Below are 55,644 nucleotides of genomic sequence, written 5' to 3'. Positions count from 1 at the left end.
ATCGTGCGGCAATGATCGCAGCCCGCCTCGTTCAGCAAGCCCGTTCAGGATCTGCGCGAAGGTGTCCGCGGGAAGAACTATGCGCATCTCGCCGCCAATACCAAAAAACCTGTCGTGTAAGCGGGAACACTTTGGGGAAGCGGATCCGCTTCGTCTGCTGAATGGTCGCTGCTAAGCTTCCAAATCCGGTATGCCGCTCTTGGCGCATCCATCTTCTTGCAAGATCCCTCATTACGCGCCAGCACGAAATTATCCCCCCCCCCGCGTGATCTCCCGCGCCGTCCGCACGGCGTGCAGGCTCTTGCCCTCCACGACAAAGCGCAGTTCCAAAGCCGAATGACGAGCCCCAAATGCGAGCTCACGGGGGTTTAATGCCGAGAGCCCGCAATTGAGCAGCCAGATCGACGCCGGGATAGTCTCGAAGCCGATCGGTTGCTCGCTGCATACGTGTGGGTCGAGGCGCCGCGCCAGGACGTTCGCACCCGTAGCCCGCTCCAGCAACGGACTGGTCGCACCGGGAAGAGGGCCCCGATGCTTCCCCCGATTTCGAGCGCGTCGCGGCCTCACCCCTAAGACTCCGCCGCTCGGGTATCGGCTTGATCGAATCCCTCCCGCCTGTTCAAATCCCGGCCAGGGAAGGCCGCCGGGATTCCAGCAGCGCAGGCAGGTCCCGCTCGTCCACTGCGGCCGAAAAGAGGAACCCCTGCAACGCGTTGCACCCCGCCAATTGCAGGAAGGCCTTCTGCTCCGACGTTTCCACCCCTTCGGCGATCACTGCCACGTCCAGCGCCTGACCAAGCGATATGACCGTTTCGATGATCGCACCGGCCTGCACATCCTGTCCCAGTCGGGCGACGAAGCTGCGGTCGATCTTGATGCGATCGACATGGAACCGGCTGAGATAGTTGAGGCTTGAAAAACCGGTCCCGAAATCGTCGATGGCGAGGCGGAAGCCAGCCTTGCGCAACGCGGCGAGCGTGCACCTGATCGTTTCGTCGGTGTCGAGGAACATCGTCTCGGTGATTTCCAGTTCGATCTGCACCGGAGAGACGCCCGCCTCGCAAACGGCGGCGGTGACCTGGCTTGCAAAGCCCGGCGCCCGCAATTGCACCGGCGAAACGTTGACGGCAAAGCCGAGCCGCGGCCACGCCCGCGCAACCCGGCAGGTTTCCTTCAGAACCCACATGCCGAGCGGGAGAATGAGCCCGCAATCCTCCGCCACGGGGATGAACGCATCCGGCGCGAGCTCACCAAGCGTCGGATGGCTCCAGCGCACCAGCGCCTCGAACCCGGCGAGGCGTCCGGCCTCGGCGGTATATTGCGGCTGAAACTGGACATAGAGGCCCTCGTCGCCGGTGAGCACCTTGCGCAGGTCCTCCTCGATCCGGAGGCGGCGCAACATCGTCCGGTCCATGTCCGCACTGAACACCCGGCAACCGTCGCGCCCCTGTTCCTTGGCACGATACATCGCGATGTCGGCCCGGCGCAGCAATTCGGTGCGCGCCACCGCCTGCCTCGGCGCGAGCGCGATGCCGATGCTCCCGCCGATATGCACGGTCGAGCCGATGATCGAAAACGGCTCGCGCAGCTGTTCGAGCGCGGCCTCGGCAATGGCCACCGCCTCCGGTCCGCCCGGTCCCGCAGGCAGGCAGATCGCGAACTCGTCCCCGCCCAGGCGCGCCACCATCCCGTTTGAGGGGATTACCGACAACAGCCGCTCCCCGATCTGTTCGATCAACCGGTCGCCGGCCAGGTGACCCAGCGTGTCATTGACCTGCTTGAACCTGTCGAGATCGACCAGCATGACCGCCGGTCCTTCCCCGCCGTGATGCGCCGACAGCGCCCGGTCGACAAAATCCATGAAGGCGATGCGATTGGGCAGTCCTGTGAGCGAATCGTGAAGCGCGAGGTAGTTCGCCTGCGCCTCCTTCGCCTGCAATTCGGTATGCGCGGCGGAGATTTCGCCGATCAGTTTCGCGTCCCGCGCCATCAACCGCCCGATCCCGGCCAGCAGCAGCGCCAGCAGCACGGCCATCGCGGCCATCGCGGCGATGACGCGCCCGCGAATCGATTGGAGGATGGCGCGCCCCGGCATCTGCGGCCGCCAGGTGAAATAGCCGATCGGCTCTCCGGTCGAGGATTCGAGCCGCAGGCTGAGCGTTCCGGAACCGGGGGCATCCGGGCGCCCGGTCACGCGTGCCCCCTCGATCATGCCGAAATCGGCGAGGCTCTTGCGCAGGCCGGAATTGAGGAAGCGAACGCTGACCAGCAGAGGCTCGGTTCCGGCATAGGCCTCGTTCCAGTACGAGCTGGGGGACATGCGCATGACGCTCCCCGCCGCCGCGCGCCCGTCGATCTTTGCAAGGTCGGTGGCGTGGATCGCATATTCGGACGTCCGGACCGTGCTGTCGGGATGAAGCGCGTGCCCCTCGAGCCGGTCATGCACGGATGACGGGCGCGGCCCGATCCCGCGCGCCGAATCCACGAGCGGGGCAAGATCGGCGGCGACCTTGCGGTAGCTGTCCGCATCCGAACGCCTGCCATCGACCATGGCGAAGAGCGGTTCGTTCCGGGCATTGAGGATGTAGATCGAATCGTGGCCGAAGGTATGGTGGAGCCATATCCCGACATTATCCTCGATCCAGTCGAGATCGGGGGCGGGCTTGCGCGCCTCTTCCCAGGCCGGATCCCAGATGGCAACGCCGCCCTGCGTCTGCGCAAGTTCGTCGAGCACGCCGGCGATCGTCGCGCGCACTTCACGAATCTGCCGGTCGCGCATGGCCTGATCGCTTTGCCGGACCGTGGTCTGCAAGCTCCACGCGGAGAACAGCAGGACGATCAGCGCAAAGACGACCGACGGCGCGACGACGAAAGTCACGAAACGGAGTGCGAGCCGGGAATCGAATGCGGGCGGTAGCGAGACGCGCGCGATCCGTTTCTTCAGGGCCCGAACCCATTGCCGACCATCATTGAACACCATGGAAGAGAACCTTGCGAACGGCCCCCGGCTTGCGGGGCGCGGCATGGACCCGTGCATTTCCATGAATGCCCACGTCCGAAGTGCGTGCGATCATCCGCCACAACGCTTTAAGATATGGTGCATCGCGACATAGGGCCTGCGATCAGGCCATGCCCGCCACGGCGCGATGGCTAACCAAAATCGCGCGTCTCACCCGTATGTCTGCGTAATCGCGCCTGTTTCGTTTTTACATGAATGCGCGTCACAACGCCGCCCATGACAATTCGCAGAAAGCTCACCGCGTGCCTCGCTGGCCTCATCCTCATCATCGTGGCGATGGCGACGCTGTCCCTGTCGACTATGGCGAGTACGACCGCCGCGTTCGAGACGATCGTCACGGACCGCGTGGCGGCGGTGGGCGATCTCAAGGTCGTGGCGGATAAATATGCGGTGGACATCGTCGATGCCACGCACAAGGCGCGCAGCGGCAGCCTCACCTATGCCGAGGCGTCCCGGCAGATCGCGTCCGGGCGCGCCGAAATCGGCGAGCGCTGGACCAATTACCGCTCGACCCGACTGACCGAGACCGAAGCCGACATGGTTGAGCAGACGCAGGCCCACATGACGGCGGCCGATGCGCGGCTCGACACGCTGCAATCCATTCTGCAGCGTGGTGATGCCGATGCGCTGCGGCAATTTGCCCGGGAAGATCTCTATCCCGCGATCGACCCCGTGTCCGAAGATATCAGCGCCCTCGTCGAATTGCAGATCGACGTCGCCGAATCCACCGGGGCGCAGGAAATCGACCATGCCTATTTCCTGCGCAACCTGATGATCGCGCTGGTCGTTGTCGCCGGCGCCATCGGGCTTGCCGCGATCGCCACGGTCCGCACGCAGGTCGTCGGCCCGATACAGCGGCTTGCCCTTACCATTCGCGGGCTCGCCGCATCGAAGGGCGAAGCAGAAGTGCCGCATCTCGATCAGCGTGACGAGATCGGTGATATCGCCCGCGCCGTCGATAATTTCCGCGAGGCCGTCGTGGATGCGGAACGGGAAAAGGCGCGCGCCGCCGCCGATGCGACCGAAGTGCTGGCCGAACATCTGTCCAGCCTCGCCGCGGGCGACCTGACCTGCACCATCGATCGCGAACTTCCCGAAGCCTACGCCCAGATCAGGCACGATTTCAACGCCGCTGTCACGGAGCTCGCCGCGACCATCGGTTCGGTCAGCGACAGCGTCTCCGAATTCAGGGTCGGTGCAGGCGAAGTGTCGCAGGCATCCGACGATCTTGCACAGCGTACCGAACGCCAGGCGGCCAGCCTGGAGGAGACATCGGCCGCGTTGCGCCAGCTGACCGAAACCGTGCGCAAGACCGCCGAAGACGCCGAAAAGGCAAGCACCGCCGTCGCCGATGCCAAGGACGACGCAGGGCGCGGCGGCACCGTCGTGACACGCACCGTCGCGGCGATGGAGCGGCTGGAAACCACGTCGGTCGAGATTTCGGACATCATCTCGGTCATCGACGGCATCGCGTTCCAGACCAACCTGCTTGCGCTCAACGCCGGGGTCGAGGCGGCCCGTGCCGGCGATGCGGGGCGCGGTTTCGCGGTCGTCGCATCCGAGGTTCGTGCCCTGGCGCAACGCTCCGCAGAGGCGGCGCAGGATGTCAAATCCCGCATCAACGCCACCGCCGGGCAGGTGCAGGAAAGCGTCACCCTCGTCGGCGAAACCGGGCAATCGCTCAAACGCATCATCGACCGCGTCGCGCAGATCAGTACGCTGATCGAGGATATCGCGGGTGCCGCCAACATGCAGTCCGATGGCCTGTCCCAGATCAGCGGCGCGGTGACCGAAATGGACGGCGTGACGCAGCAGAACGCCGCCATGGTCGAGCAGGCGACCGCCGCCGCCCGGCAGCTCACCAGCGAAGCCAGCTCGCTTGCGGATGAAATCGGCAAGTTCAAGATGGAACGCACGCCGCGGCGGGCGCATGCTCTCACGCCCGGAACGATGCGTTTCGCGGCATAGGCCGGCGCGGCGTGGCGAATTCTCCGGGTGGCGGAGCAGAATAGCGCCTGCTCCGGCTTGCGTCTGGCGCCCCGGCCCCTATCTGGGCTGGCTATTCCAGAAGGGATGCGCCCGGCGCAGGAGAGGGAACCGAGTATGACCGAACGCAAAGATCCGCCCACCGAACCGGGCGTTCCCGGCCCGCATGGCGAGCCGTCGAATCCCGACCGCTCGCTCACCCCGCGCAAGTTTTACAAGGCGGAACAGGAGGCGGCCTTCTCGGACGCCTCGCCGCAGCATACGCCCCAAACGCGGCACCCGGCGTACAAGCTGGCGTTTCGCGATACCGATTTCCTCCTGCGGGAGGATCTGCGCCCCGTCCGGTTTCAGCTGGAGCTGCTGAAGGCGGAAACCATGCTCGAGGAGGCGGGCGTGGGCTCCACGCTCGTCATCTACGGTTCGGCGCGCATTCCCTCGCCCGAAGAGGCCGAGCTGCTGAAGGATGCGGCCGAAACGGACGACCGGCCGGCCAAGACGGCCGAGAAGCTGATCGAGAAGGCGAAATTCTATACCGAGGCACGCAAGCTCGCCTTCCTCGCGAGTTCCGCCGCGGTGATCGAGGATGGCAAGCGCCAGTTCGTCGTGACATCGGGCGGCGGCCCGTCGATCATGGAGGCCGCCAATCGCGGGGCGCAGGATGCGGGCGCGGAATCGATCGGCCTCAATATCGTCCTGCCGCACGAACAGGCCCCCAACGAATATGTGACGCCGCGCCTCTCGTTCCAGTTTCACTATTTCGCGCTGCGCAAGATGCATTTCCTGCTGCGTGCGCGGGCAGTGGCGGTGTTCCCCGGCGGGTTCGGCACGTTCGACGAATTCTTCGAATTGCTGACCCTCATTCAGACCGGCAAGATGAAGCCGATCCCGATCCTGCTCTTCGGCAAGGATTTCTGGACCCGCGTCGTCAATTTCGAGGCTCTGGCCGAGGAAGGCGTGATCTCGGCCAAGGATCTGAAGCTGTTCCGCATCGTCGAAACCGCGGATGAGGCGTGGGACCGCGTCACCCGCTTCTATCAGCTGCCGCCGGCCAAACCCTGATCGCCGATGGGGCGTGTGGCGTCGAACGGCACGCCCCCCATCGCATGGCCCAACGGCCCGCCCCCGCGGCCCAAGCCCGGCACATGCGCGATCGCCTGCTCGACAAAGCGGATCGCCCGCCCCGTCGCGGCCCGCAGGTCCATCCCCGCGCCCAGCCCTGCGGCAATCCCGCTCGCCAGCGTGCAGCCGGTGCCGTGGGTGTGGCGCGTGTCGATGCGGGGCGATACGAACACGGTTTCGCCGCCGCCCTGAATCAGCCGGTTTTCGATGTGAGGCCCGGTCGCATGCCCCCCCTTGATCAGCAGGGCGCGCGTCTTTTCGCGCAGCACGGCCTCCCCGCCCAAAGCCTCCAGCTCGGGCAGGTTCGGGGTGGTCAGCGCGGCGAGGGCCATCAACCGTTCGAACCCGGCAATCGTCTCCGCATCGGCGAGCACCGCGCCGCTCGTCGCGACCATGACCGGGTCGAACACGATGGGCACACGCAGCGTTTCGAGCAGGTCGGCGACCGCATGGGCAATGTCGGGCGCGCCGAGCATGCCGATCTTCACCGCGTCGACGCCGATATCCGCGATGCAGCTTTGCGCCTGCGTCACGACGAAATCGGCGGGCAGCATGTGAACGCCCTGCACCCCTTGCGTATTCTGCGCGGTGACGGCGGTGATCGCGGTCATCGGATGCGCGCCGAGCATGGTGATGGTGCGAATATCGGCCTGGATCCCCGCACCGCCCGACGAATCCGAACCGGCGATCACCAATATGCGCGCGATGGTCACGCGCCCGCGTCCCGCACCGCGTCGCAGATCGCGTCGACGACCTGTTCCACCGTGCCCGCATCGTCGCCCTCGGCCATGACGCGGATCACAGGCTCGGTCCCTGATTTGCGAATGACGACGCGGCCGGTGCCGGCCAGCATGCCCTTGCCGTGGGCGATGGCGGTCTTCACACTTTCGGTGTCGAGCGGTTGCCCGCCCGTATAGCGCACGTTTTTAAGCAATTGCGGCACCGGGTCGAACAGATGGAGCAGTTCGCTCGCCCTGCCGCCCGATTGCACCAGCGCCGACAGCACCTGTAGCGCGGCGACCGTCCCGTCGCCCGTCGTCGCATGGTCGAGCAGGATCATGTGCCCCGACTGTTCGCCGCCCACGTTGAAACCGCCCGATTTCATCGCCTCCAGCACATAGCGGTCTCCGACCGCCGTGCGCACCAGCGAGAGCCCCTCGCTCTCCAGAAAACGTTCGAGGCCCAGATTGCTCATCACCGTCGCGACCACGCCCCCGCCGGTGAGCCGCCCCTGCCGGTGCATGTCCCGCCCGATCAGCGCCATGATCTGGTCGCCATCGACCGTGCGCCCCGTTTCGTCCACCACGATGAGCCGGTCTGCATCCCCGTCGAGCGCGATGCCGATGTCGGCGCCTTCCTCGACCACCCGGGCCTTGATCGCGTCGAGCGCGGTGGAGCCGACGTCCTGATTGATGTTGAGCCCGTTGGGCAAAACGCCCATCTGCACGATGTCCGCGCCCAGTTCCCAAAGCACGGACGGCGTCACGTCATAGGCGGCACCATGCGCGCAATCGACGACGATCTTCACCCCGTCGAGCCGCACCCTGTCCGACAGCGAATTCTTCACCGCGTGGATATAGCGCCCCTTGGCATCGTCGATGCGGCGGGCACGCCCGATATCCTTTGCCGGGACAAGCAGCTGCTCCTGATCGAGCATCATCTCGATCGCCATCTCGTCCTCGTCCGAAAGCTTGAAGCCATCGGGCCCGAACAGCTTGATGCCATTGTCCTCGAACGGATTGTGGCTGGCCGAAATCATCACGCCGAGATCGGCGCGCATCGAACGCGCCATCATCGCGACCGCCGGCGTCGGCATCGGGCCGAGCAGCACCACGTCCATCCCCACGCTGGTAAAGCCCGCGACCAGCGCGCTTTCCATCATGTAGCCCGACAGCCGCGTATCCTTCCCGATGACGACGCGGTGTTTGTGCGCCCCGCGCAGGAAATAGGTGCCCGCGGCCTGCCCCACCTTCATCGCCATGGCGGCGGTCATCACGCCTTCGTTGGTGCGGCCGCGAATGCCGTCGGTGCCGAAATATTTGCGTCCCAAAAGTTTTCGTCCCTTGCTGAAGCAATGCGTGCGTGCATCATGCGGCTCAAACGCGTTCCATGTCACGGTGCGCCGGGCATGAAAAGGGGCAAGCATCTTGGCAACGGGCGGCGCAAACGGCGAATATCACGACGCGGCCGGGTCCGAACCCGCGTCGGCGGGCGGGCTCGCGCCGCCGGAAATCCGCATGCCGGCGGCATGGACGCTGGCCGCGCTCGTCGCGGGGCTGACGCTGGGTTTCGTGCTGGCCGAACGGGGCGGGGGCGATGCGGTGCTGGCCGTGCTCGGCCCGGTGGGGACATTGTGGCTGCGCGCGTTGCAGGTGACGATCGTGCCTCTGGTGGCGGCCCTGCTCGTCAATGGTATCCTGCAAATGGTGAAGGCGGCGGGCGCGGGCCGGATGGCGGCGCTGACGCTGGGGACATTCGCGGTCGTGCTGTTTGCAGGCGCGGTCCTGTCGGCGGTGGCGATGCCCGCGCTCCTGTCCGCCTTCCCGGTCCCGGGCGAGGCGGCGCAGGCGCTCGCCCGGCAGATGGCGGGGGCGGAGCCGGGGCCGGTGCCCTCGCTCGGCGATCTCATCGGGAGCCTGGTGCCCGTCAATATCGTCGCGGCGGCGGCGGAAACGGCGATCCTGCCGCTGGTCGTGTTCTTTGCCGTGTTCGCCATGGCGCTGACGCGGCTGGCCGCGGTGCAGCAGGACATCATTGCCGGGTTCTTCGCCGCGCTGGGCAATGCGATGCTGGTGATGATCGGCTGGGTGCTGAAACTCGCGCCGGTGGGGGTGTTCGCGCTCGGCACCGCGCTCGGCGCGACGAGCGGGGCGGACGCGATCGGGCTGCTCGCGCATTACGTCGCGCTGGTGGTGGCGGTGGGCGGCGCGATTTTCCTCGCCGCCTATGCGGTGGCGGTGGTGGGCGCGCGCGTGTCGCTACCCGCGTTCGCCCGCGCGATCCTTCCGGCGCAGGCGGTCGCTTTGTCGACACAAAGCTCGCTCGCCAGCCTGCCAGCGATGCTCTCGGCGACGCGGCAGCTCGGCGTCCGGGAGGAGGCGAGCGATTTCGTCCTGCCGATGGCGGTCGCGATTTTCCGCGCGACCAGCCCGGCGATGAACCTTGCCGTCGCGATCTATGTCGCGGCGTTGTTCGACGTGCCCTTGTCGCCGCCGGTCATCGCGGCCGGGCTGGCGGTGTCCATGCTGACGACGCTGGGCTCGGTGTCGCTGCCCGGCGCGATCAGCTTTGTCGCCTCCATCGGGCCGATCGCGCTCACCATGGGGGTTCCGATCGAGCCGCTGGCGCTGCTCGTGGCGGTGGAGGTGGTGCCGGACCTGATGCGCACGCTCGCAAATGTGACGATGGATGTGGCCGTGGCGGCGACCGTGGGGCGCCGTTCGCGCCCTGCGGAGCGGTAACGGCACGGGGCCGGGCGGCGCGGACAGGCAAAAATCCGGCTTCCGATGCAACTTCATCGCCGTTCACCCGTTGGTAATTTAAATACCCGGCCCATATCGGGGCCACGGGGTCGTACTCAATTCAATCAGGAGACACACATGTCGATCAGCTTTCCCGATCTTCCCTATGCCGCAGACGCGCTCAGCCCGGCGCTTTCCGCCGACACGCTGAACACCCACCACGGCAAGCATCACAAGGCCTATGTCGACAAGACGAACGCCGCCATCGAAGGCAGCGACCTTGCCGGCGCCTCGCTCGAGAAGGTCATTGCCGAGGCGGACAGCAAGGGCGACCAGGGCCTGTTCAACAATTCGGCACAGGCTTGGAACCACGGTTTCTACTGGAACTCGATGAGCCCGGACAAGAAGACGCCGTCGGGCGACCTGGCCCGTGCCATCGACAGCGCGTTTGGTTCGCTCGACGCCTTCCTCGACCAGATTCAGAAGGCCGGTGCCGGTCACTTCGCATCGGGCTGGGTCTGGCTCGCCGCGGATAATGACGGCAAGCTCACGATCGAGGAAACGCACGATGCCGGTACGCTCGCCATCGGCGACAAGAACCCGCTCCTCACGCTCGACGTGTGGGAACACGCCTATTACCTCGATCACAAGAACGTGCGCCCCGACTATCTGAAGGCGGTGGCGACCGATCACATCAACTGGGACTTCGCCGCGGAGAATTACGAGCGCGGCTCGATCTGGAGCTATCCGGCCTGATCGGGTAGATTTCGACCTAGGGAAAAAGGCCGGGCATCGCGCTCGGCCTTTTTTATATCCGCCGGACTTATGCGACGGGCGGAAGCGGGGGTTCGTCCTGCTCCTCGCGCGGGAGGAACAGCGGTTCGCCGAACAGGAAGCCGATGATATTGGGATGGCCCAGATGCTGAAACAGCGCGATCAGCGTGATCAGGATCGGCACCGAAAGCAGCGCCCCCAACGCGCCCCAGACCCATGTGAAATAGCTGATCGCGAGCAGGATCAGCACCGGATTGACGGTGAACCGCTTGCCCAGGATCGCAGGCGTGATGGCGTTCGCCTCGACCCCGTGGAGGGCGAGATAGGCCGCCGCGGGGATCAGCCCGGCGAGAATCGTGTCCGCACCGCCAAGCCCGAACAGCAGAAGCAGCCCCGTCATCGCCAACGGCCCGAGATAGGGCAGGAAATTAAGCAATGCGGCCAGCCCGCCCCACATGATCGGCGCATTCATGCCCAGCGCCCACGCGCCGAGCGCCACCACCACGCCGACGGATGCGTTGATCATGCCCACGGTAAAGATATAGCTGGCAACGCGGTCCTGCACCTCGCGCATGACGCGCGCAGCCCGTAGCGAGGCGCCGAACTCGCTGCGGTCGAGCAGCAGCCGCCGCCGCATCCGCACGCGCGCCTCGATCATGAAGAACGCCATGAGCAGCGTCAGCAGCGTTTCCACGATCAGCGTCGGCGTCGCATAGGCCAGCCGTTCGACGATCGAAGGGGTCGCGACCACCACCGTATTGCCGCGCTCGCCGCTCCCGCCGCCAAGCTCACCCAGTTGCTGGTTCAGTTCGTTCACCCATTCGATCTGCCCGCGAAAGGTGGAGAAACTTTCGGCGATGGATTCGATCATGCGCGGCACATCGTCGAGCAGGACGATCGCGGGCTGCAACACCGTGGCCAGCGCGACGACGACGATGGCGATGAAGATCACCATCGACAGAAACGAGGCCAGCACGTTGGGAATGCCCCACCGCGCGAGCCAGTCGGCCAGCGGCGACAGGATGATGGTGAGGATGATCGCGGTCACGAGCGGGAGGAACACCACCGCCCCGATCGACAGGACGAAGGGCAGGGCGAGAAATATGCCCAGCCCGCCCATCAACAGCAATGCAGAGAGCAGCCGGCTGTGATCGTCGGGCGGTGGAGGCGCCGCGGTCTCGGCGTCCGCGCTAGACGTTACGCGCGTGTCGGCGCCGCGCGCGACGCCGGCGGGCACAGTGTTGCCCGCCGCACTGTCTCCATCATTTCCGCGATCGGCCATTCCATCATGCCCCAACCGTGCCGGGTGCCTTTCGGCCGGATTGCCCGCCGCGATCCTGCGCGGCGCGGCCCGTTTCAATCGCGTCCGGCGTTCACCTGCGGCGATGCCATGTCATCGAGTTCGCCCATGATCGCCGCATGGGCGACCCTGTCCTTGACCGAACGCTGCGGGATCGAGCCTTCGTCGAGCATCGAGTTCAGCGCAGCACGCGCGCGTCCGACCCGGCTCTTGATCGTGCCGACGGCGCATTCGCAGATTTCCGCCGCCTCTTCGTAGCTGAACCCGCCAGCCCCGACGAGCAGCAGCGCCTCGCGCCGTTCGGGCGGAAGCGTGAGCAGCGCCCGGTGCATGTCGGAGAGATGCAGCGGCCCTTCTTGTCCCGCAGGCGCGGTCAGGATGCGTTCGGCCACCGTTTCGTCGTAATCGGCGCGAAACCGGTTGCGGCGCATGTCGGTGAGATAGGCATTGCGCAGGATCACGAAGGTCCAGGCGCGCATCGAGGTACCCGGCTCGAACCGTTCCTGCGCGGCCCATGCCTTCATCAAGGCTTCCTGCACGAGATCGTCGGCCATGTCGGGACGCCCGCAAAGCCCGCGCGCAAAGGCACGCAGATGCGGGATCACCTGTGTCAGCTCGTGTTTGAATTCCCTTTGACGCAACGTGCCATCCTGACCCGGCGCCTTCCTGCTCGGTGCAGGCTTGTCATGTGCTGACATCAATCCTCCGAATCGAACTTCGACAAAAGATCCGCGAAGCTGTCCGGCAAGGGCTCTTCGACTACCGAGTCGTAAAGTTGGCGCAAGCCCGTCGCCCAGTCGGGGCGCTTGCCCTCTGGCGATCGCTTGTCGCTGTCATTCGGCGTTTTTTTCACGTCTTTATTACCTGTCATTCCGCCTCGCAGCAAAGCCCGGAAGAACCGTGGATGGACCCAGTCCGCAACAGCGGCATCCGTGCTCGGTCCCGAAAGGCGGACATTACAAAAATTAATTCGACCCTCGTCATATGCGCGGAACGTTTGTCCGCCGCGATGGTTCCCCCATCCGATAGGGTATATGCCGACCCTTGACAACACGACACATCCTCCGGTCAGTGCAGGCTATAAAAGGGTATGATGCGGTTCGCAGGTTCAATGCCCGCATCGTCGCATACCGGCTCGTATCTGGCCCGGGGAATTATGAAGAAACAGAGCGCGATCATGGCAGAGCGCCCATTGGGCAGTGTCCCCGACGCATTCAGGGACGAACCGCGCATGGGCGGCGTGCTGCGATGGTTCGCGCATTATCCGCGGGCCTTGCCGGTGGCGATCTTCCTCGCCGTGATGACGATCACCGCGATCTGCGTGTGGGCCGTCGAACGCGCGGACACCGAAACCCGCCGCGGCGAACTTGAACAGCAGGCAACCTCCATCGCCTCCGCGCTGGAACGCAGGGCCAATGCCAATGCCGCCTATCTGCGGTCGGGGGCCGCTCTGTTCGCGACGCAGGACGAGGTGCCGGCCGCTTTGTTTCAGACGTTCATCGGGCAATTGCGGCTCGATGCGAATTTTCGCGGGGCCGAGGGGATCGGCTGGGGCGAGCGTGTCGATACGCGGGATATTGCCGCATTCGAACGCACCATGCGCGATGCCGGATGGGCCGGGTACAAGATCCACCCGATGCCCTCGTCCGACCAGGCCTATGCCGTTCCCGTCGTCAATCTTCAGCCGCTGACCGACCGGAACCGCAGGGCCATCGGCTTCAACCTCTTTTCTGAGCAGGTCCGGCGCAGCGCCATGCTGGAGGCGGAACGCACGGCGCGGCCCACCGCCTCGGGCCGGGTCGTGCTGGTGCAGGAAGAGGACGGCGATGCCGATCCCGGTTTTCTCATCTACATGCCGGTGTTCGATGCGAGCGGCACCGGGACGACCACGCGGCTCAAGGGCTATGTCTACAGCCCGTTCAATGCCGACGATTTCATCGAATCCGCGCTGGAGGGGGAATTGCCCGCACGCGCCGCGCTGCGCGTCTATGACGGCAGGATCGCGGCCGACCGGCTGATGGCCGAAACGATGAATATCGAGAACGGCGGGCAGAGCGTGACCAAGACCGTCAATATCGCCAATCGCGAATGGATCATCGAGCTGCAGGCGCTGTCGCCGGCCGCGCTGAGCCAACTTTCGGTGATCGTGCTGTTCGGCGGGCTGATCGTGGCGAGCCTCGCGCTCGCGATTGCCTGGCTGCTCACGCGGCAGGCGGTCGAGGCGCGCCGCACCATCGCCTGGCTTGAGGAGCAGGCCGCGATCCGCAACTCGCTCACGCGCGAACTCAACCACCGGGTGAAGAACACGCTCGCGAACGTGCTGTCGATCATGTCGCTCACCCGCCGGCGCGCGAAGAGCCTCGATGAATATGCCAATTCGCTCGACGGGCGGATCCGGGCGCTATCGGCGACGCACGATCTCCTCACGCAGTCGGAATGGGGCACCACCCCCGTGCGCGCCGTGATCGAGGTGGAAATGGCGCCCTATGCGCAGGAAGGGAACCGCCATGTCGAAATGGCGGGGCCGGAGGTCGATCTCGCCCCGAACGACGCCCTGTCGCTGGGTCTTGCCGTGCACGAGCTGGCGACGAATGCGGCCAAGTACGGATCGCTGAGCGTGGCGGACGGGATGGTCCATGTCGAATGGGATCTGGTGTCGGACAAGCTGGTCCGAGTGCGCTGGCGCGAGGAAGGCGGCCCGCCGGTGTCGCAGGAGCGGCCGCGCGGTTTCGGCACCGATCTCATCGAAAAGATCGTCGCGCACGAATTGCGCAACCCCGTCGACCTCGTGTTCGAGCCGAGCGGCGTGCGCTGCACCATGTTGATCCCGGTCCGTCTGCCCACCGAATTCGCGATGCGCGCCCGGCGGTAGAGCGGGCGAGGGCAGGGCGACCCATCCGAAAGCTGCACGAAAAAGGCCGGCACCGCGATGGCGGGCCGGCCTTTTCTCGATCCTGTAGAAGGAACCCCCGCGATCAGGGAAGCGGGCGGCTCGATCCGAAGAACAGCGCCTGGCTGATGGCGGCGCGCACCGTCGATTCCTGAAACGGCTTCGTCACGAGATAGGTCGGCTCGGGCCGGTCACCCGTCAGCAGGCGTTCGGGGTAGGCGGTGATGAAGATCACCGGCACCGAATCGATGGCGAGAATATCGTCCACCGCGTCGAGGCCGGAGCTGCCGTCGGCAAGCTGAATATCGGCGAGCACGAGGCCGGGCATCTGCTGCTTGATGACGTCCTGCGCCTGCGTCCGGGTGGCCGCGGTGCCGCAGATTTCATGGCCCAGCGACTGGACCAGGTCTTCCAGCTGCATCGAGATGAGCGGCTCGTCCTCGATGATGAGCACGCTCGTCGCGGCCTCGCGGTCGATTTCGGACACGGCTTCCTGCACGAGGTTTTCGACCTCGCCCGGTTCGAGATCCATGACCTCTGCCGCCTGCTTGATCGAGAAATCCTCGAGCGTGGTCAGCAGCAGCGCCTGCCGGTTGAGCGGGGTGATATTGGATAGCCGTTCCTGCGCCGCGCTTTCGTGATCGCCCAGCATGTCGCCCGACCCTTCGCCGTCGACCTGCATGTAGGCACTCGCCCAGAGCTTGTTGAAAGCGCGGTAGAGCGGCACGCGCCCGCCTTCGCCGAGGCTTTCCTTCAGCTCCGGATCGGCGAGAACAGCCTCGAGAGTGGCGCGCACGAAGGCATCGCCGGTGCTTTGTGATCCTGAAAGTGCGCGCGCGTAGCGGCGCAGATATGGAAGATTGGCGGCAACTTTAGCCCCGAGAGACATTCAAACCCTTCCGTATTATGAGACGCGCAACATAACGCAGCGGCGCCCGACTTGTTCCCGCCATAGCCATGAATGAACGGACAGCGCAAGCAATTCGGCAGGGCGTCACCCATGGCGCCGCCGCCCTGCACGGGCATTTGACAAAACCTGCGTGATTTCTTCTATCGCGTGTCATACGGCAATCATGAAACCGGCAAGGGGGCTGCGTGCAGGACGATACGGGGCGGGGCATGCGACACGGCGGGGACGCGCAGCCGACATCGTGCGAGCAATGCCCTTTGATGGGATGCGAAGGGCTGGAGCCGCCGTCGCGGGAGGATCGTGCGGGGATCGAACGCTACAAGATGGGCGAGATCATGTTGAAGCGCGGGACCGCCGTCTTCATCCAAGGCGCCCCGGCCACGCAATTGCATACCGTGCTTCGCGGCGTGCTCATCCGGTATCGCGCCCTGACCGACGGGCGGCGGCAGATCGTCAATTTCATGTTTCCCGGCGACCTCGTCGGCCTGCAATCCGCGCTCGATGAGCCGATGTCGCATGGGGTCGAGGCATTGAACGACGTGACGCTCTGCTCGTTTCCGCGGGCGGGGTTTCGGGATTTCATCGCCGCCCACCCACAGCTCGGTTTCGACACGGTCTGGATCGCGGCACGCGAGGAGGCCGCGCTCGAGGATCATTTGCTCTCGCTGGGGCGGCGCAACGCGCTCGAACGGATCGCCAATCTCGCCATTTTCCTGCTCCGGCGGGCGCAGGCGAGTTGCGTGGCGGATGGCAATCGCCTTCCGCTGGTCGTTACGCAGACGCAGATCGCCGACATGCTCGGCCTTTCGCTCGTTCACACGCATCGCTCGATACAGGCCTTGCGAAAAGAGAACCTGGTGCACTGGACGCTCAACGAGATCTACGTACCCGACATGGCGGCGGCCTGCGACTTCGCGCAATTCGATGTCCGAAGCGATGCGCCGCGCCCTTATATATAGGGGACAAAACGGCGCACATCCGCAGGTGTGATTCCGGCGGCGCCCGTGACGTTTAAAAAAATTCGAAAAAATTTCGGGGCGGCTGGAACCCAATTCCGACCCGGTCATTATGGCTATATCACCGCCGAGACCCCCCTCCCGTCCAAGCGGCCGGTGATACGATCCCGAAAGGCCTTCGCTCTTTAACAGGAGAGCGGAGGCCTTTTTTTAGACTTTCCGGGCATGGATCGCCGGTGCCGCCACGGTCGCGGACATGGCGCGTCATCCATGCGAAAATGGCGCCGGCCCGGTGGAGCCTGCGCCATCTGTCCTGCACGGTCGCGCTGCGATCCGCGTGCCGCAATCCTCGTGCGTCAATCGTTGGAGATCGCCCCGCGCAACTTTGCGAACAGGCCGGTGCGGCGGCTGTCGCGCGCGGCGTTGAGCAAGGCTTCGGGCGCGTAGGGCTTGGTAAGAACCGTGCCCAGTTCCTTGATCGTGTCGGGGATCGCCTCGGGATTGCCGGTCGAGAATATGATGCGCGGGCGTTGCGGGCCCAGTTGCATGACAAGCTCGGCCACGGCCCAGCCATCGTCCCGATCCACCAGATGCACGTCGAGCACGACCACGTCGAAACGCGTATCCTCGAGCGCGTCGAGCGCGGTCCGCGTGCTCGACGCGACGGTCACCTGCGGCGCGCCGCCATTGCGCAGAATATCCTCGATCGACATGGCGAGGATCGGATCGTCCTCCACCACCAGTGCATGACCGATCCGGTGATCCGGGTTCGGCGGTGTCTGGCGGGTGGTCATCGTCCTTGCGGTCCTTGCTGCAATGCGCGGTCGGGATGGGTGCCTTGCCGCACCTGTGCCTTTGCTGCCGGGCGCTTGTGCCGCGCGGCGGGTCTGGCTGCGTCAGGATGAAAACCCCGCATGGACGCCCTATGTTCCCGATGCGCCAAACAAATGATGGTCATACCCGGCATAGCCGCGTCAGAGCGCCTTTTCGTAGATCGTGTATTCGCGGTTCACGTGGGCCTCGATGGCCTCGGCGATGGCGTTCATGCCTTGGTTATCCTCCAGGATCCATCCGATCTCGCCGCGGGTGCCGCCATATTCCTTCACGGCGGCACGGCGGATATATTCGATCATCATGAAGGCGAGCTGGCTGGCGAGGCGGGTGTTCTGCAAATTCTTGCGCACGCCCATCAACGGCACCCGCATGTCCGCGTTGGTCGGCTTGCGCAGCCAGCGCAGCAATTTCGCCCAGCCGAATGGGAACAGCTTTCCGTCGATCTCGTCAATGACCTTGTTCACGTCGGGAAGCGTCATCATGAACGCGACCGGTTCGCCTTCGTATTCGGCGATCATGATGAGATCCTCGCGCACCAGCGGGCGCAGCTTCTTGCCCGTATGCGCCACCTCGCGGTCGGTGATGGGGACAAAGCCCCAGTTCCCGCTCCACGCATCGTTCAATATGTCGAGGATGATCGCCGCCTCGCTATCGAAATCGGCCTTGCGGACCTTACGCACGTTGATTTTCGCGTTCTTTTCGCCCGATGCGATGATTCGCTGAATCAGCCTGGGGAAGGGGACGCGAATGTCGATCTCGAACGTGCGGAGCAATTTGGCGGGTGCGTAGCCCTGCGCCTCGACCCAAGGTTGGTAGCGCGCATCGTGATGGCCCATCATCACCGTCGGCGGATGGTCGTGCCCGGTGGTGAGCAGGCCCGGTTCTTCCCAGATCGACAGCGATATCGGCGCCAGCACCCGGTCCATGCCCCGCGAACGCAGCCAGTCCTCGGCCTTTGCGATGAGCGCGGCGGCGACCTCTTCGTCTTCCGCTTCGAGCAGGCCCCAGTTGCCGGTGCCGGGGCCCATGCCCTGCTTTGGCGGCATGGACAGCGCGAGCCGGTCGAAATGGGCCGAGATATGACCGACGGGTTTTGCCGTGCCGGCGCGGAAGGCGAGGAAAAGCTGCACCTCGGCATGATCGAAAAACGGGTTCCGGTCGCGGTCGATCACCTCCGCCGCCTCGGCGCGGAGGGGCGGAACCCAGTTCGGATCGCCCGCATTGAGGCGATAGGCCACGTCGAGAAACGCCTTGCGCGCCTTGTCGGTGGAGACGGGTGTGATCGTGATCGCGGCGCTATCGGTCATTCGTGGCATCCTTCAAACGTGCCGGGGCACGCGAACGCGGTGGGTCATTCCTCTGTGCGGATAAGCACCATCTCGCCGATCAGCAGGAACAGCAGGAATGGCGCCCACGCGGCGAGAAAAGGCGGATAGCCGCCAAAATTGCCGATGGCCAGCGCCGCATTGTCCACGACGAAAAACGCAAAGCCCAGCGCCATGCCGATGATCGCGCGCACGAACAATTGCCCCGATCGCGCCAGCCCGAACCCCGCCACCGCGCCGAGCAGCGGCATCAGCGCCGCCGACAGCGGCCCCGAAATCTTGTGCCACCATTTCGCCTTCAGCTCGTCGGTGCGGCGCCCTGCGCGGTCGAGCGCCTCGATCGATTGCGACAGCTGGCCAAGGTTCTGCGCATCGGCGTTGACGTTGCTGATCTCGATCTCGGACGGGGAAATGCCGCGCGCGACGGTGGTATCGGCCATCTGCTCCTCGCTCGCGCTGGCGACGCGGAACCGGCTGGGCCGGGAGAGGAGCCAGCCATCGCCGGTCCAGCGCGCCGTGTCCGCCCGCCATTGTTCGGCCAGCATCAGCGTCGGATCGCGGCGATACCACACCACGCCCGAAAGCTGCATCGTATCGCCCGTCCCAGTGGCGAGACGCGCGCTCAGAATATCGTTGTCCTCGACCATGTAGATATTGGCCAGCGCCCCGTCGGTTTCGGGCACGGGGCCGTAATCCGCCTTCTGCCACGCGCTCAACGTGGCGGTGGCGCGGGTGACGACACGCTCGTTGAAGGCAAAGCTCACCCCCGCGATCAGCAACGCAGTCAGCACCAGCGGCGCGAGAATCTGATGCGCGGACAGGCCCGACGCCTTCATCGCGATCACCTCGCTGTTCTGGTTGAGCGTGGAGAGGGTGATGATCGTGGCGAGCAGCACGGAATAGGGCAGGAAGCGCGCGACGAGCTGCGGTATGCGAAGCGAGGCATAGGTCAGCAATTGCGCCTGCCCATTGCCGTCTGCGGCAAGGATCTTCCCGCTCTCGCCCAGAAGGTCGAGCACCTGCAGGATCATCACCAGCATCGCCAGCACGGCGAGGATGCGCACCACGAAGGTCGTGCCGAGATAGAGCGTCAGCCGCCGCGAGGGGAAGAAATCAAGCCGCACGGCCGGGCTCCTCTGCATCCGGCGCGCGGCGGGCATCACCCGGATCGCGGCGGAATTTCGCGACGATCCGCTTGATCCGCTTGATCACGAAACTGGCAATCGCCTCGAGCCAGCCGATCGCCTGCCCGCCCGGAACATAGGCCACGCGCCAGTACATCCACACGATCAGCGCGGCAAACACCAGGAACGGCACCCAGAGCGAGACGAGCGGGCTGATGAGGCCGAGCGCGGCGACGTCCTGCCCGTATTGATTGATCTTGTGATAGGCGACCACCATCACGATCGACACGAACACGCCAAGCGCGGAGGTCGAGCGTTTGGGCGGGATCGCCAGCGCCAGCGCCAGCAGCGGCAAAAGCAGCATCATCACCACCTCCACCAGCCGGTAATTCAGGCTGGCGCGGGTGACGTTGCGGACATCGCTGTCGACATTCTTGGCCCAGCCGAGTTGCAGCAGTTCGGGGAGCAGATATTCGCGCTCCTCCCCGCCGCGGGTGCGGAACCGTTCCAGCGCGGGCAGGTCGATCGGCAGATCATAGCGCGAGAAGGTGAGCACGCGCGGCACGGCAATCGAGGCCTGATCCTGAATGATGGTGCCATCGACGAGGCGGAGCACGATCGCGTTGGGATCGTTGCGGTCGGCGAGAAACTGCCCCTCGCGCGCCGAAATCGACAGCATGTCGCCGCCCGGATCGGTGACGCGGGCGAAAATCCCCTCAAGCTGGCGGCCATTGTCGGTGCTTTTTTCCACGCGCAGGGCGGTGCGGTCCTGCAGCGTGGTGAATTCGCCGACCTTGATCGACGCGCCCAGCGCACCCGACGTCAGTTCGAATTCGAGCCGTTCGTAATCGTACCGCGACAGCGGCTGCAGATAGCCGACCACGGCAAAATTCACCGCGGCAAGCACGATGGTGATCGCATAGGGCACGCGCAACAATCGCGTATAGCTCAGCCCCACCGCGCGCATCACGTCGAGTTCGGAGCTGATCGCGAGCTTGCGAAAGGCGAACAATATGCCGAGCATCAGGCCGAGTGGGATCGCAAGGCTCATGTATTCGGGCAGCAGGTTGGCCAGCATGCGGAACACGACGCCGATCGGGCCGCCCTCGCTCGCCACCACCTCGAACAGCCGGAGCATCTTGTCGAGGATCAGCAACGATGCCGCCAGCACCAGCGTGCCGATCATCGGCACCAGCACGAGCCGGAAGACATAGCGGTCTGTGGCGGTGAAGAATCGGCTCAACGAAAACGGGCCTCGGTCACGGGCGGGTCGGCGGGATGGCGGACGGCCGGGCTGATCCGACCGGGGTGTCCCGGCACGCCCATACAGACAATCGTCCCGCGGGTCACCTGTCCGCGTGGCGGGTTACGCCTTTTCGAGCGTGCATTGCAGCGGATGTTGATTTTCCCGTGCGAAATCCATGACCTGATTCACCTTCGTCTCGGCGATTTCATAGGGGTAGATGCCGCATACGCCTACGCCGCGCTGATGCACGTGGAGCATGACCTGCGTCGCCTGCTCCATGTCCATGCGGAAGAATCGCTTGAGGACGAGCACGACGAATTCCATCGGCGTGTAATCGTCGTTCAGCAACAGAACCTTGAACTGGCTGGGTTTCTTCGGCTTGGCGCGGGTGCGGGTGGCGATGCCGACCTGACCCTTGCCATCATTGTGGCCGTCGCCCTCGTCGCCGCCGGTGTCATCGTCCTGCGCACAGCGAACGGCGAACGGATCGTGCAGGGCGACAAGCGCGCCGGTATCCGTGCCACGAAGGCGGGCGGGAAGATCGTGGTAAATCATGACCGCTTTCGAATATCGTATCGAAGGGCCGGGGAACAAGGGGCGATGCGACAAGTTTTCGCGATTCGACCCTCACGCCGGCGGGATGAGCGGCACCGGATGCGATCCGGCGCGCATCGAAAAAGGCCGGATGCGGGGGTGCCCGCATCCGGCCTTCGTCAGCCTGGCGACAGGTGCGACGCACCCGTCAGCCCATTATTCAGGCGGCCTTCGCTTTTTCCATCGCCACGCTCATCCGGTTGGAGAGCGGCTGGCTCGCTTCGTTCGCGAGCTTCAGCATGGCTTCGGTGTTCTTCGAGCTCAGCGCGACGGCCTTGTCGAACTGCTTGCGCATGAAGGTGCTCTGCATCTGGAAGAAGTCGGTCGGCGACTTCACCGATGCCATTTCCTTCATCTCGGCGGTCATCGCCTCGAACTCGGCCTTGCTCTCGGCAAGCGCGTCGCGGCTCAGTTCCTGAAGCCCGGCGGCGAGGATCTTGTTCGATTCGACGATCGCCTCGACATTGCCCTTGGCGAAATCGCCGGCCTGCTGAAACATGGCCGAACCCTTTTCGAACGCGCTCTTCGTGCGCGCCGACATTTCGCCCATGGTGTTTTCGACGGTCTTGGTCATTTCTTCGGTATTGATAGCCATGAATTTCTTCTCCGTTTTTCGATCTGTCTTGCCGGTTGCGGGTGCCGGACGGGACGGCGCCGCTTTCTTTGCGGCCGCAACCTTGCGAGGTGCGGCCTTTCGCGCAACCGGGAGTTCGGACCGCACGGTGGCCTTCGCCTTCTTGGCGGAGGACGCGGACTTCGTCTGGGTCACGGATTTCTTCGCCTTGGACCGCGGCGGCTTGGCGCGGTCCTTCGCGATGGCCTGCTTGACCGGCGCGGCAGATGCCGGCGCGGCCTTCAGGGCGGATTTGGAAAGCTCCGCATCGGACGGCGCCTTGGCCTCGTCCGCCTTGGCCTCATCGACCTTGCCTGGCGCCGGCTTCGTCTCGGCGGCGGTCGGCGGGGCGGCGGGCGCGGTCACGGGCGTATCCTGTTCGACAGGGATGCTCGCCTTCGCCTCTTCGGGCTTGGGAATCGGTGCATCGTTGCTCTTGTTGTCAGCCATCAGGCGACCTCACTCTTCGTTTTCAGCCCGTGATCCGACCGAATGCCGGCCACGGGGGCATGATACGAACAATAGGACGTCGCCTCATGCTGCAATGCAACAATAGGGGGTCGCGGTCGCGAAGTCAAATGTTTTGTTGCACTGCACCATAATCGTCGCAGTGGTGCAGCATTTCGGCCTAAAAGGCTGAGGCCTAACGCGTTTTCACATAGCGTCCGGGCGCGTCCTCGATCACCGTGTCGCCCTTTCCGCCGGGCTTGCGCTTGCCCTTCGCCTTGACCGTCACGTTGTCGATGGAGCGCAGCCATTCGATCCAGTCCGGCCACCAGCTGCCCGGCGTTTCGACCGCCTTTTCCCGAAATTCGTCGAGCGTTTCGGGAAGCGCGACGCCATCGGGCAGGGTCCAGTACTGATACTTCCCACCGGCGGGCGGGTTCACCACGCCCGCGATATGGCCCGACCCGGCAAGGGTGAACTGCATCGGCCCGGAAAAATGGCGCGTCAGCTTCCACACGCTGGGCAGGGGGGCGATATGGTCCTCCTTGCCCGCCTGGATATAGACCGGCGTCGTCACCTTGCGCAGGTCGACCGGCGTGTCGTCGACGACCATCGCGTCCGGTTCGACCAGCCGGTTGTCGTGATAGAGATCGCGCAGATATTCCCGGTGCCAGCGTGCGGGGAGATTGGTCGTGTCCCCGTTCCAGTAGAGGAGGTCGAAAGGCCGGTAATCCTCGCCCAGCAGATAGTTGTTGAGCACGTAGTTCCAGATGAGATCGGGGCTGCGCAACAGGTTGAACGTCGTGGCGAGATAGCGTCCGTCGACATAGCCTTCGGTGGCGGTCGCCTCGATCGCGGCCATCTGCTGTTCGTCGATGAACGCTTTGAGGTCGCCGGCCTCGCTGAAATCCACCTGCGCGGTGAAAAACGTGGCCGACGCGACGCGATCCGCCTCCCCGCGCCGGTGCAGCATGGCGAGCGTCGCGGCCAGCGTGGTGCCCGCCACGCAATAGCCGATGGTATGCACCGACGGCACCTTCAGCCTGTCGCGCACGAAATCGATCGCCTCCACCTGCGCGCGGACGTAATCGCTCCACGTGACGTCGGCCATCGAACTGTCCGCCGATTTCCACGACACCATGAATAGCGTCACGCCTTGCGCGACCGCCCATTTCACGAAGCTCTTCTTCTCGCCCAGATCGAGGATGTAGAACCGGTTGATCCACGGAGGAAAGACGACCATCGGGGTTTTCAGCACGTCGTCCGTCGTCGGGCTATATTGAATGAGCTGGTAAAGCTCGGTTTCGTGCACGACCTTGCCCGGCGTCGAGGCGATGTCGCGGCCGATTTCGAACGCGCTCGTATCGGTGTGGGTGATCTGCCCGGCCTGCAGGTCGTTGATGAGCCGCTGCATCCCCTTCAACAGGTTCTCGCCGCCGGTTTCGAGCGTGCGCTCGATGACCAGCGGATTGGTCAGCGGAAAATGCGCGGGGCTGAGCGATTCGGTGATCAGCCGCGTAAAAAAGCGCATCTGCTCGCGCCGGTCGTCGGGCAGGCCGTCCGCCTTGTCGACGGCGGCCATCATCTCCTCCGCGCACAGGAGATACGCCTGGTGCAGCATGGCGAAGAGCGGCTGCTCGCGCCATTTCTCATCGGCGAAACGGCGGTCCTGCCGCGGCAGCGTGGCGGGTGCGCTCCCCTCCGCCATGCCATACTGGCCGAGCACGTTCTGCCACAGGGCGAGGCTTTCCTTCAGGAAATGCTGCTGCGTTTCCATTTCGGTGAGCGGCGACTGATTCATCCAGCGGCTCGCCATCTCCATCCATTTCGCAGGGTCGGCGAGGGGATTGGCCGCGCCCGGCTTCATGGCGAGATAACCCTGCCACATCGCGGCGAGATTGTCGGACAGTTCCTGCCAATGGGCGGCACCGGCGGCTGGCGGCGTGTCACCCTCTGCCGGGTCGGACGTTGCGGCTCCGGCGGCGGGGCGGGGGAGGAAGGCATCGAACATCGCCTGCGCGGCTTTCGATTGCATGGCTACCATTTCGCGCATCGGGCCGGCCATGACGGGCGCAAACGGCCCGGCCATCATCGTCGTAAGCCAGTCGTTCCCCGGTGCGTCCTTACCCGCATTGTCCGCCCCGTGCGCCATCTTGCATCACCCTTCGCCATCAAACTGCAATTGCATTTGTGCGGCACATGACGGCAATAAGCAATGTCCGCGCGAATTTGGCTTGAGTTCCCCGCATGGGGTAAGCAAAGCGTGGCGCAGCGCACACGAGCGCAATTTTGTTTCAATCATGGGCCATGAACCCGCAACCAAAAGCCGAGAAATGAACGACGAATTCTACCGCATCAAGCGTCTGCCGCCCTATGTCATCGCCGAAGTCAACGCGATGCGAGCGGCGGCGCGCCACGGCGGTGAGGACATCATCGACCTCGGCATGGGCAATCCCGATCTGCCGCCCCCCGACCATGTCATCGACAAGCTGTGCGAGGTCGCGCGCAAGCCCGATGCCCACGGCTATTCGCAGTCGCGCGGCATCCCCGGTCTGCGGCGCGCGCAGGCCAATTATTACGGGCGGCGTTTCAACGTCGATCTCGATCCCGAACGCGAGGTCGTCGTCACCATGGGCTCGAAGGAAGGGCTGGCCAGCATCGCCACCGCGATCAGCGCGCCGGGCGACGTGATTCTCGCGCCCAATCCGTCCTATCCCATTCACACCTTCGGCTTCATCATCGCCGGCGCCACGATTCGCGAGGTGCCGACCACGCCGGACGAGAATTATTTTCGCGCGCTCGATGCGGCGATGCGCCATTCGGTGCCGCGCCCGACCGTATTGATCGTGAATTACCCGTCGAACCCGACGGCGGAAACGGTCGATCTCGCCTTTTACGAACGGGTGGTGGCCTGGGCGAAGGAGAACGAGGTGTGGGTCCTGTCCGACCTCGCCTATTCCGAGCTCTATTACGACGGCAAGCCGACGCGTTCGATTCTCGAGGTGCCGGGGGCGAAGGATGTCGCGGTGGAGTTCACCTCGCTGTCGAAAACCTATTCCATGGCCGGGTGGCGCATGGGTTTCGCGGTGGGCAACCCGACGATGATCGCGGCGCTCACACGGGTGAAAAGCTATCTCGATTACGGGGCCTTCACCCCGATTCAGGCGGCCGCCTGCGCCGCGCTCAACGGGCCGCAGGACATCGTCGCGCGCAACCGCGAACTGTATCAGAAACGCCGCGACGTCATGGTGGAGGCGTTCGGCCGCGCCGGCTGGGACATTCCGCCGCCCGCCGCCTCGATGTTCGCCTGGGCGCCGCTCCCCCCGCAATTCAGCCACATGGGCAGCCTCGAATTTTCCAAGCGCATGTTGGCAGAGGCCAAGGTCGCCGTCGCGCCGGGCGTCGGTTATGGCGAGCTGGGCGAGGGTTTCGTCCGCATCGCCATGGTGGAAAACGAACAGCGCCTGCGCCAGGCGGCGCGCAACGTGAAGCGCTGGTTCCAGTCGATGGGGCACAATGGCGGGTAGATCCGCGGCACACTTGGGAGGCGGGAATTGCATCCGCGCATTTTGCCGGATTGCATTTCTCGCCAAGGCGCGCTAGCTGCGCTGCTCGCTCATCGAGGCCCGATGGCGGAGTGGTTACGCAGAGGACTGCAAATCCTTGCACGCCGGTTCGATTCCGGCTCGGGCCTCCATTTGCGGACATTGGTAATTGATTCGACGATGCGCAAAAACGCATTGCCGGATCTGCCACGCGTCGATAAGGCGCATGGCGTCGCCGCTTTAGCTCAGTTGGTAGAGCATCGCATTCGTAATGCGGGGGTCACAGGTTCGAGTCCTGTAAGCGGCACCATTTCCGGTCAAAGATGGGCACCTCGCTCGTTGATCGGGCAACCGACGCAGCGCCGTGCGCCAATGCGTCCGTCTGCCCCGAGATTTCGACCTTCAGGCCAATGCGGATTTTTCGATAAAGGCACGAGCAATCTGCTGGCGCGCCTCGTCCTTGCCGTGCTTCAGCTCTCGGCGAACAATGTCGCCAAATCTTTGGACTGCGGCTGAAGTGATACTAGCAGGCCCACGCTCGAGCTGCTGATGTAGCGTCGTGACAGTCGTATTAAGACCATCGATCTCCGTACGTCGTTGCTTCAGCCTGGCCGTGATGTCCGGATCGCGAGGAGAAACTGCTCCAGTCTCAATCGCGTCGTGCAGATTAGAAAGACGGCGACGGGCGTCTGCTAACTTCGCCTCGCACTGTTCCAATTCTTGTAGCTTGCGCTGACGGCCCTCATCGGAAGTATCGAGCACCTTCGTGAGCAACGGTTCGAGATGCTCTTCCCCGAATACCCTATCAGCGACTTCGCCTAGAACGAGTTCGTCCAGCTTCTCAGCCCGTACGTTGGGACAATCGCACGCCGATGCACCCCGGTTCACTTTCGAATTGCAGGAATAGTAGCGATATCGGCCACCCTTTCCTGTCCTGATTGTCATTCCCGCACCGCAGGCTTCGCATTCCGCTAATCCGATGAGAAGCGTCGGACCGCTTACTACCCGTGGAGGCGTATTTCGCGGTGCCCGCTCTTCCCTGAGCGCTGCAACGCGGTCGAATTGTTCCTGAGTGATAAGCTGCGGACAGTCCACCCAAGTCCATTCCTCCTCCGGCAGGAGATTGCCGAACTCGTCGAACTTGTTGCCTGGAAAACGGCCGAGGTAGTGGGGGCGAGACAGGATGCCTGCGACAGTCGCATTGTAGAATTTCTTCCCACGGCGGGTGTAGCCATGTTTGTTCAGGTATTCGGCAATAGCCCGGCCCCCCAAAGGGCTACCATTCAGACCTTTCTCCGCAAGGTCGAATATCATCCGAACGATGGCCGCTTCGGACGCGTTCAAAAAGAGCTTCTTCTTCTCCTTCTTCGAACGCACTTCGACTGTTCGGGACTCGTAGCCAAGGGGAACGGTCCCTCCGACCCAGAAACCCTCCTCGGCGGTCCCTCGGAGACCCCTTCGGGTATTCATTGATGCCTTAACGATAGCATCCTGATCCTGCCAGCTGGTCAGCAGCTTGTGCAACATGCCGAAATGGTTGTCTTCGAACCTCTGGTAGACGAACAGGCACTGCACCCCAGCGCGCTGGAGTTGTCCCTGCGTAATTACCGTGAATTCCACGTCGCGGGCGAGGCGGGCCATATCACAGGCGATAATGCAATCGACCGGATGATCATCGCCGGTAGCGAGAAGCATCATTCGGTTGAATTCCGGTCTTTTCCAGTCGGAGCCGGACAGTCCCGGTTCAACAAAGATCTCGATGAGATCGATGTCGTTCTGAGTGCAGTATTTTTTGAGATCGACTGTCTGCTGCCGGAGCGAGGTCTGATGCTGGGCCTGCTCGGCCGTGCTGACACGGACATACGCGTATGCCTTTCGCCGATCCGGTGAAGCCCTATTTCCCACGTTATCTCCTCTGCCGTTTCATTCTTCGTAACCAGCGAGATGCCATGCCATCTTACCCATGCCTATCGAGCAGCGCTTCCCTTTCCTCGTCTGCGCAGATGAACTCGATACCAAGCGCATCCAGTTTGCCGAGGATACGAAAATAGTCGCTATACTCTCTTGCCAGACGATCTTTCCCCGCCACGATCACTGCATCTATATTATCGCAAGTAATGCAATTCAGCATGCGCTCGCGCTCGGATAGAACCGAACAGCCTCCTCCAATATCAATAAAAACGCGATACAGGCGCAGGGAACGCATGGCTGCGATCAACCTTATTCTTTCGCTCTGCACAGCGATAGAGCGTGTCATCGCAGGCGCGTCCATGTGGGAACAACGAATGTATCCAACGGCATCATTCATCGAATATCTCCTTCAGTCCGTCCTCGCCAATAAGTTCGAGCAGCAAGCGCGCGAGGAGATCATCCGATGGAGACGCCAGCCACTCGATTTCTGCATGTGCGTTGTCGAGCGGCAGCGCGGTCGTGCGCGCATGCGAGGGTCTATCATCCCTTGCCATCGCCAGCATCCGATCCGTCGCTGCCGTTTCGATCCGAATCAGTTCGCGCCGGATACGGTCCGGGCGGCCAACACTTCGGCCACTGCCTCAAGGATCACTTCGAACACGGCCTTAGTTTCGGAGGGCGTGAAGGACTGCGGCAGGTTGGCGACGGGCCCACCCTTACGATCTGCTTCGAGCCACATGACCTCCCTGCTTCCCGGCACCAAGATTTCCTCGCCCATGTGGCGGGCACGGCGCTTGAACTCGCGTCGGCCGACGAGTTTGAGCCGCTTCTCGATCTCATGGTATTCCATCGGCTCGCCGGCCTCGACGAGGCTCTTCACTTCCGCCGCGAAGATGGCGAGGCGAGCGGGACCGTTAGATACCGGCGACTCCATGTCAAGTTTTTCACGCGCGTCGCAGGTCGCCTTGAGCACTTCATAGAAGCGGACCGGCGTGTGCGCCGGGGACGCGATGATCTCGCTGAGATGCTGAAATCTTTCCTCGGCTTCGGCCGCACCCCGCAACTGATTGATGCGCGCGTCGGTCAGCACCGCGTCATCTTCGAGGACGCGCAATTCCCGGGCGATCTGCGCGTTCGTGTATCCTTCGTTCCGCAGAATGAGCGCACGGCGGGCCCTTGCCATGGGTTCCGGGCGGGACGAACTTGCATTGTTCTGGCTACGAATACGCAGCCCCTCCGCCACGTTGACGATCTCGATCGGGACTTCCGTCTCGGGATCGATATGGCAGATTGCCTCGATGAGACTCCCGCCATCTATAAGACGGTATCCATCCACACCGATGACGACGGGAAACGTCCTCCAATTGTGGGGCTCGGTTGCCCGGAGGTGCTGCGCCTCGATATCCCTCGTATCGTAATGTCGGCGTTCGTAGATGTCCGCGCGGCAAGAAATCTCGCTTGCCTTTGCGGTCGAGTATTTATCACCTGACGGCGTTTTGCTGCTCCCCGAGAAATTGCCGTGGGGAGGGGCGGGCGTGGTGGAAGGGGTCATGGCAGTCCTCGTCGTTCAAGAGGACTGGGAAATTATGCAGATTCAGGTGCCTTGATAAATGAGTTTTGGTGGAACTTTCGTCTTACAAGTATTTATATATCAAGGACTTAGTATCTCAATTAGCTCTGCTTAGCTCATGCGCTTTTGTCACCACGCGTCCGCCTGGGGTATCCAGGTCGTGACGCCGTGGATTGGTAGTCCGAGAGATCTCGCCTTGCTCATGGGGTTGGGTGTTTCAACCAAATCGGCTGCTAGTGATAGGGATAGGTCGATTTCCCGAGCGCCGAGGGGGTGCCCGTTACGATGGCCTGGATACGCATAGCGAGGATCCAAGGTTTCAAGCGCATATCGGGCTCTATACCAAACGCGCTCTAAGGCTGTCGTCACTCGCGATCTCGACCATCCCTGGGCAAACGGAAACGCCCTAGCGAACGGATTCTTTTCCTCTTCGACCAAGCCGTTGGCCAACAGCTTGTCATATCGGTCTCGCAGTCTTGCAACATAACCGTCGGCCCAATCCGGATCGTCGATCTGCTGGAACGGCAGATCAGAACCCCGAGATGAGAATGGATCGAACCGGTCGCGTGGAATTGCACGCTCGAGCAGAGAAGGAAGCTCTTTCCCACCTTTCGATCTCGTACCGCCATTCGGACGTTCGCGCTCATTGGCATGCGAGATGCGCGCGACCAATTCTGCTTGGGCCTCATCCGCGTCGATATGTGCAAGGATGTTCAATGCAATTCTGAAGATCGCGGAATTCAGCGAGAAGCGCGAAGAGGCCACGGCGGGAAGATATGGTGCAAAGCGGTCGTGGGTATGGAAGAGGTACTGCGTGATGAAGTGCAGCGGTGGCCTGCCGAGGACGAGGTGCCAGCGATCGCCCTCGGGAGCCTGCGCCTGGTGATGATCCAGTCGTGCGCTTTTCAAAATTTCGTAATTGAGACGCGCGTGTCCGTCCCAGTCTCTTGGCTTGATCCGCTGCTTCATGCTGAGCGCTAGGTGGATCATGTTCGGATCCTGATCGCCGAAGATGAGACCCTTCTTGCCGAGGCCACCCCTCAAGTTCCGAAAATCGATCAGATGTGCAGCAACGTATTCGAATGTTCGTTCAAACTCGAAGGCCTGCTCGAGGACGTAGAGGACCGCCCCCCGGACACCTAATGCATCGATCAGCATGGCGAACTTGCTGGCGAAGCCGCCGGTCGAGGTGAGTTCAATCCTTTCCAGGCTTCTGCGCAGACGACCAAAATCGCGTCGCCAAGCGTATTCCAGTGCCTTGCAATTTCCAGCGCGCAACCGATCGTTCTCATAGAGAACTCGAAATGCAGAAGCTACGTCTCTCGAAGTCGGATGATGGCAAACCCGCAAAGCCTCTTCGGCAGTCGGGTCCATCGCTTTCCTGTGCTGAAGCCATTCGCCACGGTGGTATACGTCGAGGTGCCGGAACCGGAAGTCGCAAAGCTTTTCCAACTCCTTCTCGCTCGGATAGCCCCGCTCGGCGTATTTGGTGTTCTGGTCGATCCGCTTCGCCGCAGCGATTATGTCCTTATCGAGCTTGGAACCCTTGATAAGCGGAATTCTCATTCCGGCAGGGTGCATAGACGAGCATGCAGCAAACGCGCGATCAAGTGCGGTACTTGTGCGGCGTCTCGCCTTGGAAAAAGTGGCGCTATTCATACCTTGAGCAGTGATCGCCCCACCGATCAGTTCGGCTATGACCAACATACCCGGTGAGGCTGGCGAAAGACCGGGAAGCTTTCTAGGCATCGATCCGCTCCGCGATCTCATTGTAAGTGCGGACAGCCTGCACGAAGATATTCCAGCGCTCCTTTCGAAATTCCGTCCAGCCCGTTTCGGTGAAAGTCGTGTCGCCGAGCTGTCTGATAAAATCTTTGAATAACGGCTGCAGTGTCCGGCCCGCTTCAAGAAGCTGTTCGAGTTTGGCGATCCCACTCACCAAGTCGATATCGTCGGGGAGACGATACTCGGGCATCCAAGCGATAGCGGCCTTCGCCTCGTCCCAGCTTGCAGGTGACATCTTCCCCGGGGCAAAGATCGCCATCTGCGCTTTCGAGACTTCGATCGGCTCGTCGTAATCGTCGGTAACCGACAGCTCACGCCACCATGCAAGGCGTTTCTCGACGATTTCGAGCGAATGATGAAGATGTGTCTCGTCAGCTTGGAGTTCGGCCCGCTGCGAAATTCTCCACCGCGCGAAAATTTGCTGATAATCGGCGTTGAGCAGGGCAATGTCGGTATAGCGCCCTTCTTGTCGCGCCTTGGCTGTCTCGGCTTCGATATTTTCCAGCGCCACGGAGAAGTCCGCTAGCGTGGAAAGCGTCACGCGCTCGCCATCTGGGCGCCGCCAGGTGACAGTCACGGATGCACCTCGCGGTAGCGGGGGTTGGCTCCGATATCGCGAAGCCATGCGAATGCTATCCAGCGATTCTCCAGCGCAGGAAAATCGAGGCGCAGACACTCGCAGGTGTAACGCACCATGGAGATCTGTTTCCGCGTCGCTGGCTTGCGAAGCATCGCTGCCCGCTTCTCGTCATCGAGGGCAGCGAGGAAGCCCTCGGTCTTTCTCATGTAGGCGTCGAACCTGCGACGCCATTCTGCGTGTCGGCCTTTCGCTTCGAGGAACGCTGCTGCGCGATCCAAAAAACAGAGCAAGGCTTCGCCGACGGTCCTTTTCCGCGTGAACGAATCTTTCCATTCGTTGAAGAGATTTTCGTCGTTCAACGCTTTCAGAATGTCGAGGGCGAGAAAGCCATCGAGGCGACGCGCGTAATGTGCCGAAACACCGTAAGCGGAAAGCACGGCGCCTGTAGTGATGTGGTGGTAGGCGTCATGCGCGTCGCGGTACACCACTTCGCCAGGTGCGATCTGCACCTTGCTGGCGCGCGCTTCGATCCCGGCTAGCGTTGAGAGCATGCGATCAAGATCGCGAATATGCGATCCCAGATCATTCGTCGGATTGGCAAGGTCAGGGTTGTTCATTGCCCCTTTATAGATCGCCGACAAGCGGCACCCCAAACATCAGGGACCCGTTGGTTCGCTTTCCGTGCCGCATTAACGGGAAAACGGTTGCTGAATGCTCGATGGAGACAGACAATCCCATCCGCCATTTAAGCGCACTTAAGGAGAAAGTAGGGCGGGTTTGGCGAAATAAATGATGCACACTTAAGCGTCCGCTTCGCCCCGCCTTTCGCATGCAACCCGCCCATGAAGTTAAAGCCTAAAACGGAACTGGATTGCCTGGCTGTCGGTTCGCCGGAGCAGCGGCGGCAATGCGCTGCGCCGCGCGGCGATCTTCGGTATGCGGTGCTCGCAGAACGGCAGTGGCGGCGGGAAGCGTGGGCTGAATATCAGCACGTGAAATCCGTGAAGCGACTGGAGCTTGAAACGAAAGAAGCGCAGCGTGAATGGGATCGGCCTCACCGCAATTTCAAGGTCACAAGAGAAGCCACTTGGGGCAAGGAAAAGGGCATGGGTGTGCCGCGTCATGTCCTGCATCGCGTCGTCGCAATGCACAGCGCCGGAGGCACCTTGCCACGATATTCCCATGCTTTGACCGATAAGGCCGGACGTCTCTTCGTTTTCCAGCGGATACGCTACTATTCGGCCCGGAATTCGAAGCAGGGCCGCGGCGCCGACGCCGCACGCTACGCCATGAAAGGGGCACATGTTCTAGGCGACGGCAGGGACTGCATCTCCAGCAATGTCGGCGACACATTCGAGGAAATCGTGGCTGGAATGGACGTCGCCGAAGGCGTCAATCGCACCGTTTCGTTGGACGCGAAAACGCTTTTCCACGGCATCATGCAGTCGTGTCATGACCTCACGCCGGAACAACAATTCGAACTGGCTTGCGACTATGCCGAGTACGTATTCGGGCGACAGCAACTACCATATTTGGTCGTTCTGCATCCGCCGAGTGCCGAGGGCGATCAGCGAAACTGGCACGTCCACTTCCTCTATTCCTTCAGGCCGATGAGCAAGATCGGTGAAGGCGAATGGGCTGTTGGCAAGTACCTCAGGACCGATCTCGATACCCCGGAACAGTTCTCGCGCCTTCGATTCTTGTGGGCCGAAGCGCTCAATCACGCTTGCGAGAAGGCCGGTGTAGCGAAGCGCTTCACCCATCTCTCGTACGCCGCAGCAGGTGTCGATTTCATACCGCAAACCCATCTGGGCGAGGGACTGACCGCCAAGGTCAGGCGCGGTGAACGCTCTACTGTCAACGAAGCGAACCATCGCATCGCGATGCGGAACAGTATGGTGCGGGCGGTGCGAGATCTGAGGGCGAAGCTCCTCGCCACGGTCTCCCAAACCACGGACGCGGTCGAGCGCTTGCACCGTGCCGCGACCTTGGCCCTGGACGTTTCAGCTACCTTGAGCGATCTGCACGCTCGACCTGGTCCTTGGAAGGTTCTGGATGCTCGATGGTCGATCCCAACCGGACCCGCCGCGGTGAATGACAACAATGCTTCTGTGGATTCGAAGGTCGGGCAGCATTCTGATGCGCTCCCATCTGGCATCGCGAACAGTGTTTCGATCATACCGCCATCGCTAAAGCTCAAGGCGTTGGAGAACGATACGATCCCACCCCTCCCTACAGCAATTTACGGAAGGATGACGCTTCCAGCAAAACCGCTCAAGATTGATTACCGGCTTCAGGCCGCACGCCCTGCCCAGGTCGAGACTACGGAACTGTTCCAGCGGATTGCAGTGTCTGGGCCTTTACCGCGCGTGATTTCTCCACCGGCCAAACACAGCGTTCTGACCCGCATTTCGGTATCGGTGCTGTCCATTCCGAAGGCTCTAAGCTTCTCGAAACCGGCAAAAATGGGCTTGGCCAGGCTTCAACTTGAGGCCTCATTGCCGCGTTCGCCAGTCTCCTCCGGAACAGAATCCAAGGCTAGCGTCGCCAAGCTTCACGCAGCGTGTGACCGCAACCTGCCGGCAGGACCTCAAGCCTCACCACCACTGGTTCCAATGGCGCAGTTCTTGTCTGAGGGGCCTTTAATTCCGTCGGTGGTTTCGAGAAATGACGAGCACGCCACTCCCACCTTGCGAAGCCGTGTCATCGATCATCGTATACCGAAAGGCGTGGAGTCGATTGTCGATGCGCAGTCGGTCAAGACTGGCGACAGTGCAACAAAGGCTTTTGCAAAGGGCGACGCATCACCCGCTGCGTCGGAGGCGCTCGGTTCACAAACAGGCCCGGTTCGAGTTCAGACAACCGAAAAAAAGCGGCCAGTGCCCGTTCCTTCTGACTCCACTGAGGATGCCTCCAATCGCAAGTCGTTTCCTGTGATCCGGACCGACCGCGACGAGGCCTGGCCAGGTTCGTCGACAGAAACCGACCCTATCGCCAACCCCGCTCGCCGTGATTTTGTCCGCGCGCAAGAGCAGGATCGAGATGAGGAAGAGAAGCGCAAACCCATTCATAAACCGAACTCGGAAGCGATACGATTAGCGGCTGAAACCTTCAGGGCGCGACAGCTACTGCTCGGAATTCTGGAGCAAGAGCGGCATGTCATAACCAAAGATGCCGAAGGGAGAGTTGCCTTACCCGCAGCCCTATTGCAGCGCGCCGAGCTTCTTCCAGAGCAAATCGCCGATGCGAAAATGCAGGACCGGCTCGCGCGCTTCCACGCTCGCAATAAGTTGGAGCTTCAGGAAATGGCCCGCCAAACTTGCGAGGAACTCTGGTTCGGCGAAGAATTCTGGCAACCTTCCCACCCATCTTCCGCTGAGGTGCTCGACATCTTCCGAAGATGGCGAGACTGCCCTGAAGTTCAGGAAGCATTGCGCAGGACGCATCGGCTTACATCGGGCGCAGACCATACGAACGAACAGGATGCGCGGGAAAAATTTTTTCTCGGATTGCTATTACAACAGGGCGAGGACGGGAATTATTCGTCGAAGGTTTCTTCTGGCAGGGTAGTCGCTTCGCGACCGAGGGGTCCTTGGTCAAGCGATACAGGCTATGGCAGATGATGGGCCGTGTGTGGACGGCCCTCCGTTGGCAAGGGATTTTCGAAGTTCTGCACTGCGCTGGTCGAGGCGGCCATGTGTCCGGCCTTTGATTGCGGCTATGTCATGCGCCGCTGGCCATGATGCCTTTCGCGCGAACCGGGTCCCGACCTATAGCTCGCGCTCGAAGCGCCACGGCCCAAAATGGGTTTTCCCGATCCGGCGGTTTCAACCGGCTTGGTGCATCAACTCCTTTTTGCCCTTTCCAACCTCGTCGACGCAGCAGCTCCGCGCCTTAACTCTACGCCGCCATCGGCAATGGTTCTCGGTAATGTTCGCCGCTGGTCATCAGCGCCCAGACCATGCGCCCATTCTTGTTCGCGAGCGCTACCGCGGCGACCTTGGCGGGGCGGCGAGCAAGCAACTGCACCAGCCAAGGTCGCTTCGTGCCGTGACGCTGTGCGTAACGGATCACCGCCATCGCTCCGACCACCAGCATCTGCCGCAGGTATCGGTTACCAGCGCGTGTGATGCTGCCGAGCCGGTCCTTCCCGCCCGACGAGTTCTGCTTGGGCACGAGCCCGATCCAAGCCGCCAGGTCGCGGCCGGTCCTGAACACACTGAGATCGGCAACCGAGGCAACGAACGCACTCGCAAGGAGCGGGCCCACGCCGGGGATCTCCATTAGCCTGCGACCGAGTTCGGTCCGCCGCGCGCTGGCGAGCACACGCCGATCGTTCTCGAGGATTTGCCGCTTCACGACATCCAGCTGGGCTGCCAGCATCTGCAGACAGAGGCGGGCATCCTCGGGCACGCGATCATCACCGGCATCCGCGACCACCTCGAGCAGCCGCTCGACGCCGAGCCGACCGACAGGTGCCACCACTCCGAACTCGGAGATATGAGCACGAATCGCGTTCGAGATCTGGGTGCGCTGCCGGTTCAGCATCAACCGCACACGGTGGAGCATCATCAAGCTCTGTTGCTCCGGGCTCTTCACCGCGACGAAGCGCATCGTCGGCCGGGTCACCGCTTCGCAGATCGCTTCCGCATCGGCAGCGTCGTTCTTCCCACGCTTGACGTAGGGCTTCACGTGCTGCGCCGGCATCAGCTTCACGTCGTGACCCAGTGCGGTCAGCTCTCGCGCCCAGTAGTGTGAGTTGTTGCACGCCTCGATGCCGACGAGACACCGCGGCAGCTTCGCGAAGAATGGCAGCATCCTGGCTCGCGTCAGTCGGCGGCGGATCAGCACCTCGCCACCTGCTCCAACACCATGCACCTTGAACACCGACTTCGCGATATCCAGACCGATCGTAACGACTTCGCCCATCTCGACTCTCCTTCCAGCTCAACCACGCGATATTACCGCAGGAGGGTGGAGAGCCGTCCACAGCATCAGTAGCGGACTGTCTGCTCCTTGGTCTAAGCATGACCACAACGGAACTAGACATCGACCGCTCGGATCTTAAGTCAGTATAAGAAGTCGCCAGTTCGATCTCGTTTACAAATTGGCGAATTCCTCTCCGAGCGCCAGTGGACTTTCGAACTTTTCCTCTTCCGGCGCGCCGACTGCCGGCTTTTTCCGGATGTGAAGATTGTTCTGCACGCAATCGACCAGAAAGGCGCCGAGATCGCCCATGCGGCAGCGGAAAGCGAGTTTTGGAAGGAATTCCTCCTCGACCAGCAGGTCGCCCGAGGCGGGCTTATTGATGAGCCAGCCCGGACGTACCGCGGTCCAGCGAAGTCCGGGACGTTCCTCGAGCAGCGCCTCCATTTCCTTCATCTGTTCGAGGATGTTGTGCAGGGCGGGCACGACCGTCAGCTTGAACCATGTCGGCAGATTGGGCTGATCGATCACGAAGGCTGCGGAAATCACCGCGATGCGGTCGATCCCGGCCCCCTCCATCCCGTCCAGGATATGGCGCGTGCCGTCCATATAGAGCGGCGGCGGCGACAAGGCGTTGCCGGGCGAGAAACCGACGCCCAGCGTCGAGATCACCGCGTCGCAACCTTCCATGGCTTCGGCGAGGCCGCCTTGAAGAACATCCGCCTGCCGATAGGTCACGCCGTTGATGCGGTCGGCCTCGTCGGGCAGCGCACGGTCGATCGCGACCACCTCCAGCCCAGCGCGCAAGGCGTGTCTCACGGTTTCGCGACCGGTGGCTCCGCTGGCGCCGAACACTGCGATGCGTTTCTGGCTCAATTTTTATACTCCTTGGGCCGGACAAACCGGAAAAATTGTTGCGATTGACTTTCAAACCGCAATCGCGCCAGCTATGTTCCCCCCAAATGCCGGGTCTTCCCCTATTTCAGGTGGCCACGGCAGATTGATCCGTTCGATTTGGGGAAGCGATGCGAATGTTTGCCGGCAGCTACTGCGGAAGCCCGCCGAGCCTGGCGGAAGTCGCGACGCGCTGGAATTTCGATCCCGCCCTTCTCGCGGTTCTGGCCCTCGGGCTCGCGCTCAGCCTGCGGGCGGGAAACCGGCTGGCGACCGTCGGAATGGCGCTTCTCGCCATCGCTTTCGTCTCGCCTCTGTGCGCCGCGAGCGTGACGCTCTTCTCCGCCCGCTCGCTCCATCATCTGCTGCTGATCCTTGGTGCGCTGTGCTTCGCCATGGCAATGCGCGAGAGCGAGGTATCGAGCCGGCTTGCGCGCTCGCTCTTTCGACGGCGCGTTCCGGTCGGCCCGGCAACCATCGGCATGACCGCGGTGCTGTGGGGCTGGCACGTGCCTTCGCTCTACGATGCCGCGCTGGCCGACATGCTGGTGTACTGGACGATGCAGCTCTCGATCCTTGCTTCCTCTTTCGCCTTCTGGCTGGCCATTTGCCGGGCGAGCGCGGTTGGCGCAGTCGGCGGACTGCTCGGCGGGACAGTTCAGATGGGCTTTCTGAGCGCGCTTCTGACCTTTGCGACCGAGCCTCTTTATCGCATTCACATCGCCGCCGCCCCATCCTGGGGAATATCGCCGCTGGCCGATCAGCAGCTTGCCGGACTGATCATGTGGGTCGGCGGCATGGCGCCTTTCGCGATCGGCGCGGCTGCGATCGCCCGAAACGCGTGGGCGCGCCAGAACGCGGCGCAGCCCGCGCCGGTCGTCTCCCGGAACCCCGTCTGAGATGATCCTCTCGCTGGTCAAGGCGATCCATATCGCCGCGCTCATCATATGGTGTGCGGGGCTCGTGGGCTTGCCGCTGATGCTGAGCAAGCATGAAATCGGCGAAAACCAGGCGAGCTACAGTCAGTTGCGCCTGCTGACGCATCGCGCCTATTCCTATTTCGTCACACCCGCGGCGATCATCGCCATCGCGGCGGGCACCGCGCTGATCTTCTTAGCAAGCGCCTTCACTCTATGGATGTTCGTGAAGCTGTTGGCGGTCGGCGTGCTGGTTTCGCTTCACGCCTGGATCGGGCATTTGGTCGTGCTGATGAGCGAACGGCGCGGCCGCTACGCTCCGCGCAGCGCGCTTCCCACGCTCCTGCCGATCATGATCGCGATGGTGGCGATCCTGTTCCTGGTGCTGGGAAAACCTGCGCTCGAAAGCTTCGCGCCCGCTTGGCTCACCCAGCCGCTCGGTCACGAACTTCCGGTTGACGAGACGCCAATTTGATATTCGAACACCAGCTTGCCCCCGTGCCATCCGGTAAAGCCGGTAAAGCCAACGGCGAAGGCGGAAATCATGATACCGAAGGGCAGCACGGCCTGTTCGTAACCGAGCAGCCGGAAGCCCCAGTTCATGCCCAGGATCGACAGCAGCATCACCGCGATGATGAAATGCGTCCAGCTGGCCGCGCGCTGGCGAATGCCGGGCACGCTGAGCAGCTCGGCCGTTCCGGTGACGCCGGCCAGCACGCCGAACAGGAATGCCATTCCGGCCGCCCACAATCCGGCACGCGCCCAGAAGAGGTCGCCTGTCCACCAGTAGAAGACGTCCGCACCCAGCACACAGGCGGTGAGTGCGATCGGGAAGGCAACCAGCATCGCGTGAAGGGGATGGCCCGCGAGAGCGATGCGCGATTCCAGTCGATGGAAATTGGGCTGTTTTTCAATCGGATCGATCAGCTCTTCCGGATCGGCCTCGACAAGCTTCTTCTCGGCAACCTTTTCGTGCATCGTCTTGCTCATCGCATTCGTCCTTCGGGCAAGCGGGTCCGCTTCGGGGCCCCGATCCTTCTATCGTCTCTTCTTGCGGCCTGCGCGGGGTCTTTGTCCACCATCGATCCGGCGGGTCCCTCCGCATCGCGCGTGGCGAGCCTGTGGTGGTGGATGCTGGGCGGCTCAGCAATCCTGTCCGCACTGGTGTTCGCATTGCTTCTCGTCGCGCTTTTCCGGCGAGGCGTGGCGGACAGGAAGACGCCCGAGCGAAAGCGGGTATGGATCGGCTGGCTCGGCCTCGGCATGCCGATCGCCGTGCTCATGGTCTTGCTGGCTTTTGCCCTCTCGGTCGGCGAACGCAATCTGCCGACCGGTCCCGCCGCCCGGACCATAGACGTGCGGGCCTATAATTACGGCTGGGAATTCTGTGACGAGGACGGCCGTTGCAGCGAAGGCATGCTGCGGATCCCTGCCGGTCAGCCCGTCGATCTCGACATCACATCCAGCGACGTGATCCACAGCCTATGGATCCCGCGTTTGGCAGGCAAGATGGACGCCATCCCCGGTCAGGTGAACCGCCTCAGGATCGAGGCGAGCGTGCCCGGCACCTACGAAGCGGTCTGCGCCGAATATTGCGGTATCGGCCATGCCAATCACCGGTTCGTGGTCGAAGCTTACGATATAGGCGAAAGCGTTGCCGCAGGAGGAACCGCACCTTGAAGGCAATCCGCCTCCACCGCGACCTGACCCGCATCTGGGGGAACGAGCCCGGCTGGCGCGGTGTGTTCAGCAGCGTCAGCCACACCGATCTTGGTAAGCGCTTCGTCGTCGCGGCGGCAGTGTTCTTCGGAATCGGCGGCGTGCTCGCGATGCTGATCCGCGCCCAGCTGGCGACGCCCGAAAGCGCCTTTGCCGGGCCGGAGGTCTATGGCCAGATCTTCACCATGCATGGCAGCATCATGATGTTCCTGTTCGCTATTCCCATGCTGGAGGGCCTGGCTATCTATCTGCTGCCCAAGATCCTGGGCGCGCGCGACCTCGCCTATCCGCGCCTCACGGCTCTCGGCTGGTGGTGTTATCTATTCGGCGGCACCATCATGATCTTGGCGCTGCTGGGCGGTGTCGCACCCGATGCGGGCTGGTTCCTCTACCCGCCGCTTTCGGGCAAGGAATACACGCCCGGCGTCAACTCCGACGTCTGGCTGCTCGGCATCACATTCGTCGAGATTTCCGCTATGTGCGCCGCGATCGAGATCGTGGTGACTATTCTCAAGTTCCGCGCGGCCAATATGGGCCTCACCAGAATGCCGATCATGGCCTGGTACCTGCTCGCGACCGCCGGGATGATGGTGTTCGGCTTCCCCCCGCTGATCCTCGGATCGATCCTGCTAGAGGTGGAACGCGCCTTTGGCTGGCCGTTCTTCCAGCCCGAATTTGGCGGATCGCCTCTGCTATGGCAGCACCTCTTCTGGCTGTTCGGCCATCCGGAGGTCTACATCATCTTTCTGCCCGCAGCGGGAGCGCTATCGACCATCATCCCGGTGATGGCCCGCACCCCGCTGATCGGATACGGCGCGATCGTGACGGCGGTGATGGCGCTCGCCTTCCTCAGCTTCGGGCTGTGGGTCCACCACATGTTCACCACCGGCATCCCGCACATGGCGCTGGGGTTCTTTTCGGCGGCGTCCGTGCTGGTGGCGATCCCGACCGCGGTGCAGATCTTCGCCTGGATCGGCACGATCTGGGCGGGCCGGCCCAAGTTTACCCTGCCGATGTATTACATCTTGGGCTTCTTCGTGGTCTTCGTCCTTGGCGGGCTGACGGGCGTGATGCTGGCCATCGTGCCCTTCGACCAGCAGGCACATGATACCGCCTTCGTCACAGCGCATCTGCATTACGTGCTGGTGGGCGGCTTCGTGTTCCCAATGCTGGCCGCCGCCTATTACTGGATGCCGCACGCCACGGGGCGAACGCGCGTCATGCGGCTGGGGATCGCGGCATTCTGGCTAATATTCATCGGCTTCAACCTGACCTTCCTGCACATGCACCTGACGGGTCTGCTGGGGATGCCCCGCAGGGTGTACACCTATCCAGCGGAAGCGGGGTGGACTTGGCTCAACCTCATATCCTCGATCGGAAGTTTCATGCAGGCCTTCGGCTTCGGCCTGTTCGCGATCGACATCGCTCTCCAGCGCCGGATCGGCAACCATGCGCGTCGCGATCCGTGGGATGCCGAGACGCTGGAATGGGCCATGCCCATACCGCCCACGCAGTACAATTTCGCCAGCCTGCCTACGGTCGACAGTCGCGAGCCGCTGACTCGCGACCGGAAGATCGGCGCGGGGCTTGCTGCGGGAAAAGGCCTTCTCGGCCGCGCGATCGACAAGCGGCGCGAGACGCTGGCTGTCGACATGGTCACCGGCGCGCCCGAACACGTCGCGATCCTGCCGGGGCCGAGCCTGTTGCCGCTCTTTACCGCGATGGTCATCGGTGGGTTTTTCCTGTCGATGCTGCTCAGCCTCTACTGGCTGACTCCGCTTTTCGTCGTCGGCACAGCGATCATGGTCTGGCGCTGGGCGGGCACTACGGGAACAACGCGCGACCCCGGCCCGATCGATGTCGGGGCGGGAGTAATGCTGCCGACCAGTTTCGCAGTCGGCGGCAGCGTGGGCTATTGGGGCAGCGTGCTCGCGTCGGCAGCAAACGGAACCTTGTTCGCCTCACTCGTGTTCGGCTATTTCTTCCTCTGGGTGGTTGCGCCAAACTGGCCGCCACCGGGGGAGTACGGCGCATATCTCCTCGAACCCCTACTGATCACGGCGGCAGCCGCTCTCGCGCTCTTGGGAGCGCGCATGGGACAATACGATTTCGGGCAGGCGAGTGTCGGCAGTGCGTTGGCAGCCATAGGCCTCGCCCTCGCGATTGGCGGGCTGCTTTGGGCTGCCTTGCACCACCTGCCCGGCCCGACCGAGCACGCTTTCGCTGCAGTGGGCTGGGTGCTTACGAGCTATGCAATCTTCTCCGCCGCTGTCGGTCTGCTCACCCAGTGCTTCGTCCGGCGCCGAATCGCCAGCGGCCATGCCAACGCCGCGTGGCCGCACGAATTCCGTATCGCCGCGGTATGGAGCGATTACGGCGCGGGCGTGACCATCGTGGTCGCCTGGCTGCTCGCCCTCTCGGGTGACGCGCTGTGATGGCGCTCACCCGCATGGTCTCAGGCCTGGTTCTCTGGGCGGCGGCCTTCAGCATCCTCTATGCCCTTCACGGCTTCGGCTGCTCGCTCGGATGGACCGGACCCTCGTTGTTTGGCGTGACGCAGGTAAAAGTGCTGTTGCTGGCGGTATGGGGGATCCTGATCGTTACCCACGGCCTGCTCATGCTCTGGCTGCTCAAGCAGCATGAAACACAGATGGAGCGGATTGGCATCGCGATAGGGTGCATCGGTCTGGGCGCCACCATTAGTACCGGTATGCCGATCCTGGCGATCCCGAGCTGCGTTTAGTGTACAAGCGGTCCTGGTCGACAGACTGCGGCCACCTTAGCGGACCCGCGCCCGCGCGCCGTCCCTCATCCGGCCCCAGTGCCTAGGATGCGAAATGGCCTTAGTGAATGCGCCGCTGAACCCGCCTTCGACCTGAACTGCGGTGACGACGCCCTTGTCATCGTGCCTTCTGATAGGCCATTTTCGGAAGGGTCGGGCAGTTGGCACGGATGCCTTCGCCAGCATCATTCCGTATCGGTGTGAACAGAAATGATGTTAGAGGGTTATCTCGTCTAGATAGATGCTAACAGGTCTCCATGCTCGAAATCTTCGCCGGTTCCCTGTTCACCGAAGTGTCTGCACTCCTGATCCTTGCGGGCATGATCGGCTTGGCGGGGCACATGCTGAAACAGCCGCTCGTCGTGAGTTACATCCTCGTCGGAATCGTTGCCGGTCCATCGGTGTTGAACCTCGCTCAATCGGAGGGCTCTCTCGAACTCCTGTCCGAGCTGGGGATAGCCATTCTGCTCTTCCTGGTGGGCTTGAAAATGGACTTCAAGCTAATACGGTCACTCGGAGCCGTGTCGCTGACAACAGGTCTCGGGCAGGTGATTTTCACGGCCGCTTTCGGGTTCATGATCTCCTATTTGCTGGGCTTTGGCCTAATTCCGAGCATCTACATCGCCGTGGCGCTCACGTTTTCCAGCACGATCATCATCGTCAAGCTCCTCTCAGACAAGCGGGAGCTGGATTCGCTGCATGGTCGGACGGCACTGGGTTTCCTCATCGTCCAGGATATCGTCGTGGTCCTAGCAATGGTCGCGCTCTCTACGATAGGTATGGGTTCGGGTGAAGACGGTGGCGAAGTAACGTTTTCGCAAGCCGCGATCGCCGCAGCGGCGCTGGTCGGCGTGGTCGTATTGATCGTGAAATTCGCGGCGACGCCGATTACTAAGAAACTGGCTGAAAATCAGGAACTGCTCATTCTCTTCGCGCTGGGTCTCGCGGCGGGCTTCGCAGCGATCGGTGAATATCTCGGGCTGGGACTGGAGATCGGCGGCCTTCTTGCCGGTGTGGCGCTCGCATCAACTCCTTACCGGGAATCGATTTCATCTCGCCTCACCACCCTGCGTGATTTCCTTCTGCTGTTCTTCTTCGTAGTCCTTGGCACCGAATTGAACCTAGGCGCCTTGGGGAGCAACATTCCCGCAGCCCTCCTTCTCTCGGCGTTCGTACTAATCGGAAACCCACTGATCGTGCTGATCATAATGGGACGAATGGGCTACCGAAAGCGCACAAGCTTCCTCGCAGGCCTTACCGTGGCGCAGATAAGCGAATTCTCCCTCATCTTCGTAGGAATGGGTGTAACGCTGGGCCACCTGACCGGGAGCGAACTCGGGCTTGTAACGCTCGTCGGGCTGATCACGATCGCAGTTTCAACCTACATGATCACCTATTCGCATCAAATCTACAAACTTTTGGAGCCGTACTTGGGCTTTGCTGAGAGAGATGACCCCGCTCGAGAAATTCAAGAGGAGGAGAAAGACAAGTCCACACCACCGGCCGTTATACTGTTGGGTCTGGCCGGGTTAGGAGGTGCTTTCGCCGCTAGGCTGATGGAAAAAAGATACCTGCCCTCGGTGTGGACTTTGATCCATCCTCAGTGGTGAAATGGCGGGATCGGGGATTCGACGCGGTCTACGGTGATGTGAGTGATCCCCATTTCGTCGCGGAGCTGCCCTTGAAATCAGCAGAGTGGGTAATTTCAACTCTCCAACATCATGGGCCGGCGTTAGTGGATCAGGATCCCAGACTTACGATGATGCGCACCCTCAAGGCCGATGGTTTCAAGGGGAAGATAGCCATTGCAGTTTATCGGCATTCAGATGTCGAACATGTAGAAGGTCTAGGTGCAGACGTAATACTAGAGCCTTTCGAAGACGCCGCGCAGATGACGGTCAATGAAATCGAGTCTAGCTTTACTCGGATACCTGTCGAAAGCTCATGACTAAAAGCACACCCGAGCCCACGCCGACCAAACGGCCTAAGCCTCATTGGGTGGGAGCGCTCGTGATAATCGTCGTCTTCACAGCCTTAATGAAGGGGGAAGGCCCCGAACGCTATTTGATTGTTGGGGGGCTGATCACCCTCATCGGGGTGTTGCTCATGCACATCGAGCGGCTTGAAGCTAAGGAAGGTGACCGAGACGGCAACGAGTAATTGCATTTCGGGCTCGGAAATAAATGAGTGTTAGGGTTCCTTTGGAATAACGCTTCCGCCTGCAAAGCCTTGATGTCCGCTTTCAAGGAAACGGCGACGAACCTTCAATGGCCGATATTGGGGCGCGAAGCAGTCATGAAATCGCCTACTTCCACTGCCCTCGCGTGCCACCACACCGGGAAAATTCTGCCCGTCCAGCGTCGCTGTCCGAGGTCGGTAGGTAGAGGGGAAAAGCCCCTCGGTCGGCCTCGCGACACGAGGTAATTCCATGAAAGATTCAGAACAGCGGCTGGATGGATCCAGCATCGGCGAAGCATGTCCGGTCGACCAGCGCATCCTTCGCCCAGTCCGTGTCCGGAACGACTGGCCCCGCACGGCACCGGAGGGAGATGCAGTCCGCCGGATCGCCGTGGTCGACACCGAAACCACGGGCCTGTCCGCCGAGCGGCACACGGTCATCGAACTGTGCATGGCTATCGTTCAAGTGAACGATGCCGGTCGGATCGTAGCTGTCGAAGTCGTCAGGAGCGGACTAATCGATCCCGGCCGTCCGCTGACAGCGGAGATCGTGGACCTGACCGGGCTCACCGATCAGGATCTTGCCGGACGGTCCATAGACGAGGATCAGGTCGCAGCGATGCTAGCCTCCTGCGAGGGAGTGGTCGCATACAATGCCGGCTTTGATCGCCCCTTCGTCGAGAAGATGATCGACCGGCATGTGGCAGTGCCGTGGGGCTGCGCAATGGCTGACGTGCCGTGGCGCAAGCTTGGATTCGAACCGGGACCACAGGGGTACGCCGTAATGCAGGCAGGGTACTACATGCCCTCGGCGCACCGCGCGAAAGACGACGTTCTTGCCTTGGTCCAGCTTCTTGATCACGTCTGCGATGATGGCGAGACCGTCATGGCCAAAACGCTGGCCGCGATGGATGCGCCGGCGTGGCGCTTCGAGGCGCAGGGGGCGCCATACGGATACAAAGAAAATTTGCGCGAGCAACGTTATCGTTGGGCGTGGGGGAGGCTGCACGATCTGTGGCACAAACACGTGCGCGCCGAAGCCTACCAGGCCGAGCTCGACTGGTACGTGTCGACGATCGGTAAGGAGCCGGTGATCGTCCCGCTGCCTGCGAGCGAGCGGTATCGTTTCCACACAGCGTGGACCCCGGCCTGAGGGGCATAAACCTCAAGAACGCAAGAAACGTGAGCCATCCGGCTGAACGGAAAAGGGCTCCGGCCGACAGGCCCACACAACAAGGAAATACGAATGATCGATCTCGATATCGGCGGGGCATGCCCCCGCCAGCAGCTGACCTGTGCGCTGTCGCAAGCGCTGGGTCTGCCCACCGACCCCGGCGCCGGCACCGATGCGCTGACAATCGGCACCATGGACTATCCATCCGAACCCGCGCTTGAGATGGTCGCCCGGGCGGCGATGCAGGCAAGGCAGGACTCGCTGATGGCGCTGTTCGCCAACGATCAGACCAGCATCTGCGCTGGGATCGCGCTGATCTACCGGACGAAGGACGGAGCGCAGATCATGCAGGTCGAGCCGTGCCGCCTGAGCCGTGGAAAGCCGATCCTGCTTGTCACCACCGATCGCCGCCATGCCTTCCGCCTCGACAAACGCTGTGTGCTGCGATCGTGCGCCGTGCCGTCGAGCGCGAAGGTCGAGCGCGGCGTCGAACGCGCATGGACTGACATCCGCGCTGCCATGATCACGGTCGAGGTCGATCCTGAGCAGTGGGAAGCTGGCTATTTCAGCCTGTTCGCCGATGCGCAGGCCTTCGCCGACTTCATGGCTTGAGCGGCTCCACGCCAATTACAAACACCGAGCAGGCGGCGTCTCCAACGGGAGGCGCCGCCTGCCGCGTTTCTCAGAACAGGATTTTCATCATGCCCCATTCCCACAGGCGCCATCCGCGGGTGTTATGCTCGCTCGCGATTATCCGCGATCCCGGTGAAAGCAGCCCGCGATCCGCTATTCGTTCGACCGCCATCTTCACCGTGACTCGTGAACAAGGAGGCGGCGCGAGGTTCGCTATCGATCACCGCGTATTCGATCGGACAGCGAACCGGGCCGAGATTCTGGCCGGACTGGCCGAGCGCGTTCCTGCAGGCGCGACAGTTATCGCGCGTGCGTCACGCACGTCGCAGCATTACCTGAGGCAGGCATTCAGCGCCGGAGGGCCCCTGCCGCCAGCTGACCTGCAACTTCTCCAGCGTGATCGCCCGGACCTGGATATCCTCCCGCTCGAATGCGCGAACAGCGTGCTGGAAGAAATTGCGGCCGCATACCGGATCGAGCGAGCCGGTCCCGGTTCAAACATGCTGTCACGATCGCGCAAGGCGCCGGAGGAAGCACAGTGCCTGTGGGCAGCGTTCCTGTGGTCGCAATGTTCGCCGCACCAGCGGACATCGCTCGCCGCCGCGTGGCAGGCATGGCGGGCGCTCGAGCGGGCGCGCCCGCTCCCCTTCTGACGAAGCGTGATGATGCCAACACTAATTGAAAGGAAAAGCGGAATGGCAAAAACGTATATCGCGCTCGACGCGGAATTCTTCTGGGACAAGGACCTCTACAAATTACATCAGGCCATGGATCCTGACTCCAATCGTCACGCGGTCGCGGTGAAGCGTGTCATGGCTGCAGCTGCGTTCCAGTTCACTATCGACGAAGAGGGACGGGTGAGTACTGGCGAGATTGGCAGCTGGTGCGAGCGGGACTGGGCTGACGAGGCTGGCGTGGTCATGAGGGTCTTCGATTACCTGCGGGCGAACGACGACAAGCCCGTTATTACCTATGGTGGGTTGGCCACCGACGTGCCGATCCTGCTACACGCTAGCATAGCGCACGGATTGCGGCTGCCACCGCAGCTCGTCGACCAGCCTGGCCGAAAAGGCCCTCGGCCGCATCTCGATCTCGGCCTGATGATGAAAGGGGGAGGTAGAACCTGGACCCATCTCAGCCAGCTTTTGCTGCGAATGAACGTGCCGTTCGATCTTGTCGCGGCGAAGTCCAATGTCCCGCGCCCGGCCAGCGATGGAGCCTGGCGAAACCTGCGCGATCATGTCGAACTGGACTGTCTTCTGCTCGCCATCGCAAAGATCGGATGGTTGGTTGCCCAGGGCATGAATGGCCTACGGCTTGAACCTGCCATCGTAACGCTGGTCGAGGGGTTCTTGCGACGACGTCCGGACCATGGACTGGCTGGCGAGTTGCGAACGTATATTGGGAGCCTACACGGGAAAATCGCCGAGGGTTTCGAAATCGCGGCCTGAGCCTTCACCCTACATATGCGCCGGACTGGTGAAATTCGGACACCGCCGGTCCGGCGCATCTTATCGAACCTCTCCACTCTGAGTTTTCAGATGACGGCAACGATTTCTTAATCGTCTATGGCCTATCGTGGAGAAACCGCGAACACAGCGTGCTGGGATAGTCCCCCAAGCCGGTGGCCTTCAATTTTGTGTCGCTTCAACCCACGAACCCGCGCCGAGACGGTGCGCGTTCATTGGCGTTCGAGGTCACGAAATGACATCTTCGACATCACAACCCACGTCAGTGGTCTCGCTCGCCCCGCGAGGAAACCATGGCAAAGGGAACTGCCGGTAACGGCAACAAAATCTATAAATCGACGAACGCCTGTCCGAATTCGGGCAGTGTCGCGCATACATCAACGAATAACGCAACACGCTCGTATCTCACGAAGCCGCAGGTTCGCGCAGCGATTGCGGCGATCGACTTTCGGTCAAATTCAAAGCTCATGCGAATGGCGCGGTTTCGCGCTTTCACCGCCGGCATCGACGCCGAAGACATCCTGCAGGAAGCGATCCTGCGGGCGCTGACCTCACGCAGCTGCCCTGCCGGACTCAAGATGGAGTATTTCTTGATGGCGGTCATGCGTTCGATCGCAAGCGCCATCATTGCGAGGCGCAAGAGGGACGAAGCCCGTTATTGCAGCGAACTCGACCTGGTCGTGTCCCCGTTGGCGCCGGACGACGAATGCGAAATCGCTGAACGCGCCGCCGCTTGGCGACAAGCTTTCGACGACGTCGTCGCGGGCTCGCCAGAGATCGAAAGGGTGGTCGACGGCATTGACCAAGGCCTGTGCGGGAGAGCGCTCGCCGAATTCGCCAATACAGATCGAGCCCGACTCGCATCAGTGCGAAAAGCGATCAAACGCAATGTTAATAGTATCTGCGTCGAACTGATAAAACTGGATAAGGCGGCCTGACTTAACGAACCGATTTTCTGACTATATTAATTAAAGGAGGAAGCGTGATGATGAAGCGAGTGATAGACGATATGAACAACCGTGTCGTCCGATTGACACGATATGATTTCGATACAATTGCGCAAGCGTCAAAGCGTCTTAATGATGGCGACCTAAAGCTGTCGCAACGCGAACGTGCGGCGGCCGCTATTGTGAACGGCAGAATGGATTTGCTGGAGCATGCCGATGTCCGTCGAGCTCTCGTGAGCATGGGCCGGAGCTGGGCCCATGCAACAATAGAAATGATTTTCGATCACTGGGAGCGTGAAATGCAACTTCCAGGTGATCACCCGCAATGCCCGGTCGGTGATCAGCGTATTTTCAGTCGCCGCTAGAAGGTTGGCAAGGGAGAAAGTCTTAGCGCCGACACCGGCCGCTCATGCTTGGAAGCGGCGGGTCGACTTCTTTGCGATGCTCCGCCAATGCAGGCGTAGCCGCTGCTTCCGGTGTGCTGGGTCAAGCCCATACTCATATGCGCGTCAGTGACCAGGAAATTTGCCTGAAAGAATCCCGCAGAAAATTGTTGTATTTCAAGTTGGATAGGCGGCCGCGCGCGACAACCGAGCGCCGAAATTTATAGAAAGCACTTCTGACGGATTGGTCCTGAATTTGGCTATTTGTTCCGGAATGGGGACCAAATACCCTTGATCAGATGCCAACTTCCCCTGGTGATTAGCGTCGCACTTCAGGGTATTGCCTCTTGGCATATTCTGCGCATATGTTCCCTTAATGTTCTCACCTATTGCAAAGTGCCTCAGAGTGCTGCAAGGTGCTGCAAAGGGGAATGGCGATGGCTGCCAAAAATCGAGTCACGATCAATCTTGAGGACGAAGAATACGAAGCTCTCGTTGACGTTGCGACGAGAGCCGACCGCTCGATTGCGTGGGTTGGAAGGCATGCAATCGTGGAGTTTCTAGTGTCCAAAGAGAGGAAAGAAGTTCCCCTCCTCGCTATCGCAGGAACAGGCAGCTCGCCGTTCGGGAAGCCGAAAGGATGAAGTATCTTGGCGGAGATATTCACCAAGGTGATTGCCTTGAGGTAATGGCTGATTTGCCCGATCAGTCAGTCGATCTGATCCTTTGCGATCTACCTTATGGGACCACACAGAATAAGTGGGACAGCGTCATTCCGTTGGACGAGCTTTGGTCTCAGTATCGAAGGATTATCAAGCCGAAAGGCGTGATCGCTTTGTCATCCCAAGGTATCTTCACAGCGCGCCTGATGCTGAGCAATGAGGCGTGGTTTAAGTACAAATTCGTGTGGGTAAAAAGCAAGCCGACCAACTTCCTTAATGCTCGTCGCCAGCCCCTTCGGCAACACGAGGACATCTGCATTTTCTACGGCAGACAACCTAATTACAGGCCTGTCATGTCGAAGGGTGAACCGTACGATAAGGGGACCCGCAAAGCGCAGTATACCGGAAGCTATGGGGACTTTAAGCCTGTCCAGGTGAAGAGTGACGGCGAGCGGTTTCCGACCGATACGCTTTACTGCAAGACAGCAGAAAGCGAAGCAGGCGGCCGAGTGTGGCACCCCACACAAAAGCCCGTTGCGTTGGGTCGTTACCTGATACGGATGTTCACTGGGCCGGGTGACGTTGTGTTGGACAACGCGTTCGGAAGCGGAAGCTTTTTGGTTGCCGCAGCGCTTGAGGGGCGGCGTTTCATCGGAATCGAAAAGAACGAGGAGGTCCACCTCTTCAAGGAAAAGCAAATTGACTACATCAAGGTCGCCAAGGAGCGGCTTACAGAGGTTGAAGCAGCCATCAAAGCTAAGACCCCCGCACCGCCGTTATATTCGGCACTCCAACCTGCGGCACGAGCTGGTCAGCCAAACCGTCGGGGTATGGTTGACGTCGATGCGGTCATTAGAGACTCAGAGAAGCTAACCGCGTGAGTGGTCCCTCTGCTAACTACAACGAGCGTTCATGGGCGATTGATTTGATCGGCCATATGAAGTTGCTCGCCGCCCGCGATAATCGTTCGATCAAAGATGCAGGCGGTGAGCAAACCGTCAAGGCGGAAGGGGGTAGCCTCTTCCCGGATGTCTTGCTTTTCGGCGATCGTTCAACCGCACGGATTCTGCAGGGTTGGGAATTGAAGATGCCCGATACGAGCATCGACGATTTCGAGTTCCGTGATAACGCGGAGACCAAAGCACGAGCTCTCGGCCTAGATAGTTTTCTGCTTTGGAACGTGTCGCATGCGCGGCTTTACACCCGCAACGATGAAACGGGCGAGTTTGAAGCAGCGGAGCGTTGGGATGAACTCTCGGACATCAAGACCCGCGCTAGCGTGGCAAGCAGCCGAGGACGGTGGGAAGCCTTAGCAGAGAAAATTTTCGGGCATCTGAATGACCTTTTTGACCGCGGGTCGCTCGAAGGTCGACAGTTTATCGACGCTTATCGCAGCGGTGGCGTAACATCTCTCATTATGGAAAATTCGGGGTTGGTAGCACAGGCGTTGACGGACGCCGCGCGCCGAGATTCTCGACTACGAGCCGAGATGACATTGTGGTGGGACCGATACCGGGCCGAATATGGCGAGGGCTCCAAGGAGCAGGTCTTAGCGCAAGCAGTTATATCCAATTGGATTGGGAAAATTCTATTCGGACATATCCTTAGAGAGAAGGATGTGCGCGCCCGGCGAGTTGCTGCGATTGATGAAGACACCACTCCTAGTGAAGCGCTCGACCTATTCCGGCAATTGTCCGAGGACTGCAATTTCTGGACGATATTCTCGGATAGCCTAGGGCTAAGTCTGGTGCCCACGCCGGTCTGGGACCAACTCTTACAGTTCCACAAATTGCTGTCCGACCTGCGGGTCGGTTCGGTAGACCAGGGGCAGCTCTCTGGAGTACTGGAAGCTACGGTCGAGGTGGCCGTTCGCAAACTTCGCGGGCAATATCCTACACCAATCGAGCTTGCGCGCCTCCTCACAAGCCTTTGTATTCGGAACACGGTGGAGGACCGGGTTCTCGATCCGTGCTGCGGAAGCGGGACAATTGCGCGCGCAGCAATTGAACAGAAGTTATCGGCGAGTGTCGATCCTGACCGGGTGGCTTCGACGGTTTTTGCAGGCGACCAAGATCCACAAGCGGTGCAGATCGCGACCTTCGCGTTGGCAAAAGCGAGCCTGATGCATCAGCCGCTACGTATATTCCAAAGGGACGCTTTTTCTCTAGAACGCGAAACCGATCTTGACTTCCGTAATCCTACAAACGGCAATGTCTTTGCCGAACGCGTTGGCCAGTTTGACGCCATTACCAGCAACTTGCCCTTCGTAGCGCAGGCTGGGCGAAAGCAATATGGGAATGCCCTTGACCGTGTGGCTGCAAGCCTCGGCCAAGGTGGTGAAAGGTTCACTCGGCGCGCCGACGTTTCAGCTTATTTGCCGTTCGCCTTACATCCGCTTTTGAATGACAATGGGCGTCTTGGAATCATCATTACCAATGCGTGGCTTGGTACAGATTGGGGCGACGATTTCTACTCGCTACTGGGACGCTACTATGATCTCAAGTGTGTGATCACGTCGGGCGCTGGACGCTGGTTTCAGAACAGCGAGGTTGTTACCAACATCCTGATTCTCGACAAGAAAGCTGATCCATCAACGCCCAGCGGCAATGTTAAATACGTGGTCTTGACCCGACCGCTAGAAGAGCTTGCTGATGAGGAAGCGGTTGAGATCGCAGCGGCTCAAATTGAGCTAGGCCAGACGCAGAATGACACGATGACAATTCGCGAAGTCAGCCACGCTGACCTCGCCCGGTATCGACAATTCGGATTAGGCGGGAACGCGCAATTCGTCGACTGTGATTGGATTTTAGACCTACCGCTGAGCCCGCTGACCGATCACTTCGCAATCCGGCGTGGAGAACGTCGGGGAATGAATGCGCTTTTCTACCCTGATGCTGGGCATGGCATCGAGGCGGAATACGTGAAACCGCTAGCAAAAGGACCGAGCGATTTCGCCCGACTGACAAGTCCCGCCGCAAAGGTGGCCTTCTCTTGTTCCCGATCCAAGGCGGAACTTGAAGCTCTGGGGCACAAGGGAGCACTAGCTTGGATCAAGCGATTCGAGACGCCCGAAAACATTGCCAAGTTGAGCCGGAATGGCATGCATTGGTATGAGATGCGCGCGGACACGCTGACCGATTTGGTGATGTTTATTGCTTATGGTGACCGTCTGTTTGTCGGTCGTGTTGATCCGCCGGCATTCGCAGATCAGCGTTTGGTGCGGCTTGACCCAGTTCGCGAGATCGACATCGATTTGATGCATGCGTTGCTCAACAGCACGATATCAATGTTCCTAATCGAAGGTATGGGGTTCGGGAGAGGCTTGGGTGCCTTGGACTTGAACAAGGATCGCATTGAAAATTACATGCACTGCCTCGATCCGGGGGAACTCGATACGGCAGGCATTGAGGCGATCAAAGCGGCGTTCACGCCTCTTACTTCGCGCGATATTCTTGAGATTGCCGATGAGCTAGAGCAGGCAGATCGTCGTGAATTCGACCAAGCGGTCCTCAATGCCTTCCGACTAGATATCGATCTGGACCGGATTTATGATGCCCTGCTCTCGCTTGCAGAAATCCGTCGCACGGCAAACGAATAGTACGGATCAAATATAACCGAATCGTCGCCCGCCGGGCCCATTCCTCGTCACAAACTGGGCATCAATGCCCTTCGATTGTTTAACAATACTTTTGAATCGTTGGCTCGTTATTTTGAGCAACTGCATCTCGAATTTCTTAGTTCCAGAAAGTTTCCGGAAAACGATTGCAAGATCGGAACGGTTCGCTCCTGATGCAGGCCTCGTTGTTGTTCTGTTGACTGCGGATTGGATGGACGCCGAATTGAGCATCAGGCGCCACATGTCGTTCTGCACCCGTTTCGTGAAAACGAGGGCGTGCTCCTGTCCATCAACAGTGACGAACTTTCTCTTCTCCGGTGAAGCACTCAACGCGAAGTAGGGCATCATTGCCTTTGGGAACTCAAGGTCTCGCCCGCCAGCATTTGCGCTACCGACTTCGAGCCAAGCGATAGTTGCACTTTTCGGACTTCCATCAAACGTGGGTTCTTCGCCTACAACCTCGTGGGGATCAGGTTCAGGTGGAGCGGCTCCAATGTCAGCAACCTTCTTTCGTTGCTTCTTCGCCTTTTTAAACAGTTCCTTGTAGTCTGTAAGCTCCTGGACGGAGGGAGAGTGACCCAAGTTCCACATCTCCCGCCATTGCTTCTTAAGGGCGTTGGCTTCCTTTGCGGCCTCGGCGGTCAGTATCACGGCAACTTCACCATTCTTGCGGAGACCGTTTACCGTCATGTTTCCCGAGCCAATGGCGGCAGCAGCATTGCTCTTTTCGCTCGAAGACCAAAGGAGATACATCTTGGGGTGAAATCTGCGTGATGGTGTAAGCTTCACAACACGCAGTTCGCTACCGGGCAACTGCTCTATGTACTCCAGCGCTTCTGGCTGGCTGATCGCGTCGTCTAGACCGACTACCCACCTTGATACTTGCGGGATGCCACCCACCGCCAAGGCGAGCGCTTTCACGCCGGGTAAGGTGGCGTACGCAACGGCGACATCCAGACGGTCGAAATTTCCCACCGCACTGGAAGCGGCTAAAGCCTTACCCAGCGTTTGGTCTGCCGCTCCACCCTGCGAGATCAGCGTCCACTTCAACGCAGACCGCCAAGAATGTGTATGATCGAATACCCAGTCATTGATGCCCCCCTCGAAACGCAGGATGCACATGCAAGTTGAGAAGTCTACAGCACGATGCTCATTCGTTGCTCCCGAAGCTACTGAAGAGCTTATGCAATAGCCTCGCCAACTTGCTGAACCGTCCCACGTGAATTGGCGTCGTCAAGGGAGCATAGCGGTCGCTCGTCTAGACATTGGCATGACTGACTAGGCCGCGTTGACATAAGATTTCAGCCATAGGCGCACTGCGGCGAGGTTGAGAAAGCTCTCAAAGGAGAGGATCG

General features: G+C 61.5%; 50 protein-coding genes and 2 tRNA genes. 27 read left to right on the top strand and 25 right to left on the bottom strand.

Annotated features, from left to right (window positions below; all coding sequences use genetic code 11):
- Nucleotides 1–619 precede the first annotated feature (619 nt).
- A complete protein-coding gene (locus Q0897_RS14020) occupies nucleotides 620–2,980 on the bottom strand; it encodes an EAL domain-containing protein (protein WP_299310023.1) in 2,361 nt (786 codons plus the stop codon).
- 255 nt (nucleotides 2,981–3,235) lie between these two features.
- Here Q0897_RS14020 and Q0897_RS14015 point away from each other — a divergent pair, with 255 nt between their 5' ends.
- Together Q0897_RS14015 and Q0897_RS14010 are read left to right on the top strand one after the other, a co-directional pair.
- A complete protein-coding gene (locus tag Q0897_RS14015) occupies nucleotides 3,236–4,987 on the top strand; it encodes a methyl-accepting chemotaxis protein (RefSeq protein WP_299310022.1) in 1,752 nt (583 codons plus the stop codon).
- 135 nt (nucleotides 4,988–5,122) lie between these two features.
- Nucleotides 5,123–6,064: a TIGR00730 family Rossman fold protein gene (locus tag Q0897_RS14010; RefSeq protein ID WP_299310021.1), complete on the top strand. Its 942-nt coding sequence runs from the start codon at nucleotides 5,123–5,125 to the stop codon at nucleotides 6,062–6,064.
- Here Q0897_RS14010 and thiD read toward each other — a convergent pair.
- Both thiD and glmM read right to left on the bottom strand, forming a co-directional pair.
- The gene (gene thiD / locus Q0897_RS14005; RefSeq protein WP_299310020.1) at nucleotides 6,040–6,837 is read right to left on the bottom strand and encodes a bifunctional hydroxymethylpyrimidine kinase/phosphomethylpyrimidine kinase; all 798 of its coding nucleotides are present in this window, start codon (nucleotides 6,835–6,837) and stop codon (nucleotides 6,040–6,042) included. The genes Q0897_RS14010 and thiD overlap by 25 nt on opposite strands.
- Nucleotides 6,834–8,174, bottom strand: a complete 1,341-nt coding sequence (gene glmM, locus Q0897_RS14000; RefSeq protein WP_299310019.1) for a phosphoglucosamine mutase — start codon at nucleotides 8,172–8,174, stop codon at nucleotides 6,834–6,836. Before glmM ends, thiD begins: the two co-directional genes overlap by 4 nt.
- A 97-nt stretch (nucleotides 8,175–8,271) precedes the next feature.
- Between glmM and Q0897_RS13995 the strand changes: the two genes are divergently transcribed.
- The gene (locus Q0897_RS13995) at nucleotides 8,272–9,585 is read left to right on the top strand and encodes a cation:dicarboxylase symporter family transporter (protein ID WP_299310018.1); all 1,314 of its coding nucleotides are present in this window, start codon (nucleotides 8,272–8,274) and stop codon (nucleotides 9,583–9,585) included.
- Nucleotides 9,586–9,723: 138 nt separating this feature from the next.
- Entirely contained in the window at nucleotides 9,724–10,341 is a 618-nt protein-coding gene (locus tag Q0897_RS13990) for a superoxide dismutase (RefSeq protein WP_299310017.1), read from the top strand.
- A gap of 67 nt (nucleotides 10,342–10,408) precedes the next feature.
- On the opposite strand, the gene Q0897_RS13985 is transcribed toward Q0897_RS13990, so the two are convergent.
- From Q0897_RS13985 to Q0897_RS13975, 3 genes are all read right to left on the bottom strand, one after another.
- Nucleotides 10,409–11,641: an AI-2E family transporter gene (locus Q0897_RS13985; RefSeq protein ID WP_299310016.1), complete on the bottom strand. Its 1,233-nt coding sequence runs from the start codon at nucleotides 11,639–11,641 to the stop codon at nucleotides 10,409–10,411.
- A gap of 74 nt (nucleotides 11,642–11,715) precedes the next feature.
- Nucleotides 11,716–12,357 carry a sigma-70 family RNA polymerase sigma factor gene (locus Q0897_RS13980; protein WP_202086710.1) on the bottom strand — a complete coding sequence of 214 codons (642 nt, stop codon included), beginning with the start codon at nucleotides 12,355–12,357 and terminating at the stop codon, nucleotides 11,716–11,718.
- Nucleotides 12,357–12,512 carry a NepR family anti-sigma factor gene (locus Q0897_RS13975; protein ID WP_236672309.1) on the bottom strand — a complete coding sequence of 52 codons (156 nt, stop codon included), beginning with the start codon at nucleotides 12,510–12,512 and terminating at the stop codon, nucleotides 12,357–12,359. Before Q0897_RS13975 ends, Q0897_RS13980 begins: the two co-directional genes overlap by 1 nt.
- 303 nt (nucleotides 12,513–12,815) lie before the next feature.
- Here Q0897_RS13975 and Q0897_RS13970 point away from each other — a divergent pair, with 303 nt between their 5' ends.
- On the top strand, nucleotides 12,816–14,531 hold the full coding sequence (locus tag Q0897_RS13970) for a CHASE domain-containing protein (RefSeq protein WP_299310015.1): 1,716 nt from the start codon (nucleotides 12,816–12,818) through the stop codon (nucleotides 14,529–14,531).
- A 103-nt stretch (nucleotides 14,532–14,634) separates the two neighbouring features.
- On the opposite strand, the gene Q0897_RS13965 is transcribed toward Q0897_RS13970, so the two are convergent.
- Nucleotides 14,635–15,438 (bottom strand): response regulator, encoded by an 804-nt coding sequence (locus Q0897_RS13965; protein WP_202086707.1) that lies wholly within the window; start codon nucleotides 15,436–15,438, stop codon nucleotides 14,635–14,637.
- Nucleotides 15,439–15,644: 206 nt separating this feature from the next.
- Between Q0897_RS13965 and Q0897_RS13960 the strand changes: the two genes are divergently transcribed.
- The gene (locus tag Q0897_RS13960; protein WP_299310014.1) at nucleotides 15,645–16,418 is read left to right on the top strand and encodes a Crp/Fnr family transcriptional regulator; all 774 of its coding nucleotides are present in this window, start codon (nucleotides 15,645–15,647) and stop codon (nucleotides 16,416–16,418) included.
- 353 nt (nucleotides 16,419–16,771) lie between these two features.
- Here the strand turns inward: Q0897_RS13960 and Q0897_RS13955 are convergent, their stop codons facing one another.
- The 7 genes from Q0897_RS13955 to phaC form a co-directional block, all read right to left on the bottom strand.
- Entirely contained in the window at nucleotides 16,772–17,209 is a 438-nt protein-coding gene (locus tag Q0897_RS13955) for a response regulator (protein WP_299310013.1), read from the bottom strand.
- A gap of 180 nt (nucleotides 17,210–17,389) precedes the next feature.
- Nucleotides 17,390–18,556 (bottom strand): N-acetyltransferase, encoded by a 1,167-nt coding sequence (locus Q0897_RS13950; protein ID WP_299310012.1) that lies wholly within the window; start codon nucleotides 18,554–18,556, stop codon nucleotides 17,390–17,392.
- A 44-nt stretch (nucleotides 18,557–18,600) separates the two neighbouring features.
- On the bottom strand, nucleotides 18,601–19,698 hold the full coding sequence (lptG, locus tag Q0897_RS13945) for an LPS export ABC transporter permease LptG (protein WP_299310011.1): 1,098 nt from the start codon (nucleotides 19,696–19,698) through the stop codon (nucleotides 18,601–18,603).
- Nucleotides 19,688–20,941, bottom strand: a complete 1,254-nt coding sequence (locus Q0897_RS13940; protein ID WP_299310010.1) for an LptF/LptG family permease — start codon at nucleotides 20,939–20,941, stop codon at nucleotides 19,688–19,690. Before Q0897_RS13940 ends, lptG begins: the two co-directional genes overlap by 11 nt.
- A gap of 123 nt (nucleotides 20,942–21,064) precedes the next feature.
- Nucleotides 21,065–21,499: an ATP-dependent Clp protease adapter ClpS gene (gene clpS / locus Q0897_RS13935; RefSeq protein ID WP_299310009.1), complete on the bottom strand. Its 435-nt coding sequence runs from the start codon at nucleotides 21,497–21,499 to the stop codon at nucleotides 21,065–21,067.
- A 199-nt stretch (nucleotides 21,500–21,698) separates the two neighbouring features.
- A complete protein-coding gene (locus Q0897_RS13930) occupies nucleotides 21,699–22,601 on the bottom strand; it encodes a phasin family protein (protein WP_299310008.1) in 903 nt (300 codons plus the stop codon).
- 193 nt (nucleotides 22,602–22,794) lie between these two features.
- Nucleotides 22,795–24,750 (bottom strand): class I poly(R)-hydroxyalkanoic acid synthase, encoded by a 1,956-nt coding sequence (gene phaC / locus Q0897_RS13925; RefSeq protein ID WP_299310007.1) that lies wholly within the window; start codon nucleotides 24,748–24,750, stop codon nucleotides 22,795–22,797.
- Between the two features lie 181 nt (nucleotides 24,751–24,931).
- Between phaC and Q0897_RS13920 the strand changes: the two genes are divergently transcribed.
- The 3 genes from Q0897_RS13920 to Q0897_RS13910 all read left to right on the top strand — a co-directional run bounded on the left by Q0897_RS13920 (nucleotide 24,932) and on the right by Q0897_RS13910 (nucleotide 26,453).
- Entirely contained in the window at nucleotides 24,932–26,125 is a 1,194-nt protein-coding gene (locus Q0897_RS13920) for an LL-diaminopimelate aminotransferase (protein WP_299310006.1), read from the top strand.
- Between the two features lie 96 nt (nucleotides 26,126–26,221).
- Nucleotides 26,222–26,295: transfer RNA gene (locus Q0897_RS13915), tRNA-Cys, on the top strand.
- Nucleotides 26,296–26,377: 82 nt separating this feature from the next.
- Nucleotides 26,378–26,453: transfer RNA gene (locus Q0897_RS13910), tRNA-Thr, on the top strand.
- Between the two features lie 92 nt (nucleotides 26,454–26,545).
- Here the strand turns inward: Q0897_RS13910 and Q0897_RS13905 are convergent.
- The 7 genes from Q0897_RS13905 to Q0897_RS13875 form a co-directional block, all read right to left on the bottom strand.
- The gene (locus tag Q0897_RS13905) at nucleotides 26,546–28,048 is read right to left on the bottom strand and encodes a recombinase family protein (protein WP_299310005.1); all 1,503 of its coding nucleotides are present in this window, start codon (nucleotides 28,046–28,048) and stop codon (nucleotides 26,546–26,548) included.
- 52 nt (nucleotides 28,049–28,100) lie between these two features.
- On the bottom strand, nucleotides 28,101–28,451 hold the full coding sequence (locus tag Q0897_RS13900) for a recombinase family protein (RefSeq protein ID WP_083987877.1): 351 nt from the start codon (nucleotides 28,449–28,451) through the stop codon (nucleotides 28,101–28,103).
- Nucleotides 28,444–28,617 carry a hypothetical protein gene (locus Q0897_RS13895; protein WP_290136715.1) on the bottom strand — a complete coding sequence of 58 codons (174 nt, stop codon included), beginning with the start codon at nucleotides 28,615–28,617 and terminating at the stop codon, nucleotides 28,444–28,446. The genes Q0897_RS13900 and Q0897_RS13895 overlap by 8 nt, the downstream gene beginning before the upstream one ends.
- A gap of 29 nt (nucleotides 28,618–28,646) precedes the next feature.
- On the bottom strand, nucleotides 28,647–29,606 hold the full coding sequence (locus Q0897_RS13890) for a hypothetical protein (RefSeq protein ID WP_299310004.1): 960 nt from the start codon (nucleotides 29,604–29,606) through the stop codon (nucleotides 28,647–28,649).
- Nucleotides 29,607–29,753: 147 nt separating this feature from the next.
- The gene (locus tag Q0897_RS13885) at nucleotides 29,754–31,331 is read right to left on the bottom strand and encodes a hypothetical protein (RefSeq protein ID WP_299310003.1); all 1,578 of its coding nucleotides are present in this window, start codon (nucleotides 31,329–31,331) and stop codon (nucleotides 29,754–29,756) included.
- 34 nt (nucleotides 31,332–31,365) lie between these two features.
- Nucleotides 31,366–31,986, bottom strand: a complete 621-nt coding sequence (locus Q0897_RS13880; RefSeq protein ID WP_157668206.1) for a hypothetical protein — start codon at nucleotides 31,984–31,986, stop codon at nucleotides 31,366–31,368.
- Complete coding sequence (locus tag Q0897_RS13875; protein ID WP_066846475.1) at nucleotides 31,983–32,606, bottom strand: hypothetical protein; 624 nt, start codon at nucleotides 32,604–32,606, stop codon at nucleotides 31,983–31,985. The genes Q0897_RS13880 and Q0897_RS13875 overlap by 4 nt, the downstream gene beginning before the upstream one ends.
- Before the next feature lie 225 nt (nucleotides 32,607–32,831).
- On the opposite strand from Q0897_RS13875, the gene Q0897_RS13870 reads away from it, so the two are divergent.
- Nucleotides 32,832–35,612, top strand: a complete 2,781-nt coding sequence (locus tag Q0897_RS13870; protein ID WP_083987878.1) for a MobA/MobL family protein — start codon at nucleotides 32,832–32,834, stop codon at nucleotides 35,610–35,612.
- A 277-nt stretch (nucleotides 35,613–35,889) separates the two neighbouring features.
- On the opposite strand, the gene Q0897_RS13865 is transcribed toward Q0897_RS13870, so the two are convergent.
- Together Q0897_RS13865 and Q0897_RS13860 are read right to left on the bottom strand one after the other, a co-directional pair.
- Nucleotides 35,890–36,918 (bottom strand): IS110 family transposase, encoded by a 1,029-nt coding sequence (locus Q0897_RS13865; RefSeq protein WP_066846486.1) that lies wholly within the window; start codon nucleotides 36,916–36,918, stop codon nucleotides 35,890–35,892.
- A gap of 171 nt (nucleotides 36,919–37,089) precedes the next feature.
- Complete coding sequence (locus Q0897_RS13860) at nucleotides 37,090–37,791, bottom strand: NAD(P)H-binding protein (RefSeq protein ID WP_066846489.1); 702 nt, start codon at nucleotides 37,789–37,791, stop codon at nucleotides 37,090–37,092.
- Nucleotides 37,792–37,940: 149 nt separating this feature from the next.
- Here Q0897_RS13860 and Q0897_RS13855 point away from each other — a divergent pair, with 149 nt between their 5' ends.
- Nucleotides 37,941–38,708, top strand: a complete 768-nt coding sequence (locus Q0897_RS13855) for a cytochrome c oxidase assembly protein (RefSeq protein ID WP_299310002.1) — start codon at nucleotides 37,941–37,943, stop codon at nucleotides 38,706–38,708.
- Nucleotide 38,709: 1 nt separating this feature from the next.
- Nucleotides 38,710–39,201, top strand: coding sequence for a CopD family protein (locus Q0897_RS13850; RefSeq protein WP_066846494.1), 492 nt, complete (start codon nucleotides 38,710–38,712; stop codon nucleotides 39,199–39,201).
- Here the strand turns inward: Q0897_RS13850 and Q0897_RS13845 are convergent.
- The gene (locus tag Q0897_RS13845; protein WP_198302010.1) at nucleotides 39,168–39,716 is read right to left on the bottom strand and encodes a DUF2231 domain-containing protein; all 549 of its coding nucleotides are present in this window, start codon (nucleotides 39,714–39,716) and stop codon (nucleotides 39,168–39,170) included. The genes Q0897_RS13850 and Q0897_RS13845 overlap by 34 nt on opposite strands.
- An 81-nt stretch (nucleotides 39,717–39,797) precedes the next feature.
- On the opposite strand from Q0897_RS13845, the gene Q0897_RS13840 reads away from it, so the two are divergent.
- The 15 genes from Q0897_RS13840 to Q0897_RS13770 all read left to right on the top strand — a co-directional run bounded on the left by Q0897_RS13840 (nucleotide 39,798) and on the right by Q0897_RS13770 (nucleotide 54,271).
- A complete protein-coding gene (locus Q0897_RS13840) occupies nucleotides 39,798–40,406 on the top strand; it encodes a cytochrome B (RefSeq protein ID WP_232468521.1) in 609 nt (202 codons plus the stop codon).
- Nucleotides 40,403–42,880 (top strand): cytochrome c oxidase subunit I, encoded by a 2,478-nt coding sequence (ctaD, locus tag Q0897_RS13835; protein WP_066846497.1) that lies wholly within the window; start codon nucleotides 40,403–40,405, stop codon nucleotides 42,878–42,880. The genes Q0897_RS13840 and ctaD overlap by 4 nt, the downstream gene beginning before the upstream one ends.
- Nucleotides 42,880–43,188 (top strand): hypothetical protein, encoded by a 309-nt coding sequence (locus tag Q0897_RS13830; protein ID WP_066846502.1) that lies wholly within the window; start codon nucleotides 42,880–42,882, stop codon nucleotides 43,186–43,188. Before ctaD ends, Q0897_RS13830 begins: the two co-directional genes overlap by 1 nt.
- Before the next feature lie 296 nt (nucleotides 43,189–43,484).
- Entirely contained in the window at nucleotides 43,485–44,837 is a 1,353-nt protein-coding gene (locus Q0897_RS13825; protein ID WP_198302011.1) for a cation:proton antiporter, read from the top strand.
- Nucleotides 44,810–45,175, top strand: a complete 366-nt coding sequence (locus Q0897_RS13820; protein ID WP_366519944.1) for an NAD-binding protein — start codon at nucleotides 44,810–44,812, stop codon at nucleotides 45,173–45,175. Before Q0897_RS13825 ends, Q0897_RS13820 begins: the two co-directional genes overlap by 28 nt.
- A 62-nt stretch (nucleotides 45,176–45,237) precedes the next feature.
- Nucleotides 45,238–45,387, top strand: a complete 150-nt coding sequence (locus Q0897_RS13815; RefSeq protein WP_299310001.1) for a hypothetical protein — start codon at nucleotides 45,238–45,240, stop codon at nucleotides 45,385–45,387.
- Between the two features lie 268 nt (nucleotides 45,388–45,655).
- Entirely contained in the window at nucleotides 45,656–46,558 is a 903-nt protein-coding gene (locus tag Q0897_RS13810; RefSeq protein WP_066846505.1) for a 3'-5' exonuclease, read from the top strand.
- Nucleotides 46,559–46,651: 93 nt separating this feature from the next.
- Nucleotides 46,652–47,191 (top strand): hypothetical protein, encoded by a 540-nt coding sequence (locus Q0897_RS13805; protein WP_299310000.1) that lies wholly within the window; start codon nucleotides 46,652–46,654, stop codon nucleotides 47,189–47,191.
- An 89-nt stretch (nucleotides 47,192–47,280) separates the two neighbouring features.
- A complete protein-coding gene (locus Q0897_RS13800; RefSeq protein ID WP_157668208.1) occupies nucleotides 47,281–47,865 on the top strand; it encodes a hypothetical protein in 585 nt (194 codons plus the stop codon).
- A gap of 42 nt (nucleotides 47,866–47,907) precedes the next feature.
- The gene (locus tag Q0897_RS13795; RefSeq protein ID WP_066846513.1) at nucleotides 47,908–48,663 is read left to right on the top strand and encodes a hypothetical protein; all 756 of its coding nucleotides are present in this window, start codon (nucleotides 47,908–47,910) and stop codon (nucleotides 48,661–48,663) included.
- Between the two features lie 311 nt (nucleotides 48,664–48,974).
- Nucleotides 48,975–49,619, top strand: coding sequence for a hypothetical protein (locus tag Q0897_RS13790; protein ID WP_299309999.1), 645 nt, complete (start codon nucleotides 48,975–48,977; stop codon nucleotides 49,617–49,619).
- A 47-nt stretch (nucleotides 49,620–49,666) separates the two neighbouring features.
- Complete coding sequence (locus Q0897_RS13785; protein WP_066846519.1) at nucleotides 49,667–49,993, top strand: hypothetical protein; 327 nt, start codon at nucleotides 49,667–49,669, stop codon at nucleotides 49,991–49,993.
- Between the two features lie 455 nt (nucleotides 49,994–50,448).
- Nucleotides 50,449–50,655 carry a CopG family transcriptional regulator gene (locus tag Q0897_RS13780; protein WP_299309998.1) on the top strand — a complete coding sequence of 69 codons (207 nt, stop codon included), beginning with the start codon at nucleotides 50,449–50,451 and terminating at the stop codon, nucleotides 50,653–50,655.
- A complete protein-coding gene (locus tag Q0897_RS13775; protein WP_066846545.1) occupies nucleotides 50,652–51,554 on the top strand; it encodes a site-specific DNA-methyltransferase in 903 nt (300 codons plus the stop codon). The genes Q0897_RS13780 and Q0897_RS13775 overlap by 4 nt, the downstream gene beginning before the upstream one ends.
- Before the next feature lie 56 nt (nucleotides 51,555–51,610).
- Entirely contained in the window at nucleotides 51,611–54,271 is a 2,661-nt protein-coding gene (locus tag Q0897_RS13770) for an N-6 DNA methylase (RefSeq protein WP_066846547.1), read from the top strand.
- A gap of 6 nt (nucleotides 54,272–54,277) precedes the next feature.
- Here Q0897_RS13770 and Q0897_RS13765 read toward each other — a convergent pair whose 3' ends face one another.
- Nucleotides 54,278–55,339 carry a phospholipase D family protein gene (locus Q0897_RS13765; RefSeq protein WP_157668212.1) on the bottom strand — a complete coding sequence of 354 codons (1,062 nt, stop codon included), beginning with the start codon at nucleotides 55,337–55,339 and terminating at the stop codon, nucleotides 54,278–54,280.
- Nucleotides 55,340–55,644: the final 305 nt, after the last annotated feature.

The organism is uncultured Croceicoccus sp., assembly GCF_947496385.1.
Lineage (GTDB): Bacteria > Pseudomonadota > Alphaproteobacteria > Sphingomonadales > Sphingomonadaceae > Croceicoccus.
Note: the sequence above shows the minus strand (reverse complement) of the source record. Positions and strands in the feature narration are given on the sequence as shown.

What these genes read in the sequence shown, in the direction of transcription:
- Q0897_RS13965 (WP_202086707.1), bottom strand. Translation starts at nt 15,438, where the DNA reads ATGTCTCTCGGGGCTAAAGTTGCCGCCAATCTTCCATATCTGCGCCGC.
- Q0897_RS13970 (WP_299310015.1), top strand. Translation starts at nt 12,816, where the DNA reads ATGAAGAAACAGAGCGCGATCATGGCAGAGCGCCCATTGGGCAGTGTC.
- Q0897_RS13865 (WP_066846486.1), bottom strand. Translation starts at nt 36,918, where the DNA reads ATGGGCGAAGTCGTTACGATCGGTCTGGATATCGCGAAGTCGGTGTTC.
- Q0897_RS13930 (WP_299310008.1), bottom strand. Translation starts at nt 22,601, where the DNA reads ATGGCTGACAACAAGAGCAACGATGCACCGATTCCCAAGCCCGAAGAG.
- Q0897_RS13900 (WP_083987877.1), bottom strand. Translation starts at nt 28,451, where the DNA reads ATGAATGATGCCGTTGGATACATTCGTTGTTCCCACATGGACGCGCCT.
- Q0897_RS13795 (WP_066846513.1), top strand. Translation starts at nt 47,908, where the DNA reads ATGGCAAAAACGTATATCGCGCTCGACGCGGAATTCTTCTGGGACAAG.
- Q0897_RS13870 (WP_083987878.1), top strand. Translation starts at nt 32,832, where the DNA reads ATGAAGTTAAAGCCTAAAACGGAACTGGATTGCCTGGCTGTCGGTTCG.
- Q0897_RS13800 (WP_157668208.1), top strand. Translation starts at nt 47,281, where the DNA reads ATGCCCCATTCCCACAGGCGCCATCCGCGGGTGTTATGCTCGCTCGCG.
- Q0897_RS13980 (WP_202086710.1), bottom strand. Translation starts at nt 12,357, where the DNA reads ATGTCAGCACATGACAAGCCTGCACCGAGCAGGAAGGCGCCGGGTCAG.
- Q0897_RS13875 (WP_066846475.1), bottom strand. Translation starts at nt 32,606, where the DNA reads ATGAACAACCCTGACCTTGCCAATCCGACGAATGATCTGGGATCGCAT.
- Q0897_RS13785 (WP_066846519.1), top strand. Translation starts at nt 49,667, where the DNA reads ATGATGAAGCGAGTGATAGACGATATGAACAACCGTGTCGTCCGATTG.
- Q0897_RS13790 (WP_299309999.1), top strand. Translation starts at nt 48,975, where the DNA reads ATGGCAAAGGGAACTGCCGGTAACGGCAACAAAATCTATAAATCGACG.
- Q0897_RS13895 (WP_290136715.1), bottom strand. Translation starts at nt 28,617, where the DNA reads ATGCTGGCGATGGCAAGGGATGATAGACCCTCGCATGCGCGCACGACC.
- Q0897_RS14015 (WP_299310022.1), top strand. Translation starts at nt 3,236, where the DNA reads ATGACAATTCGCAGAAAGCTCACCGCGTGCCTCGCTGGCCTCATCCTC.
- Q0897_RS13770 (WP_066846547.1), top strand. Translation starts at nt 51,611, where the DNA reads ATGAAGTTGCTCGCCGCCCGCGATAATCGTTCGATCAAAGATGCAGGC.
- Q0897_RS13985 (WP_299310016.1), bottom strand. Translation starts at nt 11,641, where the DNA reads ATGGCCGATCGCGGAAATGATGGAGACAGTGCGGCGGGCAACACTGTG.
- Q0897_RS14020 (WP_299310023.1), bottom strand. Translation starts at nt 2,980, where the DNA reads ATGGTGTTCAATGATGGTCGGCAATGGGTTCGGGCCCTGAAGAAACGG.
- Q0897_RS13845 (WP_198302010.1), bottom strand. Translation starts at nt 39,716, where the DNA reads ATGAGCAAGACGATGCACGAAAAGGTTGCCGAGAAGAAGCTTGTCGAG.
- Q0897_RS13825 (WP_198302011.1), top strand. Translation starts at nt 43,485, where the DNA reads ATGCTCGAAATCTTCGCCGGTTCCCTGTTCACCGAAGTGTCTGCACTC.
- Q0897_RS13810 (WP_066846505.1), top strand. Translation starts at nt 45,656, where the DNA reads ATGAAAGATTCAGAACAGCGGCTGGATGGATCCAGCATCGGCGAAGCA.
- clpS (WP_299310009.1), bottom strand. Translation starts at nt 21,499, where the DNA reads ATGATTTACCACGATCTTCCCGCCCGCCTTCGTGGCACGGATACCGGC.
- Q0897_RS13955 (WP_299310013.1), bottom strand. Translation starts at nt 17,209, where the DNA reads ATGACCACCCGCCAGACACCGCCGAACCCGGATCACCGGATCGGTCAT.
- phaC (WP_299310007.1), bottom strand. Translation starts at nt 24,750, where the DNA reads ATGGCGCACGGGGCGGACAATGCGGGTAAGGACGCACCGGGGAACGAC.
- Q0897_RS13850 (WP_066846494.1), top strand. Translation starts at nt 38,710, where the DNA reads ATGATCCTCTCGCTGGTCAAGGCGATCCATATCGCCGCGCTCATCATA.
- Q0897_RS13920 (WP_299310006.1), top strand. Translation starts at nt 24,932, where the DNA reads ATGAACGACGAATTCTACCGCATCAAGCGTCTGCCGCCCTATGTCATC.
- Q0897_RS13830 (WP_066846502.1), top strand. Translation starts at nt 42,880, where the DNA reads ATGGCGCTCACCCGCATGGTCTCAGGCCTGGTTCTCTGGGCGGCGGCC.
- Q0897_RS13890 (WP_299310004.1), bottom strand. Translation starts at nt 29,606, where the DNA reads ATGACCCCTTCCACCACGCCCGCCCCTCCCCACGGCAATTTCTCGGGG.
- Q0897_RS13885 (WP_299310003.1), bottom strand. Translation starts at nt 31,331, where the DNA reads ATGTTGGTCATAGCCGAACTGATCGGTGGGGCGATCACTGCTCAAGGT.
- Q0897_RS13855 (WP_299310002.1), top strand. Translation starts at nt 37,941, where the DNA reads ATGCGAATGTTTGCCGGCAGCTACTGCGGAAGCCCGCCGAGCCTGGCG.
- Q0897_RS13780 (WP_299309998.1), top strand. Translation starts at nt 50,449, where the DNA reads ATGGCTGCCAAAAATCGAGTCACGATCAATCTTGAGGACGAAGAATAC.
- Q0897_RS14010 (WP_299310021.1), top strand. Translation starts at nt 5,123, where the DNA reads ATGACCGAACGCAAAGATCCGCCCACCGAACCGGGCGTTCCCGGCCCG.
- Q0897_RS13950 (WP_299310012.1), bottom strand. Translation starts at nt 18,556, where the DNA reads ATGACCGATAGCGCCGCGATCACGATCACACCCGTCTCCACCGACAAG.
- Q0897_RS13775 (WP_066846545.1), top strand. Translation starts at nt 50,652, where the DNA reads ATGAAGTATCTTGGCGGAGATATTCACCAAGGTGATTGCCTTGAGGTA.
- Q0897_RS13990 (WP_299310017.1), top strand. Translation starts at nt 9,724, where the DNA reads ATGTCGATCAGCTTTCCCGATCTTCCCTATGCCGCAGACGCGCTCAGC.
- Q0897_RS13805 (WP_299310000.1), top strand. Translation starts at nt 46,652, where the DNA reads ATGATCGATCTCGATATCGGCGGGGCATGCCCCCGCCAGCAGCTGACC.